At 38.0% G+C, this 57,671-nt stretch carries 55 protein-coding genes, 1 rRNA gene, 1 other RNA gene and 1 riboswitch (1 of these 58 running past the window's edge); of the genes, 14 read left to right on the forward strand and 43 right to left on the reverse strand.

Translation table 11 applies throughout. The features are described 5' to 3' along the window. The 3 genes from RWU19_RS04060 to RWU19_RS04070 all read right to left on the reverse strand — a co-directional run. Nucleotides 1-89, reverse strand: a 16S ribosomal RNA gene (locus RWU19_RS04060); the annotation flags it as partial. A gap of 698 nt (nucleotides 90-787) precedes the next feature. Further along, nucleotides 788-1,150: a hypothetical protein gene (locus RWU19_RS04065; RefSeq protein ID WP_002310196.1), complete on the reverse strand. Its 363-nt coding sequence runs from the start codon at nucleotides 1,148-1,150 to the stop codon at nucleotides 788-790. Between the two features lie 75 nt (nucleotides 1,151-1,225). Then, the gene (locus RWU19_RS04070; RefSeq protein ID WP_002290989.1) at nucleotides 1,226-1,606 is read right to left on the reverse strand and encodes a CvfD/Ygs/GSP13 family RNA-binding post-transcriptional regulator; all 381 of its coding nucleotides are present in this window, start codon (nucleotides 1,604-1,606) and stop codon (nucleotides 1,226-1,228) included. Between the two features lie 63 nt (nucleotides 1,607-1,669). On the opposite strand from RWU19_RS04070, the gene RWU19_RS04075 reads away from it, so the two are divergent. After that, the gene (locus RWU19_RS04075; RefSeq protein ID WP_185022577.1) at nucleotides 1,670-2,863 is read left to right on the forward strand and encodes a MalY/PatB family protein; all 1,194 of its coding nucleotides are present in this window, start codon (nucleotides 1,670-1,672) and stop codon (nucleotides 2,861-2,863) included. A gap of 75 nt (nucleotides 2,864-2,938) precedes the next feature. Here the strand turns inward: RWU19_RS04075 and RWU19_RS04080 are convergent, their stop codons facing one another. Beyond that, the gene (locus RWU19_RS04080) at nucleotides 2,939-3,523 is read right to left on the reverse strand and encodes a peptidylprolyl isomerase (protein ID WP_002290993.1); all 585 of its coding nucleotides are present in this window, start codon (nucleotides 3,521-3,523) and stop codon (nucleotides 2,939-2,941) included. A 210-nt stretch (nucleotides 3,524-3,733) separates the two neighbouring features. Between RWU19_RS04080 and RWU19_RS04085 the strand changes: the two genes are divergently transcribed. Together RWU19_RS04085 and RWU19_RS04090 are read left to right on the forward strand one after the other, a co-directional pair. Then, nucleotides 3,734-4,732 carry an NAD(P)/FAD-dependent oxidoreductase gene (locus tag RWU19_RS04085; RefSeq protein ID WP_002315792.1) on the forward strand — a complete coding sequence of 333 codons (999 nt, stop codon included), beginning with the start codon at nucleotides 3,734-3,736 and terminating at the stop codon, nucleotides 4,730-4,732. A gap of 110 nt (nucleotides 4,733-4,842) precedes the next feature. Continuing rightward, on the forward strand, nucleotides 4,843-5,352 hold the full coding sequence (locus RWU19_RS04090) for a phosphatidylglycerophosphatase A (RefSeq protein ID WP_002290997.1): 510 nt from the start codon (nucleotides 4,843-4,845) through the stop codon (nucleotides 5,350-5,352). Nucleotides 5,353-5,378: 26 nt separating this feature from the next. Here the strand turns inward: RWU19_RS04090 and RWU19_RS04095 are convergent, their stop codons facing one another. The 6 genes from RWU19_RS04095 to tadA all read right to left on the reverse strand — a co-directional run bounded on the left by RWU19_RS04095 (nucleotide 5,379) and on the right by tadA (nucleotide 9,752). Next, entirely contained in the window at nucleotides 5,379-6,038 is a 660-nt protein-coding gene (locus RWU19_RS04095; RefSeq protein WP_123837625.1) for a TIGR01906 family membrane protein, read from the reverse strand. A 1-nt stretch (nucleotide 6,039) separates the two neighbouring features. Beyond that, entirely contained in the window at nucleotides 6,040-6,804 is a 765-nt protein-coding gene (locus RWU19_RS04100; protein WP_002290999.1) for a TIGR01457 family HAD-type hydrolase, read from the reverse strand. A gap of 7 nt (nucleotides 6,805-6,811) precedes the next feature. After that, on the reverse strand, nucleotides 6,812-7,489 hold the full coding sequence (locus RWU19_RS04105; protein WP_002328966.1) for a YutD family protein: 678 nt from the start codon (nucleotides 7,487-7,489) through the stop codon (nucleotides 6,812-6,814). A 36-nt stretch (nucleotides 7,490-7,525) separates the two neighbouring features. After that, nucleotides 7,526-8,911 carry a bifunctional metallophosphatase/5'-nucleotidase gene (locus RWU19_RS04110; RefSeq protein ID WP_002328965.1) on the reverse strand — a complete coding sequence of 462 codons (1,386 nt, stop codon included), beginning with the start codon at nucleotides 8,909-8,911 and terminating at the stop codon, nucleotides 7,526-7,528. A 218-nt stretch (nucleotides 8,912-9,129) separates the two neighbouring features. After that, nucleotides 9,130-9,214, reverse strand: an RNA gene (gene ffs / locus RWU19_RS04115) — signal recognition particle sRNA small type. 22 nt (nucleotides 9,215-9,236) lie between these two features. Continuing rightward, on the reverse strand, nucleotides 9,237-9,752 hold the full coding sequence (gene tadA / locus RWU19_RS04120) for a tRNA adenosine(34) deaminase TadA (protein WP_002373872.1): 516 nt from the start codon (nucleotides 9,750-9,752) through the stop codon (nucleotides 9,237-9,239). 106 nt (nucleotides 9,753-9,858) lie between these two features. On the opposite strand from tadA, the gene RWU19_RS04125 reads away from it, so the two are divergent. Next, nucleotides 9,859-10,716: a helix-turn-helix domain-containing protein gene (locus tag RWU19_RS04125; protein ID WP_002310185.1), complete on the forward strand. Its 858-nt coding sequence runs from the start codon at nucleotides 9,859-9,861 to the stop codon at nucleotides 10,714-10,716. A gap of 80 nt (nucleotides 10,717-10,796) precedes the next feature. Here RWU19_RS04125 and RWU19_RS04130 read toward each other — a convergent pair whose 3' ends face one another. The 3 genes from RWU19_RS04130 to RWU19_RS04140 form a co-directional block, all read right to left on the reverse strand. Then, on the reverse strand, nucleotides 10,797-11,132 hold the full coding sequence (locus tag RWU19_RS04130; RefSeq protein WP_123837626.1) for a hypothetical protein: 336 nt from the start codon (nucleotides 11,130-11,132) through the stop codon (nucleotides 10,797-10,799). Nucleotides 11,133-11,207: 75 nt separating this feature from the next. Further along, on the reverse strand, nucleotides 11,208-12,578 hold the full coding sequence (locus RWU19_RS04135; RefSeq protein ID WP_002335488.1) for an RsmF rRNA methyltransferase first C-terminal domain-containing protein: 1,371 nt from the start codon (nucleotides 12,576-12,578) through the stop codon (nucleotides 11,208-11,210). A 77-nt stretch (nucleotides 12,579-12,655) separates the two neighbouring features. Continuing rightward, entirely contained in the window at nucleotides 12,656-13,192 is a 537-nt protein-coding gene (locus RWU19_RS04140; protein WP_025477330.1) for a TetR/AcrR family transcriptional regulator, read from the reverse strand. Between the two features lie 319 nt (nucleotides 13,193-13,511). Here RWU19_RS04140 and RWU19_RS04145 point away from each other — a divergent pair, with 319 nt between their 5' ends. Next, nucleotides 13,512-15,002, forward strand: a complete 1,491-nt coding sequence (locus RWU19_RS04145) for a helix-turn-helix domain-containing protein (RefSeq protein ID WP_123837627.1) — start codon at nucleotides 13,512-13,514, stop codon at nucleotides 15,000-15,002. Nucleotides 15,003-15,159: 157 nt separating this feature from the next. Here the strand turns inward: RWU19_RS04145 and RWU19_RS04150 are convergent, their stop codons facing one another. The 7 genes from RWU19_RS04150 to RWU19_RS04180 all read right to left on the reverse strand — a co-directional run bounded on the left by RWU19_RS04150 (nucleotide 15,160) and on the right by RWU19_RS04180 (nucleotide 21,892). After that, nucleotides 15,160-15,867, reverse strand: a complete 708-nt coding sequence (locus RWU19_RS04150; RefSeq protein WP_002287139.1) for a zinc metallopeptidase — start codon at nucleotides 15,865-15,867, stop codon at nucleotides 15,160-15,162. A gap of 78 nt (nucleotides 15,868-15,945) precedes the next feature. Further along, nucleotides 15,946-16,284: a zinc ribbon domain-containing protein YjdM gene (locus tag RWU19_RS04155; protein WP_002291014.1), complete on the reverse strand. Its 339-nt coding sequence runs from the start codon at nucleotides 16,282-16,284 to the stop codon at nucleotides 15,946-15,948. A 111-nt stretch (nucleotides 16,285-16,395) separates the two neighbouring features. After that, nucleotides 16,396-17,358, reverse strand: a complete 963-nt coding sequence (locus RWU19_RS04160) for a DHH family phosphoesterase (RefSeq protein WP_002291016.1) — start codon at nucleotides 17,356-17,358, stop codon at nucleotides 16,396-16,398. A 14-nt stretch (nucleotides 17,359-17,372) separates the two neighbouring features. Then, the gene (locus RWU19_RS04165) at nucleotides 17,373-18,704 is read right to left on the reverse strand and encodes a DRTGG domain-containing protein (protein ID WP_123837628.1); all 1,332 of its coding nucleotides are present in this window, start codon (nucleotides 18,702-18,704) and stop codon (nucleotides 17,373-17,375) included. 7 nt (nucleotides 18,705-18,711) lie between these two features. Then, entirely contained in the window at nucleotides 18,712-19,392 is a 681-nt protein-coding gene (locus RWU19_RS04170) for a metal-dependent hydrolase (RefSeq protein ID WP_002291020.1), read from the reverse strand. Between the two features lie 213 nt (nucleotides 19,393-19,605). Next, complete coding sequence (locus tag RWU19_RS04175) at nucleotides 19,606-20,085, reverse strand: YbaK/EbsC family protein (RefSeq protein WP_104764228.1); 480 nt, start codon at nucleotides 20,083-20,085, stop codon at nucleotides 19,606-19,608. A 127-nt stretch (nucleotides 20,086-20,212) separates the two neighbouring features. Beyond that, the gene (locus RWU19_RS04180; protein ID WP_002287130.1) at nucleotides 20,213-21,892 is read right to left on the reverse strand and encodes a ribonuclease J; all 1,680 of its coding nucleotides are present in this window, start codon (nucleotides 21,890-21,892) and stop codon (nucleotides 20,213-20,215) included. 547 nt (nucleotides 21,893-22,439) lie between these two features. Between RWU19_RS04180 and RWU19_RS04185 the strand changes: the two genes are divergently transcribed. Together RWU19_RS04185 and RWU19_RS04190 are read left to right on the forward strand one after the other, a co-directional pair. Further along, nucleotides 22,440-23,936 carry an ABC transporter permease gene (locus RWU19_RS04185; RefSeq protein WP_002341208.1) on the forward strand — a complete coding sequence of 499 codons (1,497 nt, stop codon included), beginning with the start codon at nucleotides 22,440-22,442 and terminating at the stop codon, nucleotides 23,934-23,936. A 12-nt stretch (nucleotides 23,937-23,948) separates the two neighbouring features. After that, the gene (locus RWU19_RS04190; protein ID WP_002315781.1) at nucleotides 23,949-24,611 is read left to right on the forward strand and encodes an ABC transporter ATP-binding protein; all 663 of its coding nucleotides are present in this window, start codon (nucleotides 23,949-23,951) and stop codon (nucleotides 24,609-24,611) included. A gap of 99 nt (nucleotides 24,612-24,710) precedes the next feature. Here RWU19_RS04190 and RWU19_RS04195 read toward each other — a convergent pair whose 3' ends face one another. From RWU19_RS04195 to RWU19_RS04230, 8 genes are all read right to left on the reverse strand, one after another. Next, complete coding sequence (locus RWU19_RS04195; RefSeq protein ID WP_002291027.1) at nucleotides 24,711-24,914, reverse strand: CsbD family protein; 204 nt, start codon at nucleotides 24,912-24,914, stop codon at nucleotides 24,711-24,713. A gap of 111 nt (nucleotides 24,915-25,025) precedes the next feature. After that, nucleotides 25,026-26,210 carry a beta-aspartyl-peptidase gene (gene iadA / locus RWU19_RS04200; protein ID WP_002315780.1) on the reverse strand — a complete coding sequence of 395 codons (1,185 nt, stop codon included), beginning with the start codon at nucleotides 26,208-26,210 and terminating at the stop codon, nucleotides 25,026-25,028. 160 nt (nucleotides 26,211-26,370) lie between these two features. Next, nucleotides 26,371-28,110, reverse strand: a complete 1,740-nt coding sequence (gene yfcC, locus RWU19_RS04205; protein WP_002291032.1) for a putative basic amino acid antiporter YfcC — start codon at nucleotides 28,108-28,110, stop codon at nucleotides 26,371-26,373. 772 nt (nucleotides 28,111-28,882) lie between these two features. After that, the gene (locus RWU19_RS04210) at nucleotides 28,883-29,497 is read right to left on the reverse strand and encodes an SIS domain-containing protein (protein ID WP_002291034.1); all 615 of its coding nucleotides are present in this window, start codon (nucleotides 29,495-29,497) and stop codon (nucleotides 28,883-28,885) included. A gap of 605 nt (nucleotides 29,498-30,102) precedes the next feature. Beyond that, the gene (locus RWU19_RS04215) at nucleotides 30,103-30,480 is read right to left on the reverse strand and encodes a hypothetical protein (RefSeq protein WP_104764226.1); all 378 of its coding nucleotides are present in this window, start codon (nucleotides 30,478-30,480) and stop codon (nucleotides 30,103-30,105) included. 300 nt (nucleotides 30,481-30,780) lie between these two features. Next, nucleotides 30,781-31,662 (reverse strand): UTP--glucose-1-phosphate uridylyltransferase GalU, encoded by an 882-nt coding sequence (gene galU, locus RWU19_RS04220; protein WP_002315776.1) that lies wholly within the window; start codon nucleotides 31,660-31,662, stop codon nucleotides 30,781-30,783. 42 nt (nucleotides 31,663-31,704) lie between these two features. Continuing rightward, the gene (locus tag RWU19_RS04225; protein WP_123837629.1) at nucleotides 31,705-32,724 is read right to left on the reverse strand and encodes an NAD(P)H-dependent glycerol-3-phosphate dehydrogenase; all 1,020 of its coding nucleotides are present in this window, start codon (nucleotides 32,722-32,724) and stop codon (nucleotides 31,705-31,707) included. A gap of 729 nt (nucleotides 32,725-33,453) precedes the next feature. Next, nucleotides 33,454-35,190 carry a fibronectin type III domain-containing protein gene (locus RWU19_RS04230; RefSeq protein ID WP_316002457.1) on the reverse strand — a complete coding sequence of 579 codons (1,737 nt, stop codon included), beginning with the start codon at nucleotides 35,188-35,190 and terminating at the stop codon, nucleotides 33,454-33,456. 205 nt (nucleotides 35,191-35,395) lie between these two features. Here RWU19_RS04230 and RWU19_RS04235 point away from each other — a divergent pair, with 205 nt between their 5' ends. Together RWU19_RS04235 and RWU19_RS04240 are read left to right on the forward strand one after the other, a co-directional pair. Next, nucleotides 35,396-36,280: a helix-turn-helix domain-containing protein gene (locus tag RWU19_RS04235; protein WP_002291043.1), complete on the forward strand. Its 885-nt coding sequence runs from the start codon at nucleotides 35,396-35,398 to the stop codon at nucleotides 36,278-36,280. Between the two features lie 131 nt (nucleotides 36,281-36,411). Continuing rightward, complete coding sequence (locus RWU19_RS04240) at nucleotides 36,412-37,056, forward strand: lytic polysaccharide monooxygenase (protein WP_002291044.1); 645 nt, start codon at nucleotides 36,412-36,414, stop codon at nucleotides 37,054-37,056. Between the two features lie 63 nt (nucleotides 37,057-37,119). Here RWU19_RS04240 and RWU19_RS04245 read toward each other — a convergent pair whose 3' ends face one another. The 7 genes from RWU19_RS04245 to RWU19_RS04275 all read right to left on the reverse strand — a co-directional run bounded on the left by RWU19_RS04245 (nucleotide 37,120) and on the right by RWU19_RS04275 (nucleotide 44,565). Next, the gene (locus tag RWU19_RS04245) at nucleotides 37,120-38,124 is read right to left on the reverse strand and encodes an SIS domain-containing protein (protein WP_070769763.1); all 1,005 of its coding nucleotides are present in this window, start codon (nucleotides 38,122-38,124) and stop codon (nucleotides 37,120-37,122) included. Nucleotides 38,125-38,136: 12 nt separating this feature from the next. Continuing rightward, nucleotides 38,137-39,186, reverse strand: coding sequence for an SIS domain-containing protein (locus tag RWU19_RS04250; RefSeq protein WP_024635816.1), 1,050 nt, complete (start codon nucleotides 39,184-39,186; stop codon nucleotides 38,137-38,139). Between the two features lie 16 nt (nucleotides 39,187-39,202). Then, nucleotides 39,203-40,024 (reverse strand): PTS system mannose/fructose/sorbose family transporter subunit IID, encoded by an 822-nt coding sequence (locus tag RWU19_RS04255; RefSeq protein ID WP_002291048.1) that lies wholly within the window; start codon nucleotides 40,022-40,024, stop codon nucleotides 39,203-39,205. After that, nucleotides 40,011-40,790, reverse strand: coding sequence for a PTS mannose/fructose/sorbose/N-acetylgalactosamine transporter subunit IIC (locus RWU19_RS04260; RefSeq protein WP_002335477.1), 780 nt, complete (start codon nucleotides 40,788-40,790; stop codon nucleotides 40,011-40,013). The genes RWU19_RS04255 and RWU19_RS04260 overlap by 14 nt, the downstream gene beginning before the upstream one ends. Before the next feature lie 16 nt (nucleotides 40,791-40,806). Then, nucleotides 40,807-41,277, reverse strand: a complete 471-nt coding sequence (locus RWU19_RS04265; RefSeq protein ID WP_002287114.1) for a PTS sugar transporter subunit IIB — start codon at nucleotides 41,275-41,277, stop codon at nucleotides 40,807-40,809. A gap of 11 nt (nucleotides 41,278-41,288) precedes the next feature. Beyond that, entirely contained in the window at nucleotides 41,289-41,708 is a 420-nt protein-coding gene (locus tag RWU19_RS04270) for a PTS sugar transporter subunit IIA (protein ID WP_002328951.1), read from the reverse strand. A 79-nt stretch (nucleotides 41,709-41,787) separates the two neighbouring features. Beyond that, complete coding sequence (locus tag RWU19_RS04275; RefSeq protein ID WP_180363515.1) at nucleotides 41,788-44,565, reverse strand: sigma 54-interacting transcriptional regulator; 2,778 nt, start codon at nucleotides 44,563-44,565, stop codon at nucleotides 41,788-41,790. 193 nt (nucleotides 44,566-44,758) lie between these two features. Between RWU19_RS04275 and RWU19_RS04280 the strand changes: the two genes are divergently transcribed. Continuing rightward, nucleotides 44,759-44,983 (forward strand): hypothetical protein, encoded by a 225-nt coding sequence (locus RWU19_RS04280; protein ID WP_002315767.1) that lies wholly within the window; start codon nucleotides 44,759-44,761, stop codon nucleotides 44,981-44,983. 249 nt (nucleotides 44,984-45,232) lie between these two features. On the opposite strand, the gene RWU19_RS04285 is transcribed toward RWU19_RS04280, so the two are convergent. After that, nucleotides 45,233-45,829 carry a hypothetical protein gene (locus RWU19_RS04285; RefSeq protein ID WP_260241635.1) on the reverse strand — a complete coding sequence of 199 codons (597 nt, stop codon included), beginning with the start codon at nucleotides 45,827-45,829 and terminating at the stop codon, nucleotides 45,233-45,235. Nucleotides 45,830-46,453: 624 nt separating this feature from the next. Between RWU19_RS04285 and RWU19_RS04290 the strand changes: the two genes are divergently transcribed. Together RWU19_RS04290 and RWU19_RS04295 are read left to right on the forward strand one after the other, a co-directional pair. After that, on the forward strand, nucleotides 46,454-48,169 hold the full coding sequence (locus RWU19_RS04290; RefSeq protein ID WP_123837632.1) for an ABC transporter ATP-binding protein: 1,716 nt from the start codon (nucleotides 46,454-46,456) through the stop codon (nucleotides 48,167-48,169). A 2-nt stretch (nucleotides 48,170-48,171) separates the two neighbouring features. Beyond that, a complete protein-coding gene (locus tag RWU19_RS04295; protein WP_123837633.1) occupies nucleotides 48,172-49,935 on the forward strand; it encodes an ABC transporter ATP-binding protein in 1,764 nt (587 codons plus the stop codon). A gap of 39 nt (nucleotides 49,936-49,974) precedes the next feature. Here RWU19_RS04295 and RWU19_RS04300 read toward each other — a convergent pair whose 3' ends face one another. Further along, on the reverse strand, nucleotides 49,975-50,511 hold the full coding sequence (locus RWU19_RS04300) for a folate family ECF transporter S component (RefSeq protein WP_002315762.1): 537 nt from the start codon (nucleotides 50,509-50,511) through the stop codon (nucleotides 49,975-49,977). A gap of 37 nt (nucleotides 50,512-50,548) precedes the next feature. Next, a riboswitch (THF riboswitch) is annotated at nucleotides 50,549-50,647 on the reverse strand. A 186-nt stretch (nucleotides 50,648-50,833) separates the two neighbouring features. Continuing rightward, nucleotides 50,834-51,256: a methylglyoxal synthase gene (mgsA, locus tag RWU19_RS04305; protein ID WP_002291069.1), complete on the reverse strand. Its 423-nt coding sequence runs from the start codon at nucleotides 51,254-51,256 to the stop codon at nucleotides 50,834-50,836. Nucleotides 51,257-51,464: 208 nt separating this feature from the next. On the opposite strand from mgsA, the gene RWU19_RS04310 reads away from it, so the two are divergent. Then, nucleotides 51,465-52,574 (forward strand): ABC transporter ATP-binding protein, encoded by a 1,110-nt coding sequence (locus RWU19_RS04310; RefSeq protein WP_002291070.1) that lies wholly within the window; start codon nucleotides 51,465-51,467, stop codon nucleotides 52,572-52,574. Between the two features lie 118 nt (nucleotides 52,575-52,692). On the opposite strand, the gene RWU19_RS04315 is transcribed toward RWU19_RS04310, so the two are convergent. The 5 genes from RWU19_RS04315 to RWU19_RS04335 all read right to left on the reverse strand — a co-directional run bounded on the left by RWU19_RS04315 (nucleotide 52,693) and on the right by RWU19_RS04335 (nucleotide 57,328). Then, a complete protein-coding gene (locus RWU19_RS04315; protein ID WP_002291071.1) occupies nucleotides 52,693-53,322 on the reverse strand; it encodes a hypothetical protein in 630 nt (209 codons plus the stop codon). A gap of 313 nt (nucleotides 53,323-53,635) precedes the next feature. Beyond that, nucleotides 53,636-54,520 carry a 16S rRNA (adenine(1518)-N(6)/adenine(1519)-N(6))-dimethyltransferase RsmA gene (rsmA, locus tag RWU19_RS04320; protein ID WP_002293596.1) on the reverse strand — a complete coding sequence of 295 codons (885 nt, stop codon included), beginning with the start codon at nucleotides 54,518-54,520 and terminating at the stop codon, nucleotides 53,636-53,638. After that, a complete protein-coding gene (rnmV, locus tag RWU19_RS04325) occupies nucleotides 54,513-55,082 on the reverse strand; it encodes a ribonuclease M5 (protein WP_002315760.1) in 570 nt (189 codons plus the stop codon). Before rnmV ends, rsmA begins: the two co-directional genes overlap by 8 nt. Beyond that, the gene (locus tag RWU19_RS04330; RefSeq protein WP_002315759.1) at nucleotides 55,075-55,851 is read right to left on the reverse strand and encodes a TatD family hydrolase; all 777 of its coding nucleotides are present in this window, start codon (nucleotides 55,849-55,851) and stop codon (nucleotides 55,075-55,077) included. Before RWU19_RS04330 ends, rnmV begins: the two co-directional genes overlap by 8 nt. 154 nt (nucleotides 55,852-56,005) lie before the next feature. Beyond that, entirely contained in the window at nucleotides 56,006-57,328 is a 1,323-nt protein-coding gene (locus RWU19_RS04335) for an APC family permease (protein WP_123837635.1), read from the reverse strand. Between the two features lie 174 nt (nucleotides 57,329-57,502). Between RWU19_RS04335 and RWU19_RS04340 the strand changes: the two genes are divergently transcribed. Further along, nucleotides 57,503-57,671 carry the start of a hypothetical protein gene (locus RWU19_RS04340; protein WP_002315757.1) on the forward strand. 419 nt of this gene lie beyond the right edge of the window, so 169 of the gene's 588 nt are visible here — the first part of the coding sequence; its start codon is at nucleotides 57,503-57,505; its stop codon lies beyond the right edge, outside the window.

Here is a 57,671-nt window from a genome sequence, read left to right on the forward strand (position 1 = left end):
AAGCTCCGGTGGAAAAAGAAGCGTACGACTTGCATGTATTAGGCACGCCGCCAGCGTTCGTCCTGAGCCAGGATCAAACTCTCATAAAAAGTTCGAACAATCTTGCGATTGTTAAGCTCAATTTGTTTGCTAGCATATTGCTTGCTTGTTAAAAAATGTTTGTTGTCTTGAATTGAATCAAGACGCCCTACACATTTGGTTTGTCTTACTTTGTTCAGTTTTCAAAGGTCTACTTCATCGGAAGTGTTTTTCCGATTTGTATGGTTGCCGCAGCAACTTTTGTATCATATCAGAGTGACAAGTGATTGTCAACTCTTTTTTAAAAGTTTTTTCGATTTCGTTTTTCGAAATCTTTCAGCAACTCATTTATCATAACTCATCGTTTGTTATTTGTCAAGAACTTTTTTGAAGTTTTTTTCGATAGAATCAAGCTTCGCAAGTTGTTCTTTTTTAACGACTCAGTTATCTTATCATGTCATTATCAACATGTCAATAACTATTTTTTAAGTTTTTTCAGAAACGTGATATAACGTCCGCTTCCAGAATCAACGCTGTTAAATTTATCATGTATTTCTTCCTTGGTCAACTATAAATTAAGCATTACTTTGTGAAATGATTTTTCGATCAATTATTATTATTCGTTATACAACCGTTTTCTACATATTTTGAAAATAAAATGCACTAAAAAATTATCTATAGCAGAACATTTCAATGTCTTTTCTGGATCAAACAATAAAAAAAGAAGTTTGAAAAAAATTCAAACTTCTTTGTTCGCTTAATCTGTATTTTAGAAGAAAGGCACTCCCTCTACTTCGTAAGTTCCAAGAACAGAGCGCATTTGACCTGGTTCTTCCCAAATATATCCTTCGCCTAATTCTTCTCTTTGATTCTTTTGTTCAGTCTCAAAGACAAACAACGGAACATTTTCCTGATTAATATGTGTATTTGTCAATTCCATCAAACTAATCTTGCTAACATCGATATGAACTATTTCTTTTAAGAAATTAAGTATATTCGCTAAACCAGTCTTCCCTTCAGAAAGTTCCGCTAACGCAAATTCCAACTTGTCATCAATTGAATGGACCAAAAATTTTTTAGAACCATCCTCCAAATGCAACATAATTGTACCAGCAACTCTTTTGCTTGCCAAAATTTCCACCTCGATCACCTTGTTCTATGGCTTACATAAAAATTCTAGCACATTTTCAGAAAAAATACACACTTTTTATTTCTTATTTTCTTTCCGTTCTAATTCAGATAACGCTTCTTCTATCCAAATAGGTAACTGCTCCGCAATAGTAGCAAAACCGATTTTACGATTTTTATTCGTGAAATATCTTTTTCTACGATAAGGAACAGCTGGATTTGTTTTTTCTAATGTTCTTAAAGATAAACTGATTTTTTTGGAATATTCATCAATGTCGATGATCTGAACGGTTACTGGCTGCCCGACTTTTAACAATGAATGGATATTTTTCGTATAACCGGATTGTACTTCCGAAACATGAATAAGTCCTTGCGTCTCATTATCAAGAGAGACGAATGCCCCATAAGGCTGTATCCCTGTTACTTTTCCTTCAATTATTTGTCCAATTTTATAAGTCATCTACTTCCCTCTCTTCGCATTTATCATTATACTGTAAATAGCTCAAAAAAAGAAGCGACGAAAATGACTGGAGGTATTGAGATGATCGAATTTGATAAAAAGATTTCAAGAAAAGATACAGAAAGTGTAAAATGGGACGCGATTGCCGAGACATATCAAATGGATGATTTACTTCCTTTGTGGGTAGCAGATATGGATTTCTTATCTCCCGAGGGGGTAGCTAATGCGTTTAGTGAATACATCAAACACGGAATCTTTGGTTATGCCACTCTGTCTGATAAACTCTATCAGGCTATCATTCATTGGGAACGTCAACGCCATGCTGTTGAGTTGACGAAAGAAAATATTGTTTTTACAAGTGGTGTGTTGACTAGTTTAGCTGCAGCAGTACAAACTTTTACAAAACCAGGTGATTCTATTTTGATTCACGACCCAGTTTATCCTCCATTTTCCTCTATTATAGAAACAAATCAACGTCACATTGTTCGAAGCTCTTTGCTAGAAAAAAATAATCATTTTGTCATGGACTTTTCTGACATGGAGAAAAAAATAGAAGAAAACAATGTAAAAGCAATGATCTTGTGCAATCCTCACAATCCAGGAGGTCGCGTTTGGAACAAAGAAGAATTGAAACAGTTAAGCGAATTGTGTTTAAAACATCGAGTGTTTCTGTTTAGTGACGAAATCCATCAAGATTTGACTTTATTCGATCATACATTTACTTCCATGCTGACGATTAATCCCGATTTGGACGATTTGCTCATTGCCTTTACTTCTGCAACAAAGACTTTCAATTTAGCTGCAATCAAAAATTCAATGGTATTTATCAAAAATCCAGAGCTGAAAGATAAATTTGAAAAACATCTAGTGATGAATCAACAGCACGAAATCAACACTTTTGGTTTGATTGGGACTCAAGCGGCTTATGAGACCGGTGGAGAATGGTTAAGTCAACTGATTCCTTATCTAGAAAAAAATGTTCAAACAGTTAATCAGTTTTTTGAACAGCATCTTCCGAAAGTGAGAATAATGAACCCTGAAGGAACTTATTTAATGTGGTTGGATTTTACCGCTTATATTTCAGACGACCAGAAATTAGAGAATACTCTAGTGAGAAAAGGAAAAGTCGTATTAAATCCTGGTATCACATTTGGTCCTTCCGGTCATGGACATATGCGCTTGAATATTGCTTGTCCAGAAGAGACTTTACTAGAAGGACTTCATCGAATCAAGCACGCTTTAGAAACAACTGAATAAATCAGTTATCAAAGTAAAAGGACGAGACCTTACTAGGTTTCGTCCTTTTCTATAAATACTCCGTATCATACCAAACTATTCTGAAATTTCGATTGTTTCAATCACTACGTCATGTACAGGGCGGTCTTGTGGACCACGTTGCACATTTGCAATTTCATCTACTGTATCCATTCCTTCCAGTACATGTCCAAAGACTGTATGTCGGAAATCTAACCAAGGGGTTCCGCCACCTTTATACGCTTCAATGATTTCTGATGGGAATCCAGCACCTTCCAATTGTCCAAGCATATTAGCTGGCACATTTGTGTTATTTACAATAAAGAATTGGCTTCCGTTTGTGTTTGGACCTGAATTTGCCATAGATAAAGCTCCGCGAAGGTTGAACAGTTCACGACTGAATTCATCTTCAAAGCTTTCTCCATAAATACTTTCTCCACCCATTCCTGTTCCAGTTGGATCGCCGCCTTGAATCATGAAATCAGGAATAACACGGTGAAAAATCACGCCATCATAATAACCTTTTTTGGAAAGTTCAATGAAATTTTGAACCGTCTTCGGTGCTAGTTCAGGGAATAATTGGACAGTAATGTCACCACGGTTTGTTTTGATAACAGCTTTTGGTCCTTTTTCACTTTTTAAATCTAGTTGTGGGAATCCCATATTGTTTCCTCCTATTATTTGCATACTTCATAAATAATAATAACATAATACCTAACCTTCCGTAAAAATACTAGATTTGTTTTTCTTTATTTTTTCATCACTGCCTGCATTCCATCAATAAATTCTATGACTGGCCATTTCAACTTCAAATATTTTTGAGAAGCATTCTCAATTAAATTCTGCTATAGTGTGAAAAGGGAGGAATTTTTTATGGAAATCTATGACATTACAATTATCGGTGCAGGTCCTGTGGGGATGTTTGCCGCTTTTTATGCAGGAATGCGCCAAGCTAAAACAAAAATCATTGACAGTCTACCTCAACTCGGTGGTCAATTAGCAACATTATATCCCGAAAAATATATTTACGATATCCCAGGTTATCCAGCAATCAAAGCAAGTGAATTAATCGATCAATTAGAAAAACAGTTAACTACTTTTAACCATACATTTCATTTAAAAGAAGAAGTTCTCTCGCTTACTCGTGAAGACGAAGTTATCGAGATCACTACAAATAAAGGCATACATTATTCTAAGGCAGTCATTTTAGCTTTAGGGAATGGTTCATTCCAGCCAAGAAAATTGAATTTAGATAATGCTGAAGCATTCGAAAACCACGGATTGGATTATTTCGTAAATGATTTGATGAAATATGCCGGAAAAAAAGTTGCTATTGCTGGAGGCGGCGATTCTGCTATCGATTGGGCATTGATGTTGGAGCCTATTGCAAGCGAAGTTTACCTGATCCATCGTCGTCCGGAATTCCGTGCGCATGAACATAGCGTATCACGTTTGAAGTCTTCATCTGTCAACTTGCTTACTCCATATCTAATCGATGGATTGTCTGGAAACGATGGAGAACTGTCAGATATCCGCTTAAAAAAAGTGAAGAGCGATGAAACAATTGATTTGATGATTGATGCTCTGATCGTCAATTATGGATTCACTTCTAATTTAGAACATCTCTCTTCTTGGGGACTTGATAGTACCAGAAATGCCATCACTGTAAAATCAGATATGTCTACTTCTATTCCAGGTGTTTATGCAGCTGGTGATATCTGTACCTATGAAGGAAAAGTGAAACTGATTGCTACTGGGCTCGGTGAAGCACCTACCGCAGTGAACAATGCTTTACACTACATTAATCCAAAAGAACGGACTCAGCCTGGTCACAGCACAAGCTTATATGATAAAAATCTTCGTCCTAGTTGATTTTTTAGATTCCTCTGCATTTCAAGCGAGATCCGAAAGCAGTTTCTTGCATTTTTTTCATGTTCCGTTAACATGAAATAGAGAAAGAAAAATAAAGGGGGAGCAATAATATGGTCGTCAAAACTGAGACTTTAGAAGAAAAAGCAAGAGAACTATTGAAGGAACGTGGCGTAACTGTAGAAGATATCGCACAACTTGTCATGTTTTTACAAAAAGACTATATTTCTGATTTGACTTTGGCAGATTGTACTGAAAGTGTCAACAGCGTATTAACAAAACGTGAAGTACATAACGCCATTATCACCGGAATCCAATTAGATATATTAGCAGAAAAGAAAAGATTGATGGATCCGTTGCAACACATTATCGAAGATGACGAAGGTCTTTACGGTATCGATGAGATCTTAGCTTTATCAATCGTGAATGTTTACGGTACGATTGGCTTTACAAACTATGGCTATATCGATAAAGTGAAACCTGGTATTTTAAAAGAACTAAACAGCCACGATGGCGTTCATGTCCATACCTTCTTAGATGATATCGTCGGAGCAATCGCCGCTGCTGCTGCCAGTCGATTAGCACACAAAGAACCAGAAAAAAGAAGTCGACTTACTCAATAAATCAAAAAAAGAAAGAAAACGTCTATTTAGACGAGTTCTTTCTTTTTTGTTTGTTTCAAGCTATTTTTCCCTAAGAAAAGAAAAATAGCAAAAAATACTTCTAATACTACAAAGAACAAGATAAAGCTATGCATGAAAAATTCTTCTGGAAGTACATTGATGATTGGATCAGTCACAGGATCGAATAACCAGTCATCGTTGTTGAAAAACGTTTCATGAAAAAGGATAAAAAAGCGATCAAATCCGATCATCATGAAAAAACCGAAAATAACTGGCAGCAACATGCCAATCTGAAACGGACGAATCAATCGCCAAAGACGATCATTCTTTTGCAAATATCTGATAAACAAAATACTTGGAATCAGAGTGATGAAAAATACAGCATAATCCACTAAAAACAAAATTTTCACTTCATAAAAATGATGAGCTCCGCTAACAGAAACTGGAAAGTCCGGCAAACTGAGGACTGTTTGGAAGGGATTATTAAGATAATTCATCAGGTGATCAAAATTTTTCAGTAATGTCTCTTGGTCTAAAGAAGTATAATCCAAAATATGCAAATGTCCGATATCAAATACATACAGCGGTCGAAAATTGATCGTCACTCCAACTGCCAAACTGATTAGCGTCAGAAACAGGCTGAATAATCCGGCATATTCCAACCACCGCCATCTCGAATTTTTCATATTAGAAGCTCCATTCATCCAATGATCGTTTCACATAGGTAGCTGGGATAGGCAGCCCAGGTACATCTTCTTCTTTTGTGAAACCTGATAAAACGAGCAAAGTATCGATATTATTACGTATCCCTGCTTGGATATCTGTTTCATAGTTATCTCCAACCATGATTACTTCTTCTTTTTGCAGACCTAATACTTCAACGGCTTTATCCATAATGATTGCTTCTGGTTTTCCGATATAAATTGGTGGAGTTTGGGTTGCTGTCTCGACGAAAGAGATGACTGACCCAGCTCCAGGAAGAAGACCTCGTTCGGTAGGTATATTCTTATCCGGATTCGTTCCAATGAAAGTAGCCCCTTTTTGAATAGCAAGAGTTGCTTTGACGACCTTTTCATAGGTCAAATAATTATCTAGCCCTACTACTACATAGTCAGGAACCTCTTCTTCCCATGTAAATCCGGCAGCTAAAATCAAGTCAATCAATCCGGCTTCTCCGATAACATACACTTTTTTTCCTTTTCCATCTGTTTTCATGAAATCAATTGTAGCCAAAGTAGCTGTATAAACTGTTTCTGGTGCTACATGAATGTCAAACTCATCTGCTAGACGATTAGCCACTGTTTCTGGCGACTTAGTCGTGTTATTCGTAACAAATAAGAAAGGCAATTTCCTTTTTTGTAATTCTTCCACAAACCGTTTTCCTGCCGGTATAGGTTCCGTCCCGCGATAAATCGTCCCGTCTAAATCAATTAAATATCCTTTATAATCCATTCATCCACTACTCTTCCCTTTTTCTTATCGTAAATGCTGTTTTTGTTTTTTCCACTTGTTTAGATTGTTCCTGTTTTTTTACTTTTTCAGAGGTTTTTGCTGACTCTGTTTTTCGGTTTTTAATAACCGGTTTTTTGCGATTCGATGTGACTGGTCCTTTTTTCTCATCGATATACGCACGATTATGGTTTTTTTTCTTTTTTCGGCGCTGAGTTGTCTTTTCTTTTTTACCGCCGATTCTTTCGATGACAAAATACGCACAACCAAAATTGCAATATTCGTAAAGATAGTCTTCCAATGAATCAATTCGCTGATCCGGATGCGCCCGTCGATTATCCGCTCGGAAGAATCCTTTTAAACGTAGTTGTTCATAACCCCAATCTCCTACGATATAATCATATCGGGCTAATACATCACTGTATCGTTCTCCCAGTTTTTCTGCATTAAATCCTTCACGATAATCGGACACAAGCCGATAATGTCTTTCGCCTACCAAAAAATTACTGTCATCTAACAGCGTCACTAATTCACCTTTGACTTTTTCTGCTTTCGGCTCCTCGACGATTTCTTCCAAAGCAGCTGTCAATTCTTCTGTGACTGTTTTTTCCTGTTCAGCTGATGATTTTTTCTTAGCAATTTCTGTTTTATGCTCAACGTTCTGCTGTTCATTTTGTTTTGCAGACATGCGTTCACCACCTATCTTTTTTATTATACCTTGTTTTTATTTGATTGGGTAGTGAGCTTTCAAGTAATCTCCTACCACGCTTCGGATAAATTCAGGAAACAAAAATTCATTTTTTCCAACAATTTCGATCGTTGGAAAAAATGGGACAAACATTAGATGATCGACGGTAGTAAAAGTATAATTTTTAGTCGGATCGACTGGCTTGTTCTTCCAAAAGACTTGGTGGTTAACAGAATCATACGTGATTCCATTATAGACCATCTGTCCAAAAATCTTGCCGCGAAATCCCATTCCCTTCATCGGATAGTTACGTAAAAAAAGACGATTTTTTTCTATTTCTAAAACTAAACGAATCAGATCATTTCCACCCAATGTGACATTCAGCAAGTGCATTGGATGTGGCAATGCCGTGTGAAGCTGATCTTGATTGACCCGTCCTTTTGGAATTTCAGTTAAAAACAGACCACTGTTTAATATTGCGGCGTCCGTCTTTCCTCGTTCTTTCACCGCCTCAAGGGCTACTTGGATAAACGAATGCTCACTGAAGATATCTAGGCTTAAAGAAAACGGCAAATCCGCTACTTCTTTTTCTTTTAGCAGCTCATGCCCCTGTTCTAAGTAACCGTTTACCTCTTGTTCATCTTCTGTAAAAGCTGTCATTGTTTCTGTAGGGATGGCTTTGGCCGAATGCTTAAGGATTTTTTTTTCTTCATCGATGGTTAAATGGACTTCTCCCACATACTGACCGTATTTACCAGCTGCTGCTATTTGGACATCGTTGACTACATGACCTTCTCTGAATAAATGATGGGTGTGCGAACCTAAAATAACATCAATTGCTGGTATTTCTTTTGCAATTTGTAAATCATCTTGAATCCCGAGATGACTCATCAAAACTAAAACATCCACTTGTGGACGTAAATCTTCGACTAATTCCGGCAAAATATCATATGGATTGCGTATGTCCCAGCCATTTGGATTATACGTAAGCGGGAACGGGGCAGTAAATGCAATCAAGCCAATTTTTGTCTGGTGTTTCGTTGTAATGATTTTATACGGTTTCGTCCATATCGGTGGCTGCAACGTATTTTTATCGAACAAGTTATCAAGGATGATATCAAACTCAGCATGATCATATAAATGATTTAGATCTTCTTTGGAATTTCCTACGCCTTCATTGTTTCCTATCGTCGCTGCATCATAACCAACTTCATTCATCAGCAAGATATTCGCCTGTCCATTCGTTGCCTCTGATAATGGATGCCAACGATCCACAAAATCACCTAGATCGACTGCAATCGTTGTCGTATTTTCTTTCTTTTCGTTTTCTCGTTTACGCTGATCTAAGAATCTTCTGATCCTTGGCCAATTTTCTAAATGTGAATGCAGATCATTCGTATGTAAAATCACTATTTTTTCCATGTGTCCTCTCGCCTCTCTTTATCTTCATCATACCACAGGCAGCTTTTTCTTCCATTGAAACAAGCTCCATTTCAGAGCTTTTCCTGCCTAAAAGCAAATTACATAAGTATAATATTCGATAAAATAGTCTGGCTAAAAGAACGAAAAACCATTCAGTTTTATAGCCTAATTATTTCTAGAAATAAAAAAAACAGACCCGAAAGTCTGTCGTCGTTTCATTATAATCAGACACATGGCGGAACCTGCTTAGTGCTGCTTCCTTCCAGACCTGACACGCTTCACAAGCCCACCATTGTCCTAGCCTTTCGGCAAAGAATAGTATACCTTATTTTTCATTCGTTGACCAGTCTTTTTTTAATTTCTTTTTTCGCTGACGTAGCTTTCGGAAAAAGTCAGTCAAAATCTTCCCGCATTCGTCTTCTAAAATGCCACCTTCTACATACGCTTGATGGTTGAATCGTTCGTCTTCCAAAAGATTCATCAAAGTGCCGGCTGTTCCGCCTTTCGGGTCATATGCACCGAAATAAACTTCTGCTACACGAGACAAAATCATCGCGCCACTGCACATAGGGCAAGGTTCCAAGGTAACAAAAAGAGACGCATTTTCTAAGCGCCAACTTCCAACTTTTTCACAGGCTTCCTTGATTGCAAGCATTTCTGCATGTGTAGTAGCATCTTGTGTCGTTTCTCTAAGGTTATATCCTTTTCCAATTACTTCTCCCTCTAATACAACCACTGCTCCAATCGGAACCTCATGGAGCACTTCTGCTTTTTTTGCTTCTGCCAATGCAAGGCGCATCCATTTTTCTTTATCTACTGCATCAAGATTTGTATTAACCAATTATCCTTCCCTGCCTTTGTTTTTTCTTGTTTTACTTTAGCATATGACAAAAAGGCTGTAACTAACTTTTTTTTCTATGGTAAAATAAATACAAGAGGTGAACAAGATGAAAATGAATAAATTACTTGCTCTTTACCCACAAGCACAGAAAAAAAACTGTCCAGCGTCAGAAGCTGATATCCTTTCTTTTGCAGTTGATGATGCTTTTATTTGGATCAAAAGCGATTCACTATCCCAACAAGAAACTAGTCTTTTGAAAGCGTTATTCCCTATAGTCAGCGATCAAAAAAAACATCCATGGTATCACTATCTTTTTAAAGATGCTTCTTGCATCCAAGAAAAAAGCTTTCGCTTGATCCAGCTTCACGTCGAGTCGAAAGGAGAATTCTTAAAAAAAGAATGGCAAGATACTATTTTGGAATTATTTCGCTATTCTGCTGATTTCTTCTTTTATACAGATACTGATGCTCTCTTGATCGAACAAAAAAACTGTGATTATCTTGATGCTGCTGAGATCAATGGTATTTTTCTATCTTTAGATGCTGATTTTGATACGACAACGTCTGTATTCGTTGGTTCTTTTCATTCACCAGGTAGCGACCTTGTCCCTTTGTTTGCTGAAGAAAGAAGAATTTTTTTAACAGAGCAAAACAATCTCTATACTCACAGCCGTACTTTTTCTATGCAAGATGTTGCTTTACATTACTATACAAAAGATGTCATGAAAGATAGTGCGTTGATCAAAAGTTACATAGAACTGATCAAACAAAATGAAATGGAAGAGATCATTCAAGAATTATGGAATGAATTAGGTAATGTCAGCTCTGCTGCAAAAACATTGTTTCTTCATCGGAATACGCTAAAATATCGAATCGAAAAATTTCAAGAACAATCAGGTTTCAATCTAAAAAAAGCCAATGATTTACTGTTTTGCTACCTTTTATTGATTCATGAACATGATTAAAGATAAGTTAAAGGGGTTATGACAAAAATTTTGTCACAACCCCTTATTTCGAATGAATAGTGTTCAAAAGCTAGTTTCTCTTACATCATTTTTTCAACAAAATGCATAAGGCGATCTTTTACGTCTTCGGTTGAGTCTTTGATGGAATCACCGTAAACAGAGATTTTCTTTTTTCCTGATTTTATTTTTGCTAACATCCTCATCAAAGAATCCAAGTCACTATCTGAGAGATCATCTACGATTTCCATCAATTTTTCATTTCCATCGAATTTGTCATGGACGAATTTTTTTACTTTTGTCCGAGTAGTCATATGATGGATCTTTTCCATTACTTTTCCCGATACGACGACTGCTGTCGCTACACTGGCAGCGGCTGCTACGCTTAATCCAATTGTTACTTTTGTTGATGTTTTCATAAGTATCAGCTCCTTTTTATCTACTTCAATCATAGCATAGACAAAAAAATAAACGAACTAATCCACTCATCGAAATCAGCGAAATCTTAATCCTTTAGGAAAAAAGTTCTTTACTGTTCCTTTTACTTGTTTACCAAAACCGACAGGTATCTTATCCAATACTAATAAAACCCATCCTTGATCCCCATCACGTTGAAATGTTTCTCCTGCTGTGTAAGATTGCCATTCCTTTTGAGTGATCGACAAACAAGGGATGTTTTCTGTCTTTTTCATAGCAAGTGCTAAGGCATAGCTAGGTTCAAATCGATTCTTTTTGAAATCTCCTAAATGCAAACCTGTACGCATGACTTTCAAACCATCAAGAGAAGGGAGCAACTCAGGAACTTCCCAAAGATGATCGTTGAACACTAAAAGTCTCCCAGTGATTTCATAATGGAAATCCATTGAAAATTCCGTCCAAAGTTTTTCCTGTTCTTTTGTCAATTGTTCTTTCCGTTTCTTACGTACTTTCTTTTCTTTACACGTCGGGTTTTGTCCATGAAAAGTCAACTTTGCGACAAAATGCCCTTCTCCTTGATTTTCATGAGGCCATATACGTACTGTTTTGTCCAAACCATCTACGCTTCCCCATTCAGGACGTCCTGAACTAACGGTTTGAGACAAAGGGATTTCTTCAATTGTTACTGGATAATTTTCTACAAGCCAGCTAATAATCTCTTCATTTTCTTCTGGTGCAAACGTACAAGTAGAGTAGATAAGCTGCCCTTCATGTTTTAGCATCTTTATTGCTGAAGACAAAATCTCTTGCTGACGTTTTTGACAGTGTAGCGGAGATTCTTCTGTCCACTCTTTTACTGCATTCGGGTCTTTTCTGAACATCCCTTCCCCTGAACAAGGCGCATCAACCACGATTCGATCAAAAAAACCGGAAAAATGAGGAACAAGCTCTGCAGGTGCATGATTTGTCACTATTGCGTTCGAAACTCCCCATCGTTCTATATTTTCTGATAGGATCTTCGCGCGTTTCGGAAATATCTCATTTGACACTAATAACCCTTTGCCTCTCATTTGAGCAGCTAATTGGGTCGATTTACCGCCGGGAGCCGCACACAAATCCAACACTTTTTCTCCGGGTTTTGCTGCAGCAGCTGTTCCAACGATCATTGCACTTGGTTCTTGGCTATATTCGTACCCAGCTTGATGGAGGAAAGACTTTCCATTCACAGTGCCAAGAAATCCCTCATTGCTGTAGGGAGCGGGTTGCAATTCTTCGCTATGGTAAGTTTGAACCATAGCCAATCCTGCCGGTTTTAGTGGATTCCACCGAAATCCTTTTTTTGCGCTTCCTTGCTCAAGTGCGCAAAAAAATTCAGTTGATTCTTCGCCTAAAAGAAGACGGTATTTTTTGATAAATTGCTGTGGTAACGTTGTAGCTTCCTCCTTCATTCAAATGTTTCGTTAGACATTTTACAATCTTTTTTACGAAAAATAAAGGTGGATGATCTACTTTTTCATGTTGCTGCCTAAGATAACTGGTCCTTTAAGATACTTTCCAAGTATTCATCCGTCACCTCGTTTTTATCCCAAACAGCGTTCATCGTTTCAAAAAAATCTTGAGAAAAATTATCTGAGCTTAAACTTCCCAATGCATTAAGCCAAAGCAATTCAAGCAACTTTTCTTCTTTGATTTTCGTGTGGCTTTTGATGTATGAGAAAAATGGCCGTTTAAATAGCGAATTCATGTCTAATTCAGATTTTGCAATGATTCCACGGATACTTTCATGGATAGAAAAAAAATCTTTCAGCAAGTAGACTGTGCTTAGAACATCATTGGAATTGCATTCAGCTAAGTATCGTTCAAAGCAAACAGTGATTTCTTCTAATATTTTCTCCTTTAACCCGCTGATCGATTTGAAATGTGTATAAATCGGATATGTAGAGCAACCGCAGAAATCCGCCAGATCTCTTGCAGTAATTGATTTCATTCCATATTCTTCCACATATACCATACTTTTGAACAGCAAGTATTCTTTACTATAATTCGTTACTCTCCCCATTATTCTTACCTCCTTCCCTCTTCAACTATCCTCTAATAAATAACATACAAAATTAAAAAAATAGCGAAATAATCACTGATAACCTTCATAATTACTTTAGATATATCCATTAAAAATCAAGTATATTTACTTCTTATACAAGAAAGCCTTGACAAAACATCCTATGAAATAAACAATAGAATAAACAAGGTGATAACAAGATTTAAATAACAATATATACAAACAAAAGGCGGTACTCTGTGAGAATAACACACACTGAAATGACTTTCCACTCACAGTTTTTGTCTAACTATATACAAAAACAGAATAAAAGGAGGCTATTATGTTAATTGAAGCAAGAAAAAAAGAGTTGCTTGTTCTGCACAGGGTCATTCAAAAAAAAAATTGTTCTTTACAGGAATTAGCCAATGAATTGCATATTCCAAAACGAACAATCAAAGAGTTGATTCGGAAAGTAAATTTTTCGCTCAAGCAATTTTTATTGATGGAGGAATTTATTTATTCTAACCATAAAGGAGAGATCTACACCAAAGAAACCGATCAGCCTAAAAAGCTAGCTGTTTTTTATAAGTTAAGATTACGCTACCTACAAGAATCCAATCGTTTTAATTATTTAATGTTGCTGATCAATTATCCACAATCTGCTGTACCAAAAAAGTATTTACTTGAACAACTTTATATATCGCCCTCCTATCTCGAAAAGCTGACAAAACAGCTCAATCATTCATTAAATAAATTCCATTTAAGGATCGTATCTGTACAAAACTGCTGTGTTCTTGAAGGAAACGAATTATCTATCCGCCTTTATCTTTATTTTTTTCTTTCAGATACATTCGAAGGAGACGATTGGCCGTTTTCCTCTCTTGAATTAAATACACTAAAAAAGAAAAGTAAGGATGAGCACAGAGAAAAAAATCCAAAACAAGAAAAAAACATCTATTTATTACTTGCTTTATTCATATGTCGTAACAGACAACAGACACGTTTTTCGAAAATTTCTCCTGAAATTACTGAATTAATGGATTTGTTGCAGCGTACACATGATTATTCAGAATGCTTTACTTCTTTTTCAGCGATTTATCCCTGTGAAGAGGTAGAAACGGAAAGAGCCTACTTCAATTATTTTTTCTATTGTTTTTTTCCAAATCAAATTTCATTCCAACAAAAACAGGTGATTGGTTTCTTATTTTCCACAAGCAAAAACCTTATTTGCCAACAAGTCGATCAATTGATGACTTACTTAACTCAACAGTTTCCTATCAATCATTTGGAAGACAAAAAACCGATCTATTTTTATTTTCTCGTACTAGCAGTTATTCTTTTGGAACTATTAGGTGAATCTAGCAGTAGCTTTTCTACACTCTGCTTTCCAGAAACTACCTCCAATCAAACAGCTTCTTTTATACAGGAAAAAAAATTAAGAGAAAAAATCGACACAATTTTTTCAAACTCTAGAAAAAAAGTTCAATTAAGTCAATACCTTAGTCAATTGATCCAACACTTATTACAAACAGAAATGAAAGAACAATTACTCATCCACTTGCAGATAACCAAACCATTCACAGGGAATTACCATCTGCAAAGTCATTTACAGAAACTATTTCGCAATGAAGCAATCAAGATTATCGAATGTCCTGAACATGCTGATTTGATTATTACAGATCAGCATGAGAAAATATCAGCTGAAACGGAAACTTTCTATCTAGATACAAACCACGATACAGTATTATTCGGTGAGTTGATAAAAGCGATTCAAGAACTGTATATGAAAAAAAGATATGAGAATAAAACAAAAAGCGTGGGACAAAAGTAAAGAACACTTTTGTCTCACGCTCTAAACACGTATAAACGGCGGAAGCAGAAGCAACTCCTTCGGAAATAAGCTGAAATTCACAAAAATTTGAAAAGCAATTTTCGTGAATTCCTTCTTATTTCTTGGAGTTAAATGCTTCTGTCCCAGCCTCTTTATGTTAATCTCTTCGGTTACCGCCAAACAATAAAATCAGACGCAGTAGTTGCAAGAATGTCGAAAGCGCCGCTGCAACGTAAGTCAATGCCGCTGCAAACAATACGTGTCTTGCCATCGGTACTTCTTCTTCCGTCAGCAGTCCGCCTTCACTCAAAATTTGGATTGCTCGACGAGATGCGTTGAATTCAACTGGTAATGTCACCAATTGGAAGAGTAACGCTAAAGAAAAAGCAAAAATCCCGATATTGATCAACGTAGAGTTCCAACTAAGCAATACACCTACCATAATCAATGGGAACGAAATCATCGAACCAAAGTTAGCTGCGGGAACAAGTGCCGCACGGATCTTCAATGGAACATACCCCGAGGCATCTTGCACCGCATGTCCGCATTCATGAGCTGCTACACCTATCGCAGCAACTGAAGTAGATTGCGCAGTCGCTTGAGACAGGCTCAGCATCTTATTACCTGAATTGTAGTTATCTGTGAGATCTCCGGCAATTTGTTGAACGCCAACATTATTTATTTGTTGGCTTTGCAATATATATTGTGCTGCTTGTGTACCAGTCACGTTGTTTTTGCTTCTCACTTGATCATATTTGCGGAAAGTACTATTGACATAAGCTGACGCAATTCCGGAAATGACTAATCCAAGAATGACCAAAAGAAATGTCGGATCTAAAAAACCATACATTCCATAACCATACATTGTCGTTTCACTCCTTTTTGTTTCCTTTATTTTATCATTAGTAGCAAGAAAAGAATGTGAAAAGACCTTGAATATTCTTTAATTCTTTTTCACAAATTCCGATTTCAGTTTCATCGGTCCAAATCCTTCTACTTTACAATCGATATTATGGTCGCCTTCTACTAAGCGGATGTTTTTGACTTTCGTTCCTTGTTTAATGGCACCTGATGCACCTTTTACTTTCAAATCTTTGATCACTGTCACGCTATCGCCTTCTGACAGACGGTTTCCATTTGCATCTAATACCACTAATCCGTCTTCTATGACAGTTTTTTGTTCTTCTTTGCTCCATTCGTTCCCGCATTCTGGGCAAATCAACAGACCTCGATCTTCATATGTGTACTCTGAGCCGCATTCTGGGCAATTTGGTAATGTCATCTTCTTTCTCCTTTAAAATCTTTAGTGAGCACTATTGTAACGGAAAAAGAAGATGTTGAAAAGATACATTTGTGATTTTTACCACAAAAGGAACGTTTTCGAATGAAGTTGTTACTTCGTTTCTCTACTCTTATACGATTGGCAAATGTCTTGAATCTCTTTATAGATTTCCTCTACTTCTGCTAAATCTTTTGCATTCGCACCACTTGCTAATGGGTGGCCTCCCCCATGATGGCGTTTCGCTAATTCATTGATGACTGGTCCCTTAGAACGTAAGCGTACGCGGTAATGTCCTGAAGGCTGCTGAACAAAAATACCCCAAGCTAGTACTTCGTCGATCACTCCAGGAAGAGAAACGATTGAAGCCGTCTCTGAATCATCGATTCCATATTTATCAAGAATTTCTTGCGGAAGGATTATTCTTCCTGCACCATTTTCATCCACCTGGATATTTTGATAAAGATAACCGGAAAGTTTAGCGACTTTCATCGGCATTTGCTCAATCTCTCTATTCAAAGCACTTGCATCAAATGGATAATTTCTCAATATCGATGCAATCTCTAATGTACGGGACGTCGTGGAGGGATACAAAAAGCGCCCTGTATCTCCGACGATTCCCGCATAAAGTAACCGTGCAGCTTCCACGTTCATCTTAAATAATTCAGGAAACATCAAAGCAAATTCTGCAATCATCTCACTACAACTGCTTGCTTTTGTATTTACCCACACAAGATCTCCATAAGGGTCATCATTGGGATGATGATCGATTTTGATCAGCTTTTCTGCTAACTGATATCTTTGATCACTGATTCTGGGTGAATTAGCTGTATCGGTCACGATGACTAGTGCTCCTTGATAGAAGGCATCTTCAACCTCTTGCATTTCTGCTAAAAAGCGAAGACCTTCAATCGTTTCACCTACTTGTCGTATTTCTTTTTCTGGGAAACTTTCCCGTAATAGTTCGGCTAATCCTACTTGTGATCCTAACGCATCAGGATCAGGGCGCAAATGCCTGTGGATAATGATTTTATCGTATTTTTTTATTGTATCTACTATTTCTTGCTGTACTGTCATTTCACTCCTGCTTTCTAAGAACGTTCCATTACTTGACAAACAACGATTGCTTTGGAAACGATGGTATTTTCAATAAATACTTCGATATCCAATTTAGCGGAACGTCTGCCGATTTCCAATACACGTGGACGAATGTCCAACTCGCTTTCCAATTGGATCAGCCGCAAATAATGTAGGTTCACTTGTTCAATCAAGATATTTCGTTTTTGGTTCATCACCATTGTTTTTTGTGCGACATCAGAAATGATTTCGCTAAGTACACCAAAAGAAATGGTTCCAACACCATTGACCATTTGTGGTGTCACTACAAATTTGAACTTAGGGTTTTCCAAACGGTTCCCTTCACGATCGGTATCAATCGTATGGATATTTCCAGATATCTGATCTGAAATCGTATCTGCAATCTGCGGTTGTCGCTGGACAAGCTGCATCGCTTTCATTACATCTTGCCGGGTAATCAAGCCTTCCAATGTCAAGTCATCGGAAACGACCGGCATGACTTCCAGCCCATCCCAGATCATTTGATGGCTAACAGAAGCAATACTCATTGTTTTCTTTACACTGATTGGTTCTTTCGTCATCACTCGATCAATGATCTGATTTGGTGATTTCCCTAAAACGTCTTTTGCCGTAACGATCCCCATCAAACGGTGATGGCGGTTAACGACTGGAAAACGTGAATGTTGCGTTTCTTCTGACAAACGTTGATAATCAGATATCGTATCCATCTGCTGCAAATAATGTGTCTTTTCTGCCGGCATGTAGATATCGCTAACAAGCATAATATCTTTTTTGATCAATTGGTCACTTAATGCTCGGTTGATCATGGTAGCGACTGTAAATGTATCATAAGAGGTGCGCAAGATTGGCATTTCAAGTTCATCGGCTAGCTTTGCAATCTCAGCAGTCGTATTGAATCCGCCTGTGATCAATACTGCAGCGCCATCTTCCAATGCTAATTTTTGGACTTCCGCCCGGTTGCCGACGATCATCAGTGAGCCTGGTGTAATATAGCGTTCCATGGCATGTTTAGTCATCGCTCCGATGACGAATTTATTCAAGACCTTATCTAATCCTGCTGAGCCACCTAAAACGTCCCCCTCAATGATTCGGACGACTTCGCCAAATGTCAAACGTTCAATATGTTTTTTTAATTTACGTTCGATACGGATCGTTCCTACTCGTTGAATCGTTGAAACTAGTCCGACATTTTCCGCATCTTTGATTGCACGGTATGCTGTTCCTTCACTGACATTCAATTCTTTTGCGATGCTTCTTACAGAAATTCGATTGCCCACAGGTAAACTTTCAATATATTCTAAAATCAAATCATGTTTTGTCGCCATTTTCTGCCTACACTTCCAGCGTTTCCGAGACGCTCATTATTTTTCCTTCGCTATCTTCCAGTAATGCTACAAAAGATTCAGGATCTTGTTCAATAACAGGGAACGTATTGTAATGGATTGGAACGACTTTCTTGGCACGAATTGTTTGTGCAGCCCGAGCCGCATCCTCTGGTCCCATCGTATAGTTATCACCAATCGGCAAGAAAGCAACATCAATATCGAATTCCTCTGCAAGCAATCCTAAATCACTGAAATAAGCTGTATCTCCTGCATGATAAATCGTTTTGCCTTCTGCTTGGATAATGATTCCGCTAGGCTCACCCATATACTGAACGATACCATCTACTTCATAGCTTGAACTATGCTGTGCATGGACGAATTTTACTGTGCCGAATGGAAATGCATGTTTTCCGCCGATATTCATACCGAATGAATCTACTCCTCTGCTATTTGCATAATCAGCGATCTCAACAATACTGATAACCGTGGCTTGATTTTCTTTTGCAATAGGGATCATATCTCCTATATGGTCACTATGTCCATGAGTAATCAGCAACCAATCTGTCTTTACTTCTTCTGCAGTTAAATCTGACAATGGGTTTCCTGTAATAAACGGGTCAATCATCACACGTTGGCCATTTTCCATTTCAATCGTTAAACAAGAATGTCCATGATACGTAATTTTCATATTCTACACCTCACGTTTTCTCTGTATCTTTTTTATTAAAACCGATTTCATTACTTGCACATCAATGAAAAAATATAGTTACTAAATATATTTTCATTGGATTGATAGTACAGTATGCACAAAGTAATTGTAACAGATAATACAGGATGCACCAAGTACCAAGCAGATATAATCTCAAGTTTGAGCTCTCTGCTTGGCTCCTCTTCTCGTCACTTAACTAATTAAATCAGCGTAAATAGGATGGACGATTTTTTCTAAATCAGCTACTTTTATCTGGAGGCTTCTCCCGATTTCACCGCTCGACACAATCACTTCTTCTTTTTCTTTTAAAGAACTGTCTGCTAAAAAACAATAATCAGGATGTGCGAGTTTTATTCCAATAGGGGTATTCGCTCCGTGAGGATAGCCTGTATGTGTTAATACAAAATCCATTCCAGGAAAACCGACTTTACGATCTTTCGTCACTTGTCTCGTTTTTTTGTAATCTAAATGATCATCCAAAGGAATCAATGCGATGATCACCCCGGTTTTGTTCCCTTTTACTACGAGAGTTTTACATATCAAAGCTGGATCAATCCCTCTTTTTTGTAGTTCTTCTGTGAAAGATCCCTCTACTATATGACTAAAATCAAGTGGTTGATAGCTGATTTTTTGTTCTTCTAAATAACGTTCGACTTTTGTTTGACTCATCATGGATCCACTCCCTTTATTCTATCGTTTATTATAAAACGAGGGATACTGTATTCAAAAATCATTTGTTTCCCTCAAAAAAAGAGCAAGACGAGCACTCTATAGAGAGAGCCATCTTACTCTTATTTATTTATTTCTTATTTCGGCGTTGAGTAGCTTCCATGATGACTGGCAAGATCACAGGACGTCGTTTTGTTTGTTCAAATAAGTAACGACCTAATTGATCACGAATATCTTGCTTTAATTTGCTCCACTCAAAATCATTGCTTTCTAAATGTTTCTCGACGATCGTTTCGATCATGTTGCTACTTTCTTTCATCAGATCACGGCTAGCTTTTACGTAAACGAATCCTCGTGAAGTGATTTGAGGTTTTGAGATGATTTTCTTCTCTCTTCGGCTAATAGTGACAACCGCTACGAAAATCCCATCTTCTGATAAGATTTTCCGATCACGTAAAACAATGTTTCCGATATCGCCTATGCCTAAACCATCAATCATTACATTTTCTGCACTTGTAGTTCCTGCAACACTCATACGTTTATTCTTATATTCCAGCACATCTCCGCGTCCAGTAATATAGATATTTTTGTAAGGCATCCCTACTGCATGAGCCAAATCTGCGTGAGCAGCTAATTCCCGATATTCCCCTTGAACTGGCACAAAATATGTCGGCTTCATCAAATTGATCATCAATTGCAAATCATTAGGATTGGCATGACCAGAAACACGCATATTCTCAGAAATCAATTTCACTGTTCCACCAGCTCGATAAATGATATCTTCCGTTTTCGCCACGATTGTTTCCATCGCGATGCTTGGCGTAGTAGTGATATAAACCAAATCCCCTTCTTCGATCTTGACATTACGGTGTGTGCCGTTTGCCATTTTTTGCAGAGACTTGATGGGTTCACCCATTCGGCCAGTTTCTAAAATGATTAGTTCTTCTGGATCATAGTTTTTCATGTCTTTCAATGTAACAAGCAAATCTTCACTTGGTAATTGAAGTTTTTCTAAACGCATCGCTGTTCGAATAATTCGTTCGAAATCTTGACCAGTCAAGACAACTTTTCGTTGTGCTTTTTCTGCTGCGTCCAATACTTGTTGCACTCGTTGCAAATTACTTGCTACACAGGCGACGATGATGCGTCCTTCCCAATATTTGATCGTATCAAATACTTCATCAGCTATCTGAGCTTCAGAAGCTACAGGTTGAGGATTCTCTGCATTTGCCGATTCACTCAGTAAAGCTAAGACTCCTTCTTTGCCGATTTCTGCCAATCGTGCATAATCTGTTTGATACATCGGGATAGCCGTTTGATCAAATTTAAAATCTCCCGTATAAACGATACTACCTTCTTTTGTTTTCAGATTGATCCCCACTGAATCTGGTATCGTGTGAGTGGTACGGAAAAAGCTCACTACTGTTTCACCAAAGTCGATTTCTGTATGCTCATCTACCACATGGAAATCCTTAAATCCTTTGGCTGCTTCGTTACGACTGACATTCAATTTTGCTAACTCGATCGTCAACTCCGTTCCAAACACTGGTACAGAAATTTTCGACAACAAGTAAGGAAGCGCCCCGATCGCATCTGCGTGCCCGTGTGTTAAAAAGACACCAGCTACACGATCAATGTTTTCTTCTAAATACGTAAAATCTGGGATGACGACGTCGATTCCCAGCAACTCATTTTCAGGATATTTTAGTCCACAATCTAATATGAAAATATCCTCGCCCACTTCTGCGACATACATGTTTTTTCCATTTTCGCGAACGCCGCCTAATGGGATAATTTTAATGGTACTCACAAATTTCACCTCTTCTTATGACATCCAAGTTTAAAGATGTCGATTTTCTTCTTTATCTAAATTTACGAGCCATTCCAATGAAGCACATGCAAAATCACTAGTTCTCAACTTATGGAGAATCAGCAGGAAAATTACCAGCACATCCGCGTTCTGACAGTTGGATGGGCATTTTATTTTGGATATACTTCATTAACAAAATGGATCTTTTGCGAAACGCTATAGCCAGAATCCTTATATAAGTATTCGGCTGTTCCCCATTATTATACAACAAATGAACTAAATCGCTAGTATCAGCAATTGTTAGAATCACTAAGCAAATGAAAATTCCTCTGTAACATCTAGTATTTCTTTTGCTGTTTCTCTTTCATCTCTTCTTCGTCGGTTTGAAACATACTTTTTTCATTTTACCACATTTTTTGCAATAACTATAGTGACTTTTTATATATACAGAACCTCGTGTTGATGATGTGCAAACAGCATAAGATTTAAGCTAGCTTTAAGATAGGTTGACTATTATCAAATGCATCTACTAGGAGGGATGCAAGATATGAATTTTATGAAACGTGCATGGAAAAGTACAAAAGTAAAATGGGGACGTTCATTGTTATTGTTTGCCGTGTTCACAGCCATTCTTATTTTTGTGCTAGCTGGCCTCACGATTCGAAGCGCTGCAGAAGAAGCAGCGAATCAAGCACAAAAAGAAGTTGGAGCAACAGTGACTTTAAGTGCCAATCGAGAAGCCTCATTTAAAAAACAGGAACAAACTTCTTCAAGCAATTCTACCGCTGAAGAACGTCCAGATCCGGGCAGTTTTTCTCTTACCCCAGTATCCTTAACGGACGCGGAAAAAATAGCTAAATTAGATAATGTAAAGAGCTATTCCTTTGAAAGTTCCGCCTCAGCTATGGCAAAAGATGGAATAACTGCCATCACTAGTTCTGATTCAAGTGAAGACAGTTCAGAAACTACCGATGCAGGCGGTGGACCTGCCGGAGGAATGGGCGGAAATCCGCAAATGACTCAAGCAGATTTTCAAATCAGCGGTGTGTCAGCAACTGCACAAAATAGTACTTTTTCTGATGGGACAGCAAAAATCACGGATGGTGAAGGAATAGATGACAGCGACAAAGGCACAAACAACGTAGTCATTGATTCTACGCTAGCAGAAGCAAATGACCTGACAGTCGGAGATACTTTCACAATCACGAGTACTGAAGATGAAGATACCACTTATGAAATGACGGTCAAAGGAATTTATGAATCTAGCGAAACAAGTAGCAGTATGGGTATGAAATTCAACTTCATGAATCCGTCGAATACACTTTACACCTCTTATACTTTTGCAAATGAATTAAATGGGACATCTGACGATAACACGATAGATTCTGCTGTTTACACTCTATCTGATCCAGATGAAATGGATAAATTTCTCGAAGAAGCAGAGAAGCTGATCGACACAGATACATTTAGCTTACAATCAAATGATTCCATGTATCAGTCAATGTTGGAACCTTTAAACAATGTGGCAAGTTTTTCTAAAAATGTTGTTTTACTAGTGGCTGTAGCCGGTATTATCATACTTACTCTGATTATTATGATTACCATCCGGGAGCGTCGGCATGAATTAGGCGTCTTGTTGTCTTTAGGAGAATCCAGAAGTAAAATCATTCTCCAATTGTTTACCGAAGTTGCTATTTGTATGATTCTTGCATTAGGAGTTGCTTCGATTAGCGGGAACGTCGTCGCGAATGCCGTGGGGCAGCAGCTACTTGACCAACAGACAGAAACCACGACACAAAACCAACAAGCTCCTGGCGGTGGACAAATGCCAGGTAACGGGCAAGGCGGTCAACGTGGGGGGCAACAAGGAAACATGAATAATCCATTTGCTGTTTCTGATCAAGTCAGCGAATTGGAAATCAATGTCAAACCTACACAATTAGGACTACTAGCCGGAGTAGCATTTGGAATCAGCCTGCTTTCTGTCTTTTTAGCTTCTATAGGGATATTAAGATTAAACCCAAGAAAAATCCTATTAAATTAAAGGAGGAATTTGATGTTACGGACAGAACAATTGGGATTTTGGTATCAAGATCCGCAAGATGCGCTTTATAAAGATGTAGAACTGAATTTCGAAGCTGGAAAAATGTACGCTATTTTAGGAGCAAGTGGTTCTGGAAAAACGACTTTTCTTTCGCTTATTTCCGGATTAGATACACCAAAAGAAGGAAAGGTTTACTATCAAGATCGTTCACTGAACAAAATCGGGTTAAGAAGTTATCGTAAAAATGATGTCTCGATTATTTTCCAAGCTTATAACTTGCTTCCTTATTTATCAGCTCTAGACAATGTCATAACAGCAATGGAGATCACTAAAACCAAACAAGAGAATTATCGACAAGTTGCTTTAGATCGACTAGCTCGTGTAGGAATTGATGAAGTATTAGCAAAAAAACAGGTGACCAAACTTTCAGGAGGTCAGCAACAGCGAGTCGCTATCGTTCGTGCTATCTGTTGCGAACATCAACTGATTGTAGCTGATGAACCTACTGGGAATCTGGATGAGACCGCATCACAAGATATCGTCAAACTTTTCCAAGAAATCGCCCATGAACAAAATCGCTGTATTATCATCGTGACCCATGAGGTCGAAGTAGCAAAAAGCTGCGATGAAGTCTTTGAACTAAAAAATAAAGAATTTCAAAAAATAGAAGTTTAAAAAACAGGATAACTTTCAAACAAAAAATCCGAACCATATCTATGAAGCAGATACGGTTCGGATTTCTATTTGCTTGATTCATTTAGTAATGAACGTTGTTTATTTGTTTTCATCTTTTCGAGAGAATTTGTCTTTGATTTCATCGCCCAAATCACGAGCTTTTTCTTTGATATCAGAACCTAGTGATTGTGCTTTTCCTTCTGTTTCTTTGCTCTTGTCGTCTGTTGCTTTGCCGTATGCTTCTTTTCCTTTACCGACTACTTTGTCTTTCATGTCTTTAGAACGCCCTTTTAAATCTGCCATTGTGTTTCCTCCTCTTAATTTGTTTATTGATCTACTTTCAGGGTAACATCAACAACAGATACAGACAAACAGAACGCTCGTTTTCTAAAAAAGGATGAGACAGATAGTGGATCAAAAACTTTTTTCGAAAGTTCCCCATACTTTGACTTCTTTTTCTTGGACCATTATTTCTCCTTTAGCAATAACTGTATCGATATCAAGCGTTTCTTTGTCCAAGATACACAAGTCTGCATCTGCGCCAATTTCAATTTTTCCTTTTTTATCCAATTTCAATATACGTGCTGGGTTACTGGTTATAGCTCGCAAGGCGATTTCCAGAGGAATATTTTCTTTTTGCACAGCTTCTTTGATCCCTACTAGCAATGCCTTAGCACTTCCTACTCCTAACCCTAGGAAATGATTGTTTTCATCAAAATAAGGCAAGCTTCCTTGTCCATCTGAGGTCATCGTGAAATTATCTAAAGAAACATCTTCCTCAATCAATCGTTTCAATGCTTTACTGAAGCGCACTTCCCCATCTGTCTTCTCCCAAAAATCAGGATCTTCGCTAGCGGTGAAGTCAATCGTGCCGCCACGTTTAGCAAATGCCACGCAAGCTTCAAATAATTCTGGTGTACGATTCGCATGAGTAGGCAAAAACTGTGTGATCGGAATTTCTGTTTCTTCTACAATTCGTGTCAATAACTCTAGCTTTCTTTTTCCTCCGCCTAAGTGGACATTGATGATCCCAGCTTTTCCCGACAACATGCCTCCTACACGAGCATCTGCTGCTGCACGGGCGAACTCTTCAAAACTTGGCTGAGAAGAACGGTGATCGGATACTGCGATTTCTCCGATTCCGATGATTTTATCGATTGTTAAAAAGTCTTTGATGATCGAATCTGTTACTGTTTTTACCGGCAATCGGTACGAACCCTCGTACACATAAGTGGAGATTCCTTCTGCTTCAAGTCCTTTCGCTTTGCTGATCAAAGCAGTCATATCTCGACCTTCTCCGTCTGTTCCCAAGCAACCGACAACTGTCGTTACACCAGCTGTAGTCAATTGACTTAATGTAACTTCTGGTGTTCGGTTTTGATAACCGCCTTCTCCTCCTCCGCCTAAAATATGGAAATGACAGTCAATGAAACCTGGAGTCAGTACTTTTCCCTCACCTGAAAGTTCTTCTACTTCCACTCCTTCGTAGCCGCCTTCTAGCTGTTCTTCTACAGCCAAAATCTTCCCACCGGCAATCAATACGTCCATTTTTCCTAAGTAATCTGGTGCAAACACTTCAATTTGTCGGATGATCTTCATACATTTTTCCTCTTTCTTTAAGTATAACTGATGATAGGATCTTAAAAAATAATCCAAACGATAGAATCTTTACTCCTTTGATTTTACCGTAAAATGACGGTTCTTGGAGTCATTTATCTACTGTTTGGATTACTTTTTTTATTTACTTATGTCTCCAGTACTACTGCAGACCGATCGCAATAGCAATCATGATGAAAATAGTTCCCAAAACAAACAGGAATCCTTGCATCTTGATTTGGAACCTTGCCCATTTTGCCCATTCGATCCGTGCAACACCTAACACACCAATCAAGCTAGCTGATACGGGCGTAAAAGCATCCATGAAACCAGAACCAAGCTGATAAGCAAGAACTGCTACTTGTCTGGATACACCGACTAAATCTGCCAATGGAGCCATAATCGGCATGGTCAAAGCTGCTTGTCCTGAATTTGATGTAACAACCAAGTTGAACAAACTTTGGAAGATATACATCGCCCAAGCGCCAATGACAGCTGGCACACCGGTCAATGCCGTCCCGATTCCATGCAAAATCGTATTCAAAGCTGAAGGAACAGACGCATCGGATCCACCTAAGACGAGAAGGATTCCTTTGGCCATCCCTACTACGATTGCTGTACCAGCTAAATCAGCTGCACCAGATTGGAAAGAAGAAGCGATGTCATTGACTTTCATTCCATCTAATTTGAAAAGAACAGCAATGATTCCGGCAACTAATCCCATCACAAAGAATTGAGAAGCGATTTCGGGGATGTAATAGCCTTTTTGAGTCACGCCCCAAACGATCCAAACAAGAACAGCTAACATCTCTACTAAAATCAGTTTATGCCCAAGCATGAATTTTTTATTTTCATCAGATGTCTTTTTGATATGAGAACGGAAATAATCATCTGATTTATAAGTCAACGAACTTTCCGGTTTTTTACGGATTTTTTCTGCATATATCATCATATAACCAGCTGCTAAGGCAGTAACAACTACCCACATAATCAATCGGAATGTCGCACCAGACAACACTGGGATTCCAGCAATCCCTTGAGCTACAGCTACGCTAAACGGACTCATCCAAGAGGTCGCATTTCCGACTTGAGATGCGACATAAGTCACGGTTACTGCTACGATCGAGTCATATCCTAAGGCAATGACGAATGGAACCATCACCATTGAGAATGGAATTACCTCTTCTGCCATCCCAAATGTAGCGCCCCCGAATGAAAAAGCAAAGAATAATAGCGGTAAAGCTAAACGCTCCAGTCCCTTCGTTTTACTGATAAACGCATAGATTCCTGCATCAATCGCTCCGGTACGCATAATAATACCAAAAGCACCTCCGACAACAAGGATCAATGCAGCAATCCCTACAGCAGATCCATATTTATCTCCAGATACTAGACCTTCAAAAACAAAATTTAAGAAGCCAAAGCCACCAAAATCGTCTGTTCCCCATATTTTGGCTGTTTTATGCAATTTTTTAGAAGTATCATAGATATTTTCGCCATACTCATCGTAAAGAACATCATCTGTTAAGGAAATTTCATCTAGTTTTTCTTGCGTAAGATTTTTTTCTCCGTCAGCAATGACTTTTTCCAATCCTTTTTCAGGAACATCCAGTTTTTCACGTTCTGCTGGATGGTCTTGCAGTTCTTCTAATTGATCAAATACATACGATTTATCCAGCTCGTAAGCATAACGGAAGGAATCTTGGCGTAAAACAGTACGAGTACTTGTTTCGCCATTCGCATCTTTATATTCAATGTCTTGCGTGCTGAACTTTCCTGCTGGTACGACAAAAGTCAGTATCCATGCAAAGATGACTACACCAAAAATAATGACATACGTATGCGGTGTCGATAATTTAGTGAAGTCACGTTTCGGTTTTCCTGAAGAATTTGTTTTCTTCAAATTTATTTCTTCCTTTCTTTTCTCAGTAATTTTGATGAATAAAAAATGGATAATCAAATGAATTATACAGTAAAAATGACATTTCCACATGAATAATTTATTAGAAAATCACTTTTTTCTATTTTGCTTTTTTTCTCATATGTATGACTATTTTTTTCTTTTTCCATTTATATTAAGTATTTTATTTCTCTGTTTTTCCTTAAAATTCTTTTTTTATTTTTAGATTAGCGGAAATCCCGTCCTGATTTTTTCATTTTATAATCGTGAATAAATTGTATTTCATTGCAAAAAAGTAAAAAATAATAATAAATATCCATCTCATATCTTTCATTTTTTGTATATTTTCTTTCTATTAGAAAAAGGAATCTTCTTCGACAATTTTGTTATATCAGGTAAACTTCATTGCAATAATGATAACAAATGTACTATAATTACATTGTAAAGAGTTTTGGGGAAGACTCTTTCATCAACGTGTATTAAGAGGCAAGAAAGGATCCATTCGGATTCTTTCTTGTCTCTTTTTCCGCTATTTTTTTTCTATCTAGCATTGCATATTTTTGTAGCTCTTTTCTTCTCATTGTGAAACAACTTATAAAAATAACGCACCTTCAAAAAAAAAGGCTGACCTCTAGAGCTAAACAAATTTAAAATAACATAAAATAAAAAATGATTATTACTGCTTTTCTTTAAAAATCGTTTTCTTTGTTTCAAACACTCCATATTTACGTGGAACACCGTTTTTTTAAAGAAACTTTGGTCATTATGTGGAAAACTATTTTCCTCTTGTTTCCTGAACTAGCTGTTTTGCTGTAAAATACAATACTTGTTGAAGCAAAAAAATCGTTGCAAGAGAGGCTGTTCCACAGATTGCTGGATCTAAATTCGGCAAAGTCAAGACTGCATCATGCAGATTGGCATGGTTATCCAAAACTAAATCAGCAAATTCAAATAATCTCAAACCACTGCTATGCTGGGACTTGATGCTTCGTGACAAATCAAATCCAGTAACAATGATCAAAGGATGTCCATTTTCTTTGATCCATTGAGCCAACTCAATGATTGCTGGATTTCTTCCTTCATTCGAAAGAAGTAGAAAAATGTCTTCTGGTTTGACAGAAAGCTCATCAATAATCGCTTGTCCTGCCCCTTCTAGCGTTTCATAGACACCTCCGGCTGGGTTTTCAATCAATATACTTGGCACAAGGTCCGGTGTTTGATCCCAAAATTCAAATGCTACACCACTTAGTGTGCGGCTAGCATATATCTGCAATCTGCCGCCTTGATTGATTTGTTTCGCAATCCAAGTTCCTGCTTGAACCATCAACGGCTCTTCTATCCTTAATTTCTCTTCCAATTGGTAATAATAGTCAAAATAACATAAACTCATTTTTCTCTCCCGCCTAGCTATACTTGACATGAATAGAAACAGCTGCCTAATCTAAGGAAATACATAAAAAACAGAAGATAAACAGTAATACATGCGGTCTTTGCTGTTTCAAACGCAAAAAAGGTATTGAACGAATACGCCCAATACCTTGACATAGCAAATAAAACAACGTGCAGACCATAGAAAATCTCTACATAGGGGTAGAATTTTCCCCTTAGATTAGGTACAATAAATAAGGTCGATGCACTGCATTGACTATGGCAAAATGATCGGTCAGGGTGTATGAGTGTGACTGGTCATTCCCTGATTCTTAGCGCCAACTAAGGGTCAGGGAGCCTTTTTTTATTCAGCTGTTTCTATCTGAACTCATTGTAAGTAATCTCTTATTCAAGTGCAAGTACGAAAACACAAAAAAACATTGGTATGATTTTTTTACAAATAAATAACATAAAAAAAGGAATGGCTTGTCCTTATGTAGCAAGCATTCCTTTTTGAAAAGATTCTTTTAAATAAGTGAAAAAAGTTTTTTCTCACCAATTAAATAAATCTCTCAACTCAATATTTTGTCCATTATTTTATCTTTTTTTGCGTATACATACTAAATATTACCGTCTTCTTCTCGCTCTTCTGCTTTGTTCTGGAGAATCTGTACTAGAAAAAGTAGTGGCATGTCTACCCTTTCTTCCGATCCGAGACTTTCTTTTCCTATAAGGAATATAAATGAGCAGATACAATACAGCAAAAAATAAGGCAAATATGCAAGCTTCCCAACTACCTAACGCCAGTTCGATCATCAAGCTAGCAACTGCAATAGACGCTGCATACCAGATAAAAATCAGGAATCTTTCTTTTTTTCTGACCATTTTGAACATGATAAATAGACTAATGAGCAATAGTGGTAACACAAATACCCAATTATTTCCTTCCATCAGCCACTTGAGTATATCAAGTAGCGACTGCGCAATAACGACTAATTTTCCCATAGTGGACACACACCTTTTTTATAATTAAAAAAATTCGCCTTTTTATTCTACTATGAATCTTCTGGATTGGCTTTCATTTCTCTTATGTAATCATTTTCTTTTATGTAACTTAAAAAAAAATTAAACCATTAGCAGAAAATTTCCTAAATATATTCACGAAAGTCTTTTTCTATCTTTCATTTATCCTCGTCTTCATTCACTTAGCGTCAAAAAATAAAAACGACAGTTGCGCAAATGACGCACAAGCTGCCGCTTTAATACCCATTTGATTTTTATTCTCAGCAGGTCACTTATTTCCAGTTAATTTCCTGTTCTTAGCTCTTTGCTCAACTGGATAATATATGCGCTTAACGATGCGCCGATTTCCGGATGATGAAGTCCATATTCAATATTTGTCTTCATATATCCTAGCTTATCGCCTACGTCATATCTTTTTCCTTTAAATTCTCTCGCATAGACCGCTTCTGTTTGGTTAAGGGTCTGGAGCGCATCCGTTAGTTGTATCTCGTTCCCTGCTCCTGGTTCTTGAGTTGCTAATATCTCAAATATTTTGGGAGTCAGGAGATAACGTCCGATAATGGCTAAATTGCTTGGTGCTTTTCCAAGTTCAGGTTTTTCTACAAAACCATTTACTCTGCAACGTCCCTTTTCGTTATCCGTTTTAGGATCAATAATTCCATATTTAGAGGTTTCATTTTCTGGTACACGCATGACGGCAACAGCAGAAGATTGTGTTTCTTCATAATCCATCATCAATTGTTGAGTCAGTGGGATATCATCTTTCATCAAATCATCCCCGAGCATGACAACAAATGGTTCATTCCCTATGAATGCTTTTGCTTGAAGCACGGCATCCCCCAGTCCTCTTGGATGAGATTGACGGATGAAGTGAAGATTGACATGAGTCGTTTCTTCAACTAAAGCGAGTAGTTCTGTTTTTTCCTTTTCCCGCAAATTGTTTTCCAATTCGATATTTGCATCAAAATGATCTTCGATGGGTCTCTTTTCTTTTCCCGTTACGATCAAGATATCTTCGATTCCCGAATCCAATGCTTCTTCCACAATAAATTGGATCGTTGGCTTATCCACGATTGGAAGCATTTCTTTTGCCATGGCTTTTGTTGCCGGCAAAAAACGTGTTCCTAGCCCAGCGGCAGGAATAACTGCTTTTTTGACCTTCACTTGCTGTTCCTCCTAAACGACGCTTACCTGTTAATCATCTATTTAACGAAGAGAAAATTCATTCTCCATTTTTCCGTCACGTAGCATGATTTCTTTTGCTGCTTTTTTAATATCTTCTCCATTATACAAAACATTATAGATGGTTTGAGTAATTGGCATCTCAACCCCTAGCTGTTGTGCTAGCTCGACTGCTGCTTTTGTCGTTGCCACACCTTCAACGACCATTCCCATGTTTTCCAAAACTTCTTCCAGTTTATGCCCCTGTCCTAGTAAGTTACCGGCGCGCCAATTACGGGAATGAACACTTGTACAAGTAACAATCAAGTCCCCAACACCGCTCAAACCGATAAACGTCAGCGGATTGGCACCCATTGCTACACCAAGACGACTAATTTCTGCTAATCCGCGAGTCATGATGGCCGCTTTTGCATCGTCTCCGAACCCTAGCCCATGGATAGCACCGGCACCAATAGCAATGATATTTTTTAATGCTGCCCCAGTTTCTACACCAATCACATCATTATTTGTATAAATCCTGAAATAATCATTCATGAATAATTCTTGTACATAAGCAGCTGCTTTTTGATCGATACTTGCAGCTGTAATCGTTGTAATATCATGAACTGCTACTTCTTCCGCATGACTAGGGCCAGATAATACGACGATTGCCTGTCGTTTTTCTTCTGGAATCTCTTCAGCCAAAACTTCTGAGATCCGTTTATGCGTATCTTGTTCTAGGCCTTTACTTGCATGGATAATGACGGGCTTAGTATTCATTTTACCAATAAGTTCCTGGGCGACTGAACGGATCGCTTTTGTCGGAACGACAAACAAAATAGCATCTGCGTCATCCACTGCTTCTGCCAATTCTTTATATCCGATAATCGATTCTGGAATCGTCAAATCAGGTAAAAAATGTTGATTTGTATGATACGTATTGATTTCGTCAATCTGTTCAGGTACATTTCCCCAAATACGGACATCATGCCCGTTTTCTGACAATGTTTGTGCTAAAGCAGTGCCCCATGATCCAGGACCAAGAACTGCGATTTTTTGTTTCATGGATATTCCTCCAAATAAATAATTGATAATTTCCATTATAGTATACATTTCTTAAAGTTTGGACTAATTTCCATTGTTTTTAAGTGTTTGTTTAATTCTTTTATCGACTTTCACTTGAAATAATCTATTAAATGTTGCAATAGCGTACATTTTAATTTTTTTCTTTTTACACTTGTTATACTTTATTTGTCACTAAGAGAAAGGAGGTTTGACTATGTTTCCATTACCATTACCATTGGGAGGCTGGGAAGTTTCTCCTAACAACCCTTAATTGAAGCTACATACAAGAAGAGGCTGGGACAGAAGCGTTTTACTCCAAGAAATAAGAAGGAATTCACGAAAATTGCTTTTCAAATTTTTGTGAATTTCAGCTTATTTCCGAAGGAGTTGCTTCTGCTTCCGCCGTTTATACGTGTTTAGAGCGTGAGACAAAAGTGTTCTTTACTTTTGTCCCACGCTCTTTGCTTAAATCAATACATGGTAGAAATTTTGATAAAAGTCGTATCCTCCTTATTCCGAGTAAATGATGTGACACGCAGTTATACATCAGGCTTATCATCTCTTGATACACAGTGTTCAATCAGCTCACCCTCAATATTAGATTAAAAAACGGCAAAATATGAAAAACTATTTTGCCGTTTTGTTTCTGTAATACTTAGGTCAAAGTATTGATTTCACAACCGCTTGATAAACGGTGTTACAGAAGTAGCTTCTATCACGACCTCATCATCAACTTATTTTTTGCCATAAAGAGAAGGTCGTATCTGGTGCCCAATGTGCGGCTGCAATATGCGCTTGCAAGCAACGATATTGAATACCATTATATGTGACTATATCTCCTGCTTGATAAAAAGTACCGACTGTCCAAGAATTTCCTTGGCCGTTCTCGTCTAGGGTTCTTGCTGTGACAGACTGGCTTAGTAAAGAAACACCTGTCCGATTGACTGCACGAACTTGATAGCGATACACAGTAGAAGCTGTTAAATTTTGATCTTCAAATACAGCGGTTTGTGAGGTAGCGATCTTCTTGCCATCTCTGTATATTTCATAATAAAGTACTTCTTCCAATAAGCTATTTTCTTGCCATACCAAACGAACTGTTGATTGTGTCACATGGTTGATGCTCAACCCGTTTGGAATAGAAGGTGCTGGTAAAGCTGCTGCTTCTTGCGTACGGATATTCAATCTATCGGAACGTGCAGAAATATTTCCTGATGAATCGACCGCTTCAATCGTATAAGAATAAGTCGTTTCTGGTTGTAAACCTGTATGTATATAATTCGTAGTGTTGCTTGTTCCTACTAATCGATTGTTTTCATAAATATTATAATGTGACACACGAACGTTATCCGTTGACGCAGTCCAAGACAATGTGACTGTCGTACTTGTTGCTGTTCCTCGAAAATTGGTCGGTTTAGAAGGTTTCTCTGTATCTGGTTCTTGTTCCGTAAACAGATTTTGATAAGCTTTCGCAAATGATTCATTATAAGAAATACCAGCTGAGTTTACCCCTTCGTCCCAGTTCACGCTCCAAGTCATCAAACCTTTCAAAGGTGTACGTTCTTTTTCCATTTGTTCGAATACTTGATAGACAACGGATGGATCTTGCACATAACCGTTGGCTGCCGCATCGTTATTTGCTGGAATCCCCAAAGCCAGACGATCTGCTGGTATCCGAATGTATCCACTCTCTCCGTTATGCAAGGCTTTTGACATACCATATAAGAAATCATATTTTCGACTGTCATTGTTCTGAGCAATCCATTCGTCTCCCACGCTTAATCCGTCGCCCGCCTGATTATATAGTTGTGGTGCAATAAAATCATACTCATTTTCTAATGCAGTGATATAAGGTACATAGCCTCCCGCTGTTCTCAAATAAGGGAATTCAGGTGCCATAGAAATAATAAAGTGTTTTCCTTGCTTTTTATAATGATCTCGTACGATTTTCAACGCTTCTGGAATCACTTGCTGGTTATCTCCTGCCGTAATGGCGCTTTGTTCTAAATCAATGTCTAAACCATCAAAACCATAAGTTTCTACCAACCGAATCACTTCATCTGCAAATGCTTGTTCTTGTCCTCTGTGCAATTCGATATGGGAATCAGCTCCGCCTAAAGAAATGATAACTGATCGTCCTTCTTCATTCAGGGCAGCCACTTTGCTTCTGAATTCTTCATCACTCATATTAAATGGCTTAAATGTAGGGATTCCTTCGCCTTTCATAAAAGATACTGCGATGACATTGTAAAACGGATTGATCTTTCCTAAGTCTGTCTCTGCTGGTTTCCCACCTCTATATCCCGCACCTTGCTCTGGTACCCAGTTATGATAATATCCAACAGCAATTTGCTTTTCTGAGATATCCGGCATCAATGCCGCGGAATCTTGTGCAGCATGTATAGTTTGTCCACCTCCAGCGAAACAGCCGATTGCTGCCAATGACAGCCAAAAAATTTTTTTCATTCATCATACCTCCTAATATTTGGTAAATATATTTTATTTTAACAACATCTGTTTTTCATTTTTTGTATGTTATTACAACATAAATAAAAATTGCTTTTAAAGCATGAGCACTTTTTATCAAAAATAGTACATAATTGACATTTTCGTCCTTAGATAACAGCCTTGTGTTATCTTATATTCATAAAAACGTATGGAGGTAACTTACATGATAAAACATGCTTCTTTAATTCGAAAACTAAGAAAAGAACGTGGACTGACACAAGCTCAATTAACAGAGGGGCTTTCTCAGCGAGGGACATTAGCTGCTTTTGAATCTAGAGGAACAAAAATCAGTTTTGAATTGTTAGTGGATTACCTTGAACGGATGAATGTTACACTTGAAGAATATCAATTTTTGCTGAACAACAATACTCTCACAAGTAAACAAAAACTTTCTAATTACCTGATCACAACAAAATATTTAACAAAAGAGCAAGAGAATGAACTGCTAAAAGAATATAAAAAAACTGGGAATATTTATTATCGCCTGCTATATACGCAACGTATACTAATTGATCAATATCTGGGAAACCGAAAGCTCACTCGTTCTGAAACTTTGACAGAAGTTTCTATTATCAAAAAGTACTTGGAAGGTATTGATACATGGGGACACTATGAACTTTCTATTTTTTCCAATTGTTTATTCATATTCGATGACGAGTATATTTATCATTCTTTTCAGCGTAGTGTCACAAAAATGAAAGCATATGTCGATACTGCTCATTATTCCGAATTATTATCAAATTTTCTTTTGAACGGGATACATCTATCTTTTCATCGTTCTTCTGTTTTTCTTAGAAAACTATTTTTAGGAGAATGGAAAAAAGTAAGTGACCGTTATAAACATACGTTAGACTTAGCCCGTTACAAAGCATTCACTGCTTTAGCTCTATTAGCAGATGGCAATGAACGAGCACTAGAAGAAATTGACGAAGCAATCCATTTCTTTGAATGGCTAGGACTAGAGGAAGTGAAAGAAGAGATCATTGAATTGAGAGATTCTCTTTTGAAAAAAACTATACATAAAAATGATAAGGCTATTTATCAATAGTCATTCTTCTAGTTTTTTATTTTTGTTGCAATACCATACAAAAAAATAATATTCAAATAATGCATTTTATACTATCTTATGAAAAGGAAACCCTTTCTTAAAATATTTTATCTAACTGGAGGAATCATCAAATGAAAAAAAGTACTTTATTGGGATTAGGAATGTTACTTGCTACAACAGGAATCGCCGCTTTGTCTTCTGTAGATGTCTCGGCTCATGGCTATGTTTCACAACCTATCAGCCGTGGCTATCAAGGTGCTCTAGATAGTAGGAATAATTGGCAAAGTGCTTTTGAAAAGTATGGTCGTATCATCAACGAACCACAATCTTTAGAGGCACCAAAAGGATTCCCTTCGGCTGGACCTGCAAATGGTCGAATTGCTTCTGCTAATGGTGCAGTAGGTGACTTTGTTTTGGATAAACAAACAGCTACGTTATGGACAAAAAACAACTTAACTACTGGGGCAAACCGATTCACTTGGCATTTCACAGCTGACCACGCAACGACGAAATGGCACTATTACATGACTAAAAATGGTTGGAATCCAAATGCCCCATTGAATAGAAATGACCTGGAATTCATTGGTGAAGTAAATAATGGTGGCAATTCGTCTATTACTAATCCGACTCATACAATCAATATTCCTAGCAATCGTCTGGGGTATCATGTCATTTTAGCAGTTTGGGATGTAGCTGACACAGATAACGCATTTTATAATGTAATCGATGTCAATGTTCAAAATCGTAATGCATTAACTGACTTGGAAAACAACTAAAAAATAAAGGGAGCAGTTGTCGCTGCTCTCTTTATTTTTTATATTCTTTTCATCCAATCGATCCTAATAATCAAACTGACGATAGTAGCGGCGTATCTCTAATGGATGACAGTTCAGCTGTTCGACATGTGCATCGATACGCTGTGTCACTGCATGCATCAATAAGAAAGACAACACACGTCCGCGATATTTTTCGCTGATACCTTCTACTGGATAGTCTTTTGTATCTATCAATGTATAATTACTACAAATTTTTGGCAAAAGTTTAGCTACACGTTCAGATAACACTCTCTGTTCATCTTCGCCTAAAAATAAAGTGACTGGGGTCGTTTCTTCAACGATCTCTAACGTCCCGTGAAGAAACTCGGCAGCATGGATAGATTTCGATGGGAGCCAGCTTTGTTCTTCCCAATAACACATGGCATATGAATAAACAGCTCCCCATTGATTCCCTGCTCCGATAAAATAATGCATGCTATCACGTCGATGCTTTTCTGCAAATGATAAGCCAAATGCATCTGCTTTTTTCTCGGCTTCAACTAACCCTGTTGGCAAATAATGTTCGAGCTGTTCATAGTACTCTGAGTAATCTTCGAATTCCCCATGCAAATACATCAATCGATCTGCTACCATAAAAAATTTGATTTGTTCTGTTCCGGGAGCTGGATAAGTAACCACAAAATCGCATAGTTGAGACAACTTACTCTCCGCTTTATCGATAAATCCAATCAGTGTCGCTCCTACTTTCTTGATTTCTTCTACTGCTTTCACTACTTCTTGGGTTGTCCCAGTAACAGAGGACACGACGACAATAGAATCTTTTGTTAATCTTTTGTTCCCAGTAGTGTAATATTCTGCAGCATGCTGTACAAAGACAGGCAAGTTGCTTTTCCCATTCATATAAGTGACAGCTTGCATCGAAGAAGCATATGTTCCACCAATTCCTAAATAATAGACAGCATCGAATTGTTCCGTATAAAGTTTATCGATGATTTTTTCTACTTGCGGACGTAAAGCTAGTGCACCTTTTATTGCTTTGATTTGTTCTTCTTCATTGAATTTCAACATGATTTCCACCTCTTATAATTTACTTTTCAAGACTGTATCAAAGTCTTCAAAGATCTTTTTGTTCAAGTCGATTCCTTTAGCTGCTGCGATTTTATAAGCGAATAGTTGAAATGGAACGACAAGTGCTAATATAGACAGATATTCATCACATTCTATTGCTAATCCAAGTGTTTTCTCGTCTCTTGCTTTTTTTGTGGTAATTGTGAGAGCCTCTCCAACATACTGACTCATATATCTCCGCAACTTTTGTGAACGTTCCTTATTTTCATTGTCCCCTTCAATAAAGAACAGCAAATGGGAAGCACCAGCCTCTAGATATGGGCCATGCATGTAAGCTTCTAACTCAAATCCTTGTGACGGGACACGGATTGTTTCCGTCAATTTCGTTTCTGCTTCTTTCGCTGTTCCCCAGTTTGGACCATAGCCAATAGTGATGAAGCGTTGTGTTAAACGAAACAAACTTTGATACTCATCAAAAAATTCTTCCGTTTTTTGAATAATCACTGGTAAATGATCGATTATTTTTTGTAACTGTTGCATGTAGTTTTGTTCTATTTCTTTGCTGATATTATTTTTACTTATCCCAATTCCTAGCCCTAAGAGTAGTAACTGTAAGACAGTAGCAGAATAGCCTTTTGTAACGAAGCCAACTGTTTCTATCCCAGCACCTAAATCAATAATCTGTGTAGCTTCTAAAGCAAGTGGACTTTGTACGTCATTTGTGACAGCAATAATCGGTATTTCTTGTTTTTGGATCATTTTTACTGCTTCAACAGTAGAAGCACTTTTCCCACTTTGTGACACAGCAATCACAGTATCGATTGATGGAGAAAGTTTTCCATAATGAGCAAAATGAAAAGGTTCTTGAATATCGACAGTTAGCTCGCCATAAGATTCCAATGCCGGCTTCGCTGCTAAACAAGCGTTGTAAGAAGAACCCGTTGCTAGCATCAGCAGATTCGTTGTTTTTTTCATTTGTTTTCTTGTCGAAAAATCATTTTTTTTCAAGATCGTACTTAGTACTTCCTTTTCTTCATAAATATAATCTTGCATCGTAACCATTTTCTCTGCTCCTTTTCTAAAAAATCCCTATCCACGAACCAAAAATCCCAAAGAAAGCTAATCCGATCAAGATCGTCAATGGTTTTACTTCTTTTTTCAATAGATAAAACACTACACCAAATGCACCCAGACATAAGATATTTGGGACAATATCATCAAAAATACTTTGAACAGTCACAGCATTTTCTCCTGAACCGATTTTTAAAGGGATATTGATAGTAATCATCGTGGCAGTCATTGCTCCCACGACCATCAACCCAATGATAGATGCGCCTAATGTCAAACTTTCCATCATCCCGTTTGCCTGAATCTTTTTCAAAAAACCCGTTCCTAAGCGATAACCCCAACCTGTTGCTAGATAGCGGAACAGAATGTGCGGAATATTGAAAATCAAAATGAACAAGATAGGTCCTAAAATATTTCCTTGCATAGCTAAAGAGGTGCCCACACCTGTGGCAATCAATCGCAAAGTTCCCCAAAAGAAAGAATCCCCTAACCCTGCAAGTGGTCCCATCAAAGATGTTTTGATACTGTCGATCGCGGTCACATCAAATTCAGGATCATCCTTATTTTCTTCCTCCATTGCAGCCGTGATCCCTAAAATCAATGTAACGATATGTGGGGTCGTGTTGAAAAACTCTAGATGCCGTTTCAAAGCTGCTGCCATTTCTTCTTTCGACTGATATAACTTTTTCAAAATCGGAATCATTGCGTAAACATAAGCCATATTCATCTGTCGTTCATAGTTCCAAGAAAACTCCATTTGAAAAGAACGCCAGAATACGTGATTCAGTTCTTTTTTCGTTATTTTGCTGTTTTTACTCTCAGAATTCTTCATCTTCTTCGACCTCCCCTGCAGTGGTTTGAAGTGGCAATTGACGGACATTCATGATATTGACTACCACAACGGCTAAAATTGCACCAAAAATAGCTACTCCGGTCACAGGAATCTTTAAGTAAGAAGCTATAGCGAAACCTAAGAAAAAGTATGGTGCAACTTGTTTGTTAATCAGCAAGCGAGCGAGCATCGCGAAACCAAGAGCTGGAATCAACCCTGTAGCTACTGACAAGCCATTCTGAACGAAGTCAGGAATCTTATTGAGTAGATTTCCGATTGTATTGCTTCCCACCATATACGAAACCATTACCACAACACCAAGCATCAAAGAAAGACCGAAACCGGCAAGCAAGTGCATATGCTCGACTCCTTTATAGTTTCCTTCTTCTGCATAACTGTCCGCTTTATGGTTCATAATTGGAATCAAAAGACCTAAGTAAATATTTTTCAATATCAATGTCAACGTAGCAATTGGTAAACCTAGTAAAAGTGCCGTTTCCGTACCAGCTCCAGCTGTGATGGCAAAAGCCGTGCCTAGAATTCCTCCGGTCACCACATCAGGGGGGATCGAAGCACCTACTGAGAATGATCCGATAAATGCTAACTCCAAAGTGGCACCCATGACGATCCCAGTTTTTACATCACCCAACACGATTCCTGTAAACAGTCCCGTCACAATTGGACGAGAAAGCAGTGATGTCCCTAATGCATATTCTGATTGTGCGATAAATGCAACGATACCTAATAAGACTGCTTGTACAATCATTGAGTTTCTTCCTTTCTTACAAAACTTCCCTTACGTCCACTTTTTTATCTGCCGGTACTTGACGGATCTCCACTTCTATTTGTTTGTCAATCAATCTTTTCAATCGTTCCTCCTCTTCTGGTAAAATATTCACCGCTTTTCCAATACTGCGAGTACCAGGTTTCGCCTTGATCCCTCCTAAGTTGATGGTTTTGATTTCTGGATACGCTTCTGCCAGCTTATATGCGTCCTCGATTGATTCCACTACGATGAATAGCTTATATTTATCTGTCACACCGCTTTTCAATGCGGCAATCGAGTCATCAATGGATTTGATTACTAGTTTGACTCCTTGCGGCTTGGCTAATTTGATTGTTGTTTTTCGTATCTCATTAGTAGGCACATCATCATTGGCAATCAAAATACAATCTGCGCCTATTGTTTGTGTCCAAGAAAAAGCGACTTGTCCGTGTAATAACCGATGGTCAACTCTTGTCAATACAATCATTCTTCTTCCTCCTAAAATTCGTCTTCTTCTATTTTTTGATTGATCCGTTCGTTACAAAACTGGATCATTTTTTTTGAATCAGTTAGCACCTGTTGGATCAAAACAGTTGTCTCTACTTCAGCGTCCAACCGAGATACTAGCTCAATCAAGAGTGGCAAATTCAATCCGGCAACAAGATAGACATGATCCTGATTGATATATTGTAAGAATTCATTGTTGACACTTCCGCCAAAAAGATCCGTCAGAACAATGATTTCTTTATCTTTGTACCTCATAAACAGCTGACTTACTGATTCCGTTAAATCAAAATTCTCATCAGTATAGCAGTCCAATGCAGTAATAGAATGATTTTTCCCATAGATTAGCTCTAATGAATCTAGTATCCCTGAAGCAAATTTCCCATGGGAAGCTAAGATAATTTCTCTGTCCACTTTTTCATCTCCTCTTTTTACTTACACATACTAAAAAGCAAGTTGCGTGCCAAAGTTAGTGGCCGCAACTTGCTTATGTTCAAAATTCTTCTTCTATCGAGAGTAACTCTGTACTTTCACTCAAAATATCACAGATATAGGCAATCTCAGAATGAGGGATCATGACACTATAATGCTCTTCAATGACACTAAACGCAGATTTAATAGCAGATACCTCTTCTTTTTGACACTGTTCCCATTTCTCTAATCCTTGATAGGTTTCAATTGGCATTTGTCGGATCAAACGTTCGATTAGACAGCTCACATGGACATATAACGCTAGTTTTTTGGGATTACTGATTCTTCGATTCAACTGCACCTCTAATTCTCGCATAAAATGATCGATTTCCTCCATCACCTTTTCTGTATCTAGAATAGTCACAGAGTCCAGTACTTTCTCCAATGAAAAATTGCGAATGATGTTCTGGTTGAATGTTTCCTTATCTGAAACATTCATAGCAGAATCCAACCATTCTGCTAGTACAGACATCTTCTCTCCTGAGATGAGGTCTTCTAATGAAAGATAGTCGATATCGGTGATAGCAGGATCTGCGGTACCTATGATTCCTACGATTTCGTATATGGAAAACAATGGTTCACTGTTTTTCTTATCTTTTAATCGCTGATATTCATATGGGATGATTTTCAACTGACAAGTCGTAGGCAAACTTTTCTCTAGCAGTTCACTTAGGTGAGCCGCCGTGCCGATTCCAGTGAAGCAGGTAGTAATGAGTGCTTTGGGTTTATTTTCTTGTGGATAGAGGAGCCGCCATTCTGGTTGGATTTGACGAACGGCCTCTTCTGCTATTTCTTCTAAAGCTGCATTTTTTTTCAAGCATTCCCCTACTGTGATGGCTAAAGGTGTCGTCACATTATTCAAAATCAAAAGTGGTACAGATAATTGTTTTTTAAAAAACTGATGGATTTCTTTCAGAGATCCCATATCTACTAATATGATCAACCCATTTGAAACATCGCTGTTTTCGCAATAATCCACGATTTCTGCAGCAATCTGCTGTGGTGTGACATCTAGCGGCATATCAAATGATTCAAATAGATCTTCTTGTAATAAACGATTGACCACATTTGCCATACTGCTGGCAGTTGCATAACCGTGCGCAGCAATCATTGCTTTTGGCAGTTGTTTTTCTTTTGACCATTTTGCTTTTTTTAGATAGATCGTCAGTAAAATCCGATCCATACTAGTGACTTCAATATCTAATTTAATCTTACTCAGTTCCAAGATTCGCTGGACATAATGATAACTAGATGGATAAGATTGAGAAACCTGTTTTTCTAATTCTTTGATTAGTTGGATAATCGCATGTTCTTCCGGTAACCATTTGACAGTGCTTCGCTGATAAAGATAGTAACTCAAGGCATAGACACTGTTTCCATCGAACTTGATTTGATAGGCAGACTCCATTTGTCGAAAGGTCTCACGGATAGATTGAGTCCAATAAACCAACAGCTCGTGTTTTTCTTGTCTACTGGTCTCAAATAGCAAAAAATCAAATAATTGGATCACTTCTTGTTTTAGTTTTCCTTCGCAAGAATATAGAAGACACTTATTTTTTTTGAAATCAAGCAGGATTTGCTCAAAACTTTTAACGATTCGTTGCTGTTCTGGTTGTTGCTTTTCCATCAATTGTTCTAAGGTCTGGTCTTGCGTGATATAGATTCCTTGCTGTGCTGTATTTTTGGTAATGGGCTCAGCGAGTAGTTCTTTTTGCAAATGATGGATGGTGACATGGATCTCCGACTGTTCACGTTGTTCAGCATACGCTTTTGCTGCTGAAACTTTGACAATATTTTTCAGCTCTCCTATGTTTCCAGATAATTTTTGACCTGCTAGAAGTGACAAAACTGGGCCACTGACTGACAAAGGGCTCCCCATTTTTCTTTGTTCCTCGATAAAAAAAGAGTAAACCAGTTCTAGCCGTTCATTTCGACTACGCTGATTGAGTGCAGGCAGTTCGATTCGGATAGGTATTCTTCGAATGAAAGTGGTTAAGAAATGACTAGTGGCCTCTTCTGTTGTGGCAAAAAAAAGACGTGTTTTGATCCGCCGTGACAAATTAGGTTCTCCCATACGATAAATCACACCTTGATCAAGATAGGTGAATAGTTTTTCCTGCCCTTCTGGTGTTAAGCGATGTACCTCGTCTAAAAACAAGATTCCACCATCTGCTGCTTCGAAAGCCCCTTTTTTATTTTCTTCTGCTCCAGTGTAAGCTCCTTTGACGTGACCAAACAAATTGCTAGTCAACAGTTCAGGATTATCTGCATATTGTGCACAATTGAAAGTGATGAATGGTGCAGAGTCCTCTAGTAAATCATGAAGCAGACAATACTGATAGACTAAATGGACTAAATAACTTTTACCTGTGCCGCTTTCACCTGTGATCAAAAGTGGCAGTCCGCCATCTGGATAGTAAAGAGCTGTTTTGATTTGTTCGATACTTTCTTTCAAACTGGCGTCGTGTCCGATCATAAAAGAGAATAAATCTTTTGGTTGTGCGAAAAAAGGCTGTTCTTCTTTAAGATCATTGATAGAAAAATAAAAATTCGTACGTAACTTAAAAAATTGTTTTTCAAAAGCTTCTTTGTGGAAATAAACCACTGGACGAGAATTGATTTTGACTAGTAGTTTCTCCTCATTCAACTGGTTCAAATAATGACTGACTGTGTTTCTTTTTACCCCAAAATGTTCAGCCAATCTTTTTGCTGTAAAGACCTCGTTCATATGGTTGAGATCGAAAAAGGCTGTCTGGTTCTCTAAGTAGCATAAAATTTCGTGTTTTAACAACTTATCCACCCCTATTCCATCATAGAAAACGGATTCATTTTGTCAATAAAATCTTTAATAAAGGGTTGAAAAATATGTCTTGTTATAGACAGCAGCTCACTTATCCCTTATAATTTTTATTCTAAAAAAGAACAGTTCCTTCCGGTTTTTATACTGGGATTTCCAAACAATAAAGAAAGAACAAGGAGGCTATGACTATTCAATGAAATCGGATAAATCTAAAAAGAGGAAGTATACTTCTTGGAAAACTTTTCGCGAAATCATCGGATCTTATCTCGCTGTGGTTGTGTTTTTACCTTTGCTTTATATGGCTATGACAGAACAAACCCGTTTTATTGATGTAGATACGCAATATATAGCCGAAACAGGATTTTTATTTATCTTTATCTTGATTTTTGCGTTCTATAAATCCTTCCACACAAAATAGGAGGCACAGCTCTCAATTTTTCTGTCTGCTTTTTGTTATTACAAATCCTTATATCTGGTATAACAACAATTTATTGGCGTAACGAGGAAAAACGAGTTATGATGCTTTCAGAGAGTAAAGAGGTACTGTTGTCACCATCCTTTTTATTGATTACGTACACCACTCTTAGTTTTTTCCCATTGATTAAGAAAACAAGGTAGAAACATCACTGTTCCTGCCTTGTTTTCTTTTTCGTGTGCTGTTTTGATATCAAAATCGCAAACGACTTTCTACATAGCGATATTGATAATGAGAGGTTGTATTCGTTACACCAAACTTAATAGAAGCGTTTCTTCCTACTCCGATGTTCACCCCTGCATTCCAAGTTGTCGAACCATTATTGAAGAAGTCGCCATTTACAATGTAAAAAATACGGTTAGCATCTTCTAAATGAACATAAACAGTTCCACCAAATTGTTTCGACAAACCATTATATCCGCGGATCATTTCAACTCGTACGATTCTTTTGATAGCCCTAAAATTTCCACTTTCACTGGTCTCGCAATAAAAGCGCATCGTGGGTCTATAACTAGCATTGACTGTGAAAGATTGCGATAATGTTCTGTATGTTGCTCTTGCTGTACGTGCTTGTCTTGCACTTTCATCTGTGAATCCAAGCTCTTGTTGTGCTTGGATAATAGGGATGCCGTTTTCTTTTGCTACTTCTCGCACCATTTCATCAAAAGTGAGTACGGGACTTATGTTTATCTCTTTCTTTTCATTTGATATGTCGATCACTGATGCATCCACTTCTACAGCAAACACAGGCTGTCCGATATTACTTACCCCCCTAAAGCTGCCACACATAATAAACCAATCAACGATTTTTTCATTCTCATATCCCTTCTTTCAACATTAATTAGCTTTCCCACAAACAATTTGTTACAATAACTTTATAGCATAGAAAGAAAACGATTTCAACAACTTTTAAAAAAGGAGAATAAACTATGAAAACAAAGCTGTTATTAGATTTAATAACATCGTTACTTTTAATTTTTTTGCCAAAAATAACGATGGTTTTTATGGAAAATGAAGCTTCGCCCTCTCCATTTTATGAGATTTTATTCATTACTAAGATCATTTGCTTTATACTCGCTGTTTTTTACTTAAATCATGGAATCACTACTTTTTTATTTTCAAAAAATAAATAGCGCTCCATTGATGATTCTGTACCTGATCCACCTTTTGCACACGATTCATTTATAAAAAATCGGACAAAATAGACGTTTGGAGGAATGAAGAGACCGGGATGAATTTCCCGTTCTCTTTCTTTTTTTCTAAAAAATATTCTATTCAATCTCTAAAATCTCTTCATAATAAAACTTTCATTTATGAAAAGGCTTGTTCTCTTTTCATTCTAAATTTCCTAAGCTACAATGTGGTAGTACTTGTTTTTTCAACTGTAGACAAATAAATAATAGGAGGAATCATATGATTCAGTTATTACGTTATGCAAAAGATTATCGTAAGCAAATCATTTTGGGTCCGTTCTTCAAGTTTCTTGAGGCTGTCTTCGAACTTGTCCTACCTTTAATGATGGCTTCCTTGATCGATAATGGACTAAAAATGAATGACCGAGGAAAAATCATTGAAATGGGCTTATGGATGGTCGCTATGTCTGTGATTGGTCTGATTTGTGCTATCATTTGCCAATACTACGCTTCAATAGCTTCACAAGGATTTGGTACAGAGTTGCGAAATCAGCTGATCAAAAAAATCAATACTTTCTCTCACAACGAGTTGAATCATTTTGGAACAGATACCTTGATCACTCGAATGACAAACGACATCAATCAGCTTCAACTAGCTTTAGCAATGGTCATTCGTTTATTGATTAGAGCACCATTTTTAAGCATCGGTTCAGTAGTCATGGCTTTTGTGATCGACTGGGAAGTAGGTCTGTTTTTCTTAGCATTATTGCCTATTTTCTCCATCATCTTATTTTTTATCATCAGAAAAACTGTTCCTCTCTATCAAAAAGTGCAAGAAAAACTAGACCAGCTCAATGAACACGTCAGCCAGAATCTTAGCGGCGTTCGTGTCATACGTGCATTTGCACAGACAAAAAAAGAAACAGAAAAGTTTGATAAAAGCACAAATGATCTAGCGAACAATTATTTACGTGTTTCCAATATCTCTGCCCTTTTATCACCTGCTACGACCTTGATTATGAATGTCGGAATCATTTGTTTGCTAACAGTCGGCGGGATCAAAGTAAACATTGGTAGTTTGGAACAAGGACAAGTTCTTGCTTTGATCAATTATATGAATCAAATGCTTTTGGCACTGATCGTTGTTTCAAACCTCGTCGTGATCTTCACACGTGCCGAAGCTTCAGGTAATCGAGTAAAAGAGGTTCTAGACACAGAGAATTCGATTCTTGAAGCCGAAATCAGTACTACTCCCGATTTTTCTTCTGAAGCGATACTCGTTTTTGATCATGTTGACTTCCGTTATACTCCTGATTCTGGGCTTTCTCTTCAAGGGATTACATTTCAGCTGAAGCGAAATACGGTCCTTGGAATCATTGGTCCAACGGGAAGCGGGAAAACGACTTTGACTCAATTGATTCCGCGCTTCTATGATGTCAGTTCCGGTACAGTCATAATGGATGGAATGGACGTTCGTTCTTGGCAGCTGGATCATCTTCGTCAGCAAATCGCCCTTGTTCCCCAAACTTCCGTGTTATTTACTGGGACTATTCGTGAAAACCTTCAATGGGGTAAGCAAGATGCCACAGAAGATGAGTGTTGGGAAGCCCTGAAAATCGCTCAGGCAGAAGAATTTGTACGTCAGCTTCCAAATGGTTTAGATACAAAAGTCATGGAAAACGGAAAAAATTTCTCCGGTGGTCAAAAACAGCGACTAACGATTGCAAGAGCTTTGATTGCCAAGCCAGAATTACTGATTTTAGATGACTCTTTGAGTGCGTTGGATTATCAGACTGACTTGGATTTGCGTAAGGCGCTGCAGACTTATCTTGGCAGTACAGTGATCATTATCTCCCAACGTGTCCGCTCCATTCAAGAAGCCCACCATATCTTAGTGATGGATCAAGGAAAGATCGCTGCTCAAGGTACGCATGAAGAATTACTTGCTCAATCAGCGGAATATCAGGAAATCGTCGCATCACAGGAGGAAGAATAGTTATGAAAGTAAAAAAATTATCCTTGCAGACACTCCGTCGCTTCATCCCTTATCTTACTGCTTATGCGAAAGACATTTGGCTAGCTGTATTACTAGGGATCATCAACGGGATCGCAACAGTTGTGATGACGTTACAAATTGGCCAAAGTATCGATCAAATGATCGGAGAAGGACAAGTTCGCTTCAATCGACTATTCCATTTACTGATTCTGTTCGGTGGGATCGTTTTGATCAACGTAGTCAGTCAATGGCTCATCCAAGTATTAAGCAATCGGTTAGCTTACTTGTCCGTTGCAACATTAAGAAAAGATGCTTTTGCTCAACTGAATCGATTGCCACTTCGTTATTATGATCAAAATTCTCATGGAAATATCGTCAGTCGATTTACAAATGATATGGACAACATTTCTATTGCGATTTCTGCTGCCTTCAATCAATTGTTTTCCGGAGTTGCGATCATCCTTCTTTCGTTTATTTTTATGATGCGTCTAAGTCCACTTCTGACATTGGTCGTTCTTTGTTCCACACCGATTATTTTCCTTGTGAGTTGGATCGTTGCTCGTGCTTCGCAAACAAATTTCGATAGACAGCAAAGAATCATTGGGGAGATCTCGGGCTTTGTGACCGAACGAATCGGTAATCAGAAAATCGTGAAAGCTTTTCAGCAAGAAAAAGCTAGTCAACAGCAATTTGAACTGCTAAATGCTGATCTATATCAAAAAGGACAACGGGCACAATTTTCTTCTTCCTTGACAAACCCGTCTTCTCGTTTTGTAGATCACCTTGCTTATTTATCGATTGGTTTAGTTGGCGGCCTATTGGCATTGAAGAGTGGTTCGTCAATCACTGTTGGTGTGATTTCCAGCTTTACGATCTACTCAAGTCAGTTTTCTAAACCATTTATCGAACTTTCTGGAATCACGACACAACTGCAAACCGCTTTTTCTGGTCTAGAACGAGCATTTGATTTAATCGATCAACCAGAAGAAAAGCCTGATTTGCCAGATGCCTATGCCTTGGAACCCAAAAATATCAAAGGAAAAGTCTCTTTTGATCATGTTTCTTTTTCTTATGACCCCAAACAGCGTTTGATCGAAGATTTCAATTTTACTGCTTATCCAGGTCAAACCATTGCTATAGTAGGAAAAACAGGGGCCGGAAAATCCACACTTGTTAATTTGCTGATGCGTTTTTATGACACAACAAAAGGAACGATTACAATCGATGACCATGACATCCGCTCTATCCAACGTGATACATTACGTAAAAGTTTTGGAATGGTGTTACAAGATACTTGGCTATTTGACAGTACATTGCGAGAAAATCTTCGTTTTGGGAATCCGGAAGCAAGTGACGTAGAAATCAATGATGCCCTAAAAGCCTCTTATATGTATGAATTTGTTGAACGTTTGCCGGAAAAATTAGATACTAAGATTGGCGGTCAAGGGTTAAAGATATCAGATGGCCAACGCCAACTGTTGACGATTGCTCGAACGATGATCAGTAATCCGCCTATGTTGATCTTAGATGAAGCTACCAGCTCAGTCGATACATTGACAGAGAAAAAAATCCAACAAGCTTTCTTAGCAATGATGGAGGGAAAAACCAGTTTTGTTATTGCCCATCGCCTGTCCACAATCAAAAATGCGGACCAGATATTAGTGATGGATCAGGGAGCCATTGTCGAAATGGGCACCCATGATGAGTTGCTTCAAAAAGATGGTTATTACCGACGGCTCTATCAAGCACAATTCACAGCACAATAAAAACAAGCAGTCTTCTGGGATGGGAAGACTGCTTGTTTTTTATTTAGCGTGGATCGCTAAAGTTCTTAAAATTTTTTTGTAAGGAACACTACGTCCTACGTAATAAATGGCAATTGATTGAATCGGTAACCATATCACTGTTTTTAACAGGCGGGGCGCCCAAACGACCCAGCTGAACAATGGCACATGGTACATCAACGCAAGCCATAATGGTGTCAAAAATAAGTTTATGATCAGCGTGACACTAAGCGTAGCCAAAATGGCATTTTTCCAAGTGATTTCTTTTCGATAGAAAAAGAATCCGTAGATTGCTCCTTCAATAAATGCATTCAATGTAAATCCAATAAAAAATGCAGATTTCGAGAAGAGAGCCATTCCTACTAAATCAGCTAAAACTGCACCTATCCCTGACCAAAAAGGACCAAAAAGAATGCCCATGATCACTTGTGGAATAAATGTGACACTGATTTTAATAAATGGGGTCTCGATTGCTACCAGACGGGACAACGTGACCATCAATGCAATCAGTAAGCCCATAATAGCAATCATACGTGCGTCTAACCGGTGTTTCTTCATTTTTAGCATCTCCTTTAAGAGCTGCTACATCGTATCATGCAGCGAATGCGAAAATAAAACCGCGAACATTACGTCCTTCGTCCAAGAGGCAACATCCCATCCTCTTAGCACTTAACGCTTTATTTTCTACTCTGTATTATTTTTGGGATCTTTTCCCACAGAAACTATAGCATATTTTCACATTTACTGCAAACACGAAAAACTAATATTATTGGTTATATTATACAATACGTTCGTATTATATCGCATATTCTCAGTTCGTTTAGCTTTTATAGCTACATATAGGCGAACATTAAACGTTATTTTTCTATACACTTATCCATCAAAATGAAAGTGGACGTTTGTCTATTTCATGGACGATTCTTCGAAAATCTAGGAAGCCGGCTTCCAGTCCTCTTAGCAGCACCTCAGCTGTTCCGATATTCGTAGCCAACGGAATCTCATAAACATCAGACAAACGGATAAGTGCTGTTACATCTGGTTCATGCGGCTGTGCAGCTAGGGGGTCTCGAAGAAAAATCACCAAATCTAACTGGTCCTCCGAGATCATTGCTCCAATTTGCTGATCTCCGCCTAACGGTCCGGATTTAAACCGATGAATGGGCAAGCCGGTCGCTTCCGTGATCCGTTGTCCAGTCGTCCCGGTAGCAAAAAGTTCATGTTTTTCCAATATTGTTTTATACGCTGTTGCTAATTTCACCATCATAGGTTTTTTTCGGTCATGAGCGATCAAAGCGATTTTCATAAGAGACACTCCTTTTGATATGGTTAACATACTTATTTACTCCAGTGTATCAGTTTTTATTTCTTATGGATATTTATTGAAGCTTAAAACTAGCACATTGACAAAAAAAAGAAAAAATTCTTGTTCAACATGACATTGAACTTAGTTAACGCTTTCATTTATACTTTAAACAGTTAATAAAACTAAAAAAGAAAGTGTGGAACGTATTATGGTAGAAATGGCTCTGAAAAACGTATATAAAAAATATGATAATGCAGAAAATTATTCTGTGACTGATTTTAATCTATCAATCAAAGATCGTGAATTTATCGTTTTTGTTGGTCCTTCCGGTTGTGGAAAGTCAACTACTTTGCGAATGATTGCGGGACTGGAAGATATCTCTGAAGGAGAACTAAATATTGGCGGAAAAGTCATGAATGACGTGGCACCTAAAGACCGTGATATTGCCATGGTTTTCCAAAACTATGCATTGTATCCTCACATGACTGTTTATGATAATATGGCTTTTGGTTTGAAATTACGTAAATATGATAAAGCAGACATTAAAAAGCGTGTGGACAATGCAGCAGAGATCCTCGGACTGACAGAATACTTGAAACGAAAACCAGCTGCTTTATCTGGTGGACAAAGACAACGTGTAGCATTAGGACGTGCAATCGTTCGGGATGCCAAAGTCTTCTTGATGGATGAACCATTGTCAAACTTAGATGCTAAATTACGTGTAGCCATGCGTGCTGAGATTGCCAAACTTCACCAACGTCTTGAAACAACGACGATCTATGTTACTCATGATCAGACAGAAGCGATGACTATGGCTGACCGAATCGTTATCATGAAAGACGGATTTATCCAGCAAATCGGTACACCGAAAGAAGTTTATGATACACCAGTCAATATGTTCGTTGCCGGCTTTATTGGATCTCCTGCCATGAACTTCTTTAATGTGACATTGAAAAACGGTGTCATCACAGATGGACATGGGCTTAAGCTTCGTATTCCTGAAGGGAAAAACAAAGTATTAGTCGAAAAAGGTTATGAAGGAAAAGAAGTCATCTTCGGCATTCGTCCAGAAGACATCCACAGTGAACAAGTAGCCCTTGAAGCTTCACCTGAAGCCGTAGTGAAATCAGAAGTTGTCGTTTCCGAATTACTTGGTGCTGAAACGATGCTTTACACAAAAACTGGTTCTACTGAGTTCATCTCAAAAGTAGATGCAAGAGATTTCCATAAACCAGGTGAAATGGTTGACCTTGCCTTCAACATCAATAAAGGGCACTTCTTTGATAAAGAAACCGAACAAGTCATCAAACTTCCCTAATCTGCCCCCTTCAGAGCTACGCCAGAAAATAGTGGTGTAGCTCTTTTTAGGACAAAAAACGCTCATCTTAGCGGATTTATTATCCGTTAGCAGATGAGAGTTTTTCTTTGATAGATCATTAGTATGTCGTTTTCTTCGCGTATCCTTGAATCGATTCTTTCCGATTTCCTTTTTTTGCTGCCGTAAATACCGGGATATCAAAGTATTTGCTGAGTGTTCCTGCTATAAAATAAGCAATATTATAATCAACCAAACTGTGGATGAGTCCACCAATTCCCATCAAGATGAACACTGTATAAAAATATCCTTGAGAGTAATACGTGTCAGGCATATTACCGATGAAGTAAAAGATGCTGACTACTAGCATTTCTACTAAAGAATGAATCACACCTATCACAAAATTGAACCCTTGGAAACGCCAATTAGTAAAAGTAAACTGTCCATTCTTTAAAACGATACTCGGATGCTTCTGCAAGTACCATGCCCCGATCAATGCAAATACAAGATGTGACAATGCGCGCAATGCAATGATAACTGGTGTTGTCAAAAAGAAACCGAATGTCGTACCTAGTGCAACAGCCACTGCAACTCCTGGTGTAAAAAACATCGCAATAAATAATGGCACATGAGACGCTAATGTAAAAGAAGCAGGTGGGATCATGATTTTAGGCATAACCATTGGGATAATGACCCCCATCCCAATCAATAAAGCAGAAATCGTTAGTTTTCGAACTGAATTTTTTCTCATTTTTTCCCTCTCCTAATATGTCTTGACACATAAATGTCGACTTAGTATAACTCACTTATCAATAACTGTCAAGACACATATTCTTTTCTAAATCCATACAAAATGAGTGTGAGTATCCAGTATAAGAATTTTTTGATCAAGAGACAAAAATAGGAGATGTGACAAAATTTGTGTCACATCTCCTTGTTCATAATGGGAATCAAAAGCTTGCCTTTGCGGAAATAAGACCAACCAAATCAAAAATAGGAGAAGCAATTTTCGTAAATTTCTTCTTATTTCTTGAAGCTGACCACTACTGTCACAACCTCTTTTTTTACTGCTTATTTTCTGACATCGCATTGCTTAATGCAGCAAATTCTTGTAATGACAACGTCTCTCCACGACGTTTTGGATCGATTCCAGCCGTTTCCAAGCTTTTTGCTAACCATGCTTTTGTCTGATCATCTTTACCATACGAATGCTGCAAATTATTCCAAAGCGTTTTTCTTCTTTGCTGAAATGCAGCTTTTGTCAATCGGAAAAATGCTTTTTCGTCCGTCACTTCTACTGCCGGTGTATCTCTTCTTGTCAGTTTCAAAATCGCTGAATCTACATTTGGCTGAGGGACAAATACTGTTTTTGGTACGATGAAGGCTAAACTGGCTTCCATATAATATTGAACAGCAATCGATAATGAACCGTATGCTTTCGTTCCTGGTTCAGCAGAGATTCGATCAGCTACTTCTTTTTGCATCATGACGACTAATTCATCCACGACCAAATCCGATTCAAGAAAATGCATCATGATGGGCGTCGTAATATAATAAGGTAAATTCGCCACGACTTTTAACGGAAGCTCTTCATGAAATGTTTCTCTTACGGCTGTTGATAAATCCGTCTTCAGAATATCTTGATGTATGATGGTCACATTGTCATAGGGTTGCATCGTATCAGCCAATACAGGGATCAAACGATCATCAATCTCAAATGCTACGACTTGCTTTGCATGCATCGCTAATTGTTCTGTCAATGCGCCGATTCCTGGCCCAACTTCGATCACGTTCGTTCGTTCATCTATTTGCGCAGTTTCTACGATTTTTCTTAAAATATTTGGTTCAGTGAGAAAATTTTGTCCTAAACTTTTTTTAAATGAAAAACCATGTTTCAATAAAATCTCTTTTGTTCTAGAGGGTGTCGCGATTTCACGATATTCACTCATGTTGTTCCTCCACTATTTTCATTGCTTGTGCGAGCTCTTTCGGCGTGATACGAAACATCTTCAAACGTTTTTCCAATTGTTTGCCGTTCGTATAACCGATACGCAACTCATCACCTAGTTTTTCTCGTTTTTCTTTTGCTTGTGCTCCAGCTATTAAACCATAGTCTAAAAGGTCTTGTCTAGTGATTTCAGAAACAGCCGTTTGGGAAATGTCTGGCGTCACAACTTTTTTCAATGCTTCTAAAATAGCAGCATCACTTGCATGTTCAACACCAAGACTTCCCTTTTTCTTTGGTTTAGCTTGTGTACGCGGCAAAAAAGCATGTTTTGCCTGAGGAACAGCTTCCATAATGATTTTTCTTATTTTTTCTCCTGAAAAATCAGGATCGGTAAAAACGATCACCCCTCGTGTTTCTTGGGCATGTTCAATTTGCATCAGGATATCTTCATTGATAGCAGAACCGATCGTTTCTATCGTATCTGCATCAACTACTTCCCGTAGCCTTCTTGTATCGTCTTTTCCTTCAACGACTATAATCTCTTGGATCCTCATCTTATCCATGTTCGCTTAGACCAAATAATCGGTGCGCATTTGACCATGTTTGGGCAGCCACTTCTTCTGTTGGCAGATTCCGAAGTTCAGCAATCTTTTCTACTGTATAACGAGTATAGCCTGGTTCATTTCGCTTTCCTCTAAAAGGAACTGGTGCCAAATAAGGGGCATCTGTTTCCACAAGTAATCGTTCGATTGGTACATTTGTTGCAGCCTCTTGGACGTCTAATGCTTTTTTGAAAGTGACGACACCACTAAATGAAATATGCATCCCTAAGTCAAGAAATCGTTTTGCCCATTCATAATCACCGCTGAAACTATGCATGATTCCACCAATATCTCGAACATCTTCTTCTTTTAGGATTTGATACGTGTCTTCAAGTGCTTCTCTAGTATGAATACTGATTGGAAGGTTCATTTCTTTTGCGATAGCAATCTGTCTGCGAAATACTTTATCTTGGACTTCTTTCGGGTCTTCCATCCAATGATAATCCAAGCCAATTTCCCCTAATGCTACAACCTTTGGCAAAGTCAATTGTTCTTGTAATTTATTTTCGATTTCTTTCGTATAACTGCCAGCCTCTGTCGGATGCCAACCGATAATACTGTATATATTTGGATAGTCATGGCTTAATTGCAAAGACTTTTCAATCGTTGGCGTATCGAAGCCCACGACCGCCATTTTCGTTACCCCCATTTCTTGTGCTCGCTGAATCGTTTCTGGAATATCTTCATTGAACTGTTCCGCATTTAAATGGGTATGAGAATCAAATATCATGTTTATCGCTCCTTTTCATTCTTACTTTAGCACATTAGCACTGCTTGCAGAAGTAGCAAAAATCAAAATAGAAGAACTTGTTTTGTTGAAACAGAAAAAGCACGAAGATCCAGAGGACTTAGTTCGTACTTTTTCTATCTGTTGTTGAAATATTTTACTCTTCTGAGCGTTTTTTCTTTTTTTGATAATAGACTGGGATACCAATCAAGGTAACACCTATACCGATCAATGCTAATTTCGTTTGCGTCATCATCGTCATACCTAAAATGAAAATAGCACCGAGAATCGCAATAATCGGAACGATTGGATAAAGCGGTACTTTATATGGGCGTGGCAATTCCGGCGCTTTTTTTCTTAAAATAAAGACACCGATAAAAATCAGTAAACTGAATAGCCACATCACAAAAATCAACATGTCGGTTAAAAAGTCGAAAGAACCAAGGCTCATCATAATACAAGCTACTGCTAACTGGAAAAACGCAGGAACATAAGGTACCGTAAATTTCTTTGAAAGCTTTGTCAGCTGTTTGCTGAAAGGTAGCTCGTCTTCCAAAGCCATCGCATAAGGCACACGAATCCCAGTTAAGGTATACCCATTCAATGCCCCGTATACCGAAATCAAAATCCCAATAGTGACCAGTTTTCCGCCGATTTCTCCAAAAATGACGTCTGATGCTTCAGAAGCTGCGTTCAAATTACCGGCAAGATGATCAATCGGCAGAGTTTTCAAAAAAACAAAATTGATCAATAAATAAACGACAGTGACAAAACTCAGCCCAAGTATAATCGCTTTAGGCAAATCTTTTTCCGGCCGTTTCATTTCTCCAGCCATTGCGCCGACGCCTAACCAGCCGTCATAAGCAAACAATGTTGCTAGCAACGCACTGCTCAAGCCTTCGACAAAAGTAACCTCTTTTCCAGCTTCGATTGGAAATAGCTGGACAGTTCCTTGTCCTGGTGTCAATAATCCCCATACGACAATCACGGCAATTGGTATCAATTTAACAATCAGCGTCACTGATTGTACAGACGCACCGACTTTTGTTCCTAATAAATTCAATCCTGTCACAGAAACAGCGGTAATCACTGCAATCAACAAAAGGTAGTCGGTAGATAATTGTAATAAGTTCGTCAATTGTGTCGCAAAGATAATCGATAATGCAGCAATATTAGCAGGGAAATAAATCAAGCTTTGCGCCCATCCTAATAAAAAGCTGGGCAGCTTTCCATAAGCTGCTTCAATATATTTGACAGCTCCACCAGTTTCTGGGATCGCTGTAGCTAATTCAGCCACTGTCAATCCAGCACAGATCGTTAAGAAACCACCCAAAAGCCAAGCTAGTAATGTCAAACTTGTAGACTGCGTGCTTGCAGTAACAGCAGCGGTTTTAAAGAAGACCCCTGCGCCGATCACGGTTCCCATAACGGTAGCTAATGCGCCAAACAGATTGATTTCTCGTTTTAGTTTGCCTTTCATTCCCATCCTCTTTCTTCTTTGAAATTTGGTATAATTTTCAGTATAACTGAGAATATTTTAATTTACCATTCTTTTTTCTCCACTTTCAATGAAAAACTCCCTCTTAAGACGGATGTATTTCCTCTTTATTTTGCGTATACTAAACCTACCTTTTCCACGAAGGAGGAACAGTTTATGGATTTTAAGCGTTCTTATCCGAAATTAGCAGATTATTTATCCAACCGAATCGATTTTTCTCGTAAAGAACAGCAGCAGTCCCGTTGGCATTGGTTCACGTTGATTTTATTTGGATTATTGACCATTGCGACGTTATCACAAAAATTGATATTGCTGACTGTGTTCA

The sequence above is a fragment of the Enterococcus sp. 2STP genome (genome assembly GCF_032465635.1).
Taxonomy (GTDB): domain Bacteria; phylum Bacillota; class Bacilli; order Lactobacillales; family Enterococcaceae; genus Enterococcus_B; species Enterococcus_B lactis.

Bases quoted from the DNA above. Each gene is read 5' to 3' on its own strand.
- RWU19_RS04335 (WP_123837635.1), bottom strand. From the start codon at position 57,328: ATGAAAGGCAAACTAAAACGAGAAATCAATCTGTTTGGCGCATTAGCT.
- RWU19_RS04085 (WP_002315792.1), top strand. From the start codon at position 3,734: ATGGAAATCTATGACATTACAATTATCGGTGCAGGTCCTGTGGGGATG.
- RWU19_RS04160 (WP_002291016.1), bottom strand. From the start codon at position 17,358: ATGACAGTACAGCAAGAAATAGTAGATACAATAAAAAAATACGATAAA.
- RWU19_RS04150 (WP_002287139.1), bottom strand. From the start codon at position 15,867: ATGTATGGTTATGGAATGTATGGTTTTTTAGATCCGACATTTCTTTTG.
- RWU19_RS04130 (WP_123837626.1), bottom strand. From the start codon at position 11,132: ATGAAAACATCAACAAAAGTAACAATTGGATTAAGCGTAGCAGCCGCT.
- RWU19_RS04195 (WP_002291027.1), bottom strand. From the start codon at position 24,914: ATGGCAGATTTAAAAGGGCGTTCTAAAGACATGAAAGACAAAGTAGTC.
- RWU19_RS04100 (WP_002290999.1), bottom strand. From the start codon at position 6,804: ATGGATTATAAAGGATATTTAATTGATTTAGACGGGACGATTTATCGC.
- iadA (WP_002315780.1), bottom strand. From the start codon at position 26,210: ATGAAGATCATCCGACAAATTGAAGTGTTTGCACCAGATTACTTAGGA.
- RWU19_RS04175 (WP_104764228.1), bottom strand. From the start codon at position 20,085: ATGATGAGTCAAACAAAAGTCGAACGTTATTTAGAAGAACAAAAAATC.
- RWU19_RS04315 (WP_002291071.1), bottom strand. From the start codon at position 53,322: ATGAGAAAAAATTCAGTTCGAAAACTAACGATTTCTGCTTTATTGATT.
- RWU19_RS04090 (WP_002290997.1), top strand. From the start codon at position 4,843: ATGGTCGTCAAAACTGAGACTTTAGAAGAAAAAGCAAGAGAACTATTG.
- RWU19_RS04070 (WP_002290989.1), bottom strand. From the start codon at position 1,606: ATGACTTATAAAATTGGACAAATAATTGAAGGAAAAGTAACAGGGATA.
- RWU19_RS04095 (WP_123837625.1), bottom strand. From the start codon at position 6,038: ATGAAAAATTCGAGATGGCGGTGGTTGGAATATGCCGGATTATTCAGC.
- RWU19_RS04170 (WP_002291020.1), bottom strand. From the start codon at position 19,392: ATGAAAATTACGTATCATGGACATTCTTGTTTAACGATTGAAATGGAA.
- RWU19_RS04300 (WP_002315762.1), bottom strand. From the start codon at position 50,511: ATGAAGAAACACCGGTTAGACGCACGTATGATTGCTATTATGGGCTTA.
- RWU19_RS04210 (WP_002291034.1), bottom strand. From the start codon at position 29,497: ATGAGTTTATGTTATTTTGACTATTATTACCAATTGGAAGAGAAATTA.
- RWU19_RS04105 (WP_002328966.1), bottom strand. From the start codon at position 7,489: ATGTCTGCAAAACAAAATGAACAGCAGAACGTTGAGCATAAAACAGAA.
- RWU19_RS04330 (WP_002315759.1), bottom strand. From the start codon at position 55,851: ATGATATTTGATTCTCATACCCATTTAAATGCGGAACAGTTCAATGAA.
- RWU19_RS04295 (WP_123837633.1), top strand. From the start codon at position 48,172: ATGAAAGTAAAAAAATTATCCTTGCAGACACTCCGTCGCTTCATCCCT.
- RWU19_RS04155 (WP_002291014.1), bottom strand. From the start codon at position 16,284: ATGACATTACCAAATTGCCCAGAATGCGGCTCAGAGTACACATATGAA.
- RWU19_RS04075 (WP_185022577.1), top strand. From the start codon at position 1,670: ATGACTGGAGGTATTGAGATGATCGAATTTGATAAAAAGATTTCAAGA.
- RWU19_RS04245 (WP_070769763.1), bottom strand. From the start codon at position 38,124: ATGTTGAAATTCAATGAAGAAGAACAAATCAAAGCAATAAAAGGTGCA.
- RWU19_RS04230 (WP_316002457.1), bottom strand. From the start codon at position 35,190: ATGAAAAAAATTTTTTGGCTGTCATTGGCAGCAATCGGCTGTTTCGCT.
- RWU19_RS04185 (WP_002341208.1), top strand. From the start codon at position 22,440: ATGAATTTTATGAAACGTGCATGGAAAAGTACAAAAGTAAAATGGGGA.
- RWU19_RS04285 (WP_260241635.1), bottom strand. From the start codon at position 45,829: ATGTGTGGCAGCTTTAGGGGGGTAAGTAATATCGGACAGCCTGTGTTT.
- RWU19_RS04125 (WP_002310185.1), top strand. From the start codon at position 9,859: ATGAAAATGAATAAATTACTTGCTCTTTACCCACAAGCACAGAAAAAA.
- RWU19_RS04110 (WP_002328965.1), bottom strand. From the start codon at position 8,911: ATGGAAAAAATAGTGATTTTACATACGAATGATCTGCATTCACATTTA.
- RWU19_RS04145 (WP_123837627.1), top strand. From the start codon at position 13,512: ATGTTAATTGAAGCAAGAAAAAAAGAGTTGCTTGTTCTGCACAGGGTC.
- RWU19_RS04215 (WP_104764226.1), bottom strand. From the start codon at position 30,480: ATGGGAAAATTAGTCGTTATTGCGCAGTCGCTACTTGATATACTCAAG.
- rsmA (WP_002293596.1), bottom strand. From the start codon at position 54,520: ATGAGTGAATATCGTGAAATCGCGACACCCTCTAGAACAAAAGAGATT.
- RWU19_RS04280 (WP_002315767.1), top strand. From the start codon at position 44,759: ATGAAATCGGATAAATCTAAAAAGAGGAAGTATACTTCTTGGAAAACT.
- RWU19_RS04235 (WP_002291043.1), top strand. From the start codon at position 35,396: ATGATAAAACATGCTTCTTTAATTCGAAAACTAAGAAAAGAACGTGGA.
- RWU19_RS04165 (WP_123837628.1), bottom strand. From the start codon at position 18,704: ATGGCGACAAAACATGATTTGATTTTAGAATATATTGAAAGTTTACCT.
- rnmV (WP_002315760.1), bottom strand. From the start codon at position 55,082: ATGGATAAGATGAGGATCCAAGAGATTATAGTCGTTGAAGGAAAAGAC.
- RWU19_RS04080 (WP_002290993.1), bottom strand. From the start codon at position 3,523: ATGGGATTCCCACAACTAGATTTAAAAAGTGAAAAAGGACCAAAAGCT.
- RWU19_RS04260 (WP_002335477.1), bottom strand. From the start codon at position 40,790: ATGATTGTACAAGCAGTCTTATTAGGTATCGTTGCATTTATCGCACAA.
- RWU19_RS04310 (WP_002291070.1), top strand. From the start codon at position 51,465: ATGGTAGAAATGGCTCTGAAAAACGTATATAAAAAATATGATAATGCA.
- RWU19_RS04240 (WP_002291044.1), top strand. From the start codon at position 36,412: ATGAAAAAAAGTACTTTATTGGGATTAGGAATGTTACTTGCTACAACA.
- RWU19_RS04265 (WP_002287114.1), bottom strand. From the start codon at position 41,277: ATGATTGTATTGACAAGAGTTGACCATCGGTTATTACACGGACAAGTC.
- RWU19_RS04225 (WP_123837629.1), bottom strand. From the start codon at position 32,724: ATGAAACAAAAAATCGCAGTTCTTGGTCCTGGATCATGGGGCACTGCT.
- RWU19_RS04255 (WP_002291048.1), bottom strand. From the start codon at position 40,024: ATGAAGAATTCTGAGAGTAAAAACAGCAAAATAACGAAAAAAGAACTG.
- RWU19_RS04290 (WP_123837632.1), top strand. From the start codon at position 46,454: ATGATTCAGTTATTACGTTATGCAAAAGATTATCGTAAGCAAATCATT.
- mgsA (WP_002291069.1), bottom strand. From the start codon at position 51,256: ATGAAAATCGCTTTGATCGCTCATGACCGAAAAAAACCTATGATGGTG.
- RWU19_RS04250 (WP_024635816.1), bottom strand. From the start codon at position 39,186: ATGGTTACGATGCAAGATTATATTTATGAAGAAAAGGAAGTACTAAGT.
- RWU19_RS04190 (WP_002315781.1), top strand. From the start codon at position 23,949: ATGTTACGGACAGAACAATTGGGATTTTGGTATCAAGATCCGCAAGAT.
- RWU19_RS04135 (WP_002335488.1), bottom strand. From the start codon at position 12,578: ATGAAGGAGGAAGCTACAACGTTACCACAGCAATTTATCAAAAAATAC.